Origin of the sequence: Pseudomonas sp. PKS (assembly GCF_051913525.1) — a bacterium.
GTDB classification, from domain to species: Bacteria; Pseudomonadota; Gammaproteobacteria; order Pseudomonadales; family Pseudomonadaceae; genus Aquipseudomonas; species Aquipseudomonas guariconensis_D.
The window spans coordinates 1-55742 of record NZ_JBEGDO010000005.1 but is presented as its reverse complement, the minus strand read 5'-3'; the positions used below and the strand labels follow the sequence as shown (position 1 = coordinate 55742).

The 55742-nt window shown below is 65.6% G+C and carries 52 protein-coding genes (1 of these 52 running past the window's edge); 34 read left to right on the top strand and 18 right to left on the bottom strand.

Annotated features, from left to right (window positions below; translation table 11 throughout):
• Positions 1-43 carry the 3' portion of a RidA family protein gene (locus tag ABOA88_RS07220; RefSeq protein ID WP_090345643.1) on the top strand. It extends 287 nt beyond the left edge of the window, so the window shows 43 of its 330 coding nt (coding positions 288-330); the start codon falls outside the window, past its left edge; the stop codon is at positions 41-43.
• Here the strand turns inward: ABOA88_RS07220 and ABOA88_RS07215 are convergent.
• The 3 genes from ABOA88_RS07215 to ABOA88_RS07205 form a co-directional block, all read right to left on the bottom strand.
• Positions 40-510, bottom strand: coding sequence for a hypothetical protein (locus ABOA88_RS07215; protein WP_139205755.1), 471 nt, complete (start codon positions 508-510; stop codon positions 40-42). The genes ABOA88_RS07220 and ABOA88_RS07215 overlap by 4 nt on opposite strands.
• Before the next feature lie 41 nt (positions 511-551).
• Entirely contained in the window at positions 552-1469 is a 918-nt protein-coding gene (locus ABOA88_RS07210) for a hypothetical protein (RefSeq protein WP_367851722.1), read from the bottom strand.
• Between the two features lie 96 nt (positions 1470-1565).
• A complete protein-coding gene (locus ABOA88_RS07205; protein WP_367851721.1) occupies positions 1566-2333 on the bottom strand; it encodes a hypothetical protein in 768 nt (255 codons plus the stop codon).
• Between the two features lie 319 nt (positions 2334-2652).
• Between ABOA88_RS07205 and ABOA88_RS07200 the strand changes: the two genes are divergently transcribed.
• Together ABOA88_RS07200 and ABOA88_RS07195 are read left to right on the top strand one after the other, a co-directional pair.
• On the top strand, positions 2653-3561 hold the full coding sequence (locus tag ABOA88_RS07200) for an NAD synthetase (RefSeq protein ID WP_367851720.1): 909 nt from the start codon (positions 2653-2655) through the stop codon (positions 3559-3561).
• Entirely contained in the window at positions 3558-4019 is a 462-nt protein-coding gene (locus ABOA88_RS07195; protein WP_196170513.1) for a hypothetical protein, read from the top strand. The genes ABOA88_RS07200 and ABOA88_RS07195 overlap by 4 nt, the downstream gene beginning before the upstream one ends.
• Before the next feature lie 113 nt (positions 4020-4132).
• On the opposite strand, the gene ABOA88_RS07190 is transcribed toward ABOA88_RS07195, so the two are convergent.
• The gene (locus ABOA88_RS07190) at positions 4133-5410 is read right to left on the bottom strand and encodes a bifunctional O-acetylhomoserine aminocarboxypropyltransferase/cysteine synthase (RefSeq protein WP_196170512.1); all 1278 of its coding nucleotides are present in this window, start codon (positions 5408-5410) and stop codon (positions 4133-4135) included.
• A gap of 188 nt (positions 5411-5598) precedes the next feature.
• Between ABOA88_RS07190 and ABOA88_RS07185 the strand changes: the two genes are divergently transcribed.
• Positions 5599-7236 (top strand): hypothetical protein, encoded by a 1638-nt coding sequence (locus ABOA88_RS07185; protein ID WP_367851719.1) that lies wholly within the window; start codon positions 5599-5601, stop codon positions 7234-7236.
• Position 7237: 1 nt separating this feature from the next.
• Here the strand turns inward: ABOA88_RS07185 and ABOA88_RS07180 are convergent, their stop codons facing one another.
• Entirely contained in the window at positions 7238-8230 is a 993-nt protein-coding gene (locus ABOA88_RS07180; RefSeq protein WP_196170510.1) for a 5'-nucleotidase, read from the bottom strand.
• Between the two features lie 31 nt (positions 8231-8261).
• On the bottom strand, positions 8262-9410 hold the full coding sequence (locus ABOA88_RS07175; RefSeq protein ID WP_367851718.1) for a helix-turn-helix transcriptional regulator: 1149 nt from the start codon (positions 9408-9410) through the stop codon (positions 8262-8264).
• 217 nt (positions 9411-9627) lie between these two features.
• On the opposite strand from ABOA88_RS07175, the gene ABOA88_RS07170 reads away from it, so the two are divergent.
• On the top strand, positions 9628-11241 hold the full coding sequence (locus ABOA88_RS07170; RefSeq protein WP_196170508.1) for a phosphoethanolamine transferase: 1614 nt from the start codon (positions 9628-9630) through the stop codon (positions 11239-11241).
• A gap of 45 nt (positions 11242-11286) precedes the next feature.
• Here ABOA88_RS07170 and cysN read toward each other — a convergent pair whose 3' ends face one another.
• The 3 genes from cysN to ABOA88_RS07155 all read right to left on the bottom strand — a co-directional run bounded on the left by cysN (position 11287) and on the right by ABOA88_RS07155 (position 14651).
• Positions 11287-13173 carry a sulfate adenylyltransferase subunit CysN gene (cysN, locus tag ABOA88_RS07165; protein ID WP_196170507.1) on the bottom strand — a complete coding sequence of 629 codons (1887 nt, stop codon included), beginning with the start codon at positions 13171-13173 and terminating at the stop codon, positions 11287-11289.
• On the bottom strand, positions 13173-14087 hold the full coding sequence (gene cysD, locus ABOA88_RS07160; protein WP_328329001.1) for a sulfate adenylyltransferase subunit CysD: 915 nt from the start codon (positions 14085-14087) through the stop codon (positions 13173-13175). The genes cysN and cysD overlap by 1 nt, the downstream gene beginning before the upstream one ends.
• A gap of 93 nt (positions 14088-14180) precedes the next feature.
• Positions 14181-14651 carry an SRPBCC domain-containing protein gene (locus ABOA88_RS07155; RefSeq protein WP_367851717.1) on the bottom strand — a complete coding sequence of 157 codons (471 nt, stop codon included), beginning with the start codon at positions 14649-14651 and terminating at the stop codon, positions 14181-14183.
• A gap of 206 nt (positions 14652-14857) precedes the next feature.
• Here ABOA88_RS07155 and ABOA88_RS07150 point away from each other — a divergent pair, with 206 nt between their 5' ends.
• The 5 genes from ABOA88_RS07150 to ABOA88_RS07130 all read left to right on the top strand — a co-directional run bounded on the left by ABOA88_RS07150 (position 14858) and on the right by ABOA88_RS07130 (position 19949).
• Positions 14858-15196 (top strand): hypothetical protein, encoded by a 339-nt coding sequence (locus ABOA88_RS07150; RefSeq protein ID WP_367851716.1) that lies wholly within the window; start codon positions 14858-14860, stop codon positions 15194-15196.
• A gap of 670 nt (positions 15197-15866) precedes the next feature.
• Positions 15867-16979 (top strand): DUF1214 domain-containing protein, encoded by a 1113-nt coding sequence (locus ABOA88_RS07145; protein ID WP_367851715.1) that lies wholly within the window; start codon positions 15867-15869, stop codon positions 16977-16979.
• A complete protein-coding gene (locus ABOA88_RS07140; protein WP_196170501.1) occupies positions 16979-18154 on the top strand; it encodes a sulfotransferase family protein in 1176 nt (391 codons plus the stop codon). The genes ABOA88_RS07145 and ABOA88_RS07140 overlap by 1 nt, the downstream gene beginning before the upstream one ends.
• Before the next feature lie 30 nt (positions 18155-18184).
• Positions 18185-18973: an SDR family oxidoreductase gene (locus tag ABOA88_RS07135; RefSeq protein ID WP_367851714.1), complete on the top strand. Its 789-nt coding sequence runs from the start codon at positions 18185-18187 to the stop codon at positions 18971-18973.
• 10 nt (positions 18974-18983) lie between these two features.
• On the top strand, positions 18984-19949 hold the full coding sequence (locus tag ABOA88_RS07130) for an acetyltransferase (RefSeq protein ID WP_367851713.1): 966 nt from the start codon (positions 18984-18986) through the stop codon (positions 19947-19949).
• A gap of 196 nt (positions 19950-20145) precedes the next feature.
• Here ABOA88_RS07130 and ABOA88_RS07125 read toward each other — a convergent pair whose 3' ends face one another.
• On the bottom strand, positions 20146-21528 hold the full coding sequence (locus tag ABOA88_RS07125; RefSeq protein ID WP_196170498.1) for a DUF1329 domain-containing protein: 1383 nt from the start codon (positions 21526-21528) through the stop codon (positions 20146-20148).
• 24 nt (positions 21529-21552) lie between these two features.
• Entirely contained in the window at positions 21553-23088 is a 1536-nt protein-coding gene (locus tag ABOA88_RS07120) for a DUF1302 domain-containing protein (protein ID WP_367851712.1), read from the bottom strand.
• A 299-nt stretch (positions 23089-23387) separates the two neighbouring features.
• Here ABOA88_RS07120 and ABOA88_RS07115 point away from each other — a divergent pair, with 299 nt between their 5' ends.
• Both ABOA88_RS07115 and ABOA88_RS07110 read left to right on the top strand, forming a co-directional pair.
• Complete coding sequence (locus tag ABOA88_RS07115; RefSeq protein ID WP_367851711.1) at positions 23388-25121, top strand: FAD-dependent oxidoreductase; 1734 nt, start codon at positions 23388-23390, stop codon at positions 25119-25121.
• A gap of 2 nt (positions 25122-25123) precedes the next feature.
• Positions 25124-26002 (top strand): SDR family NAD(P)-dependent oxidoreductase, encoded by an 879-nt coding sequence (locus ABOA88_RS07110; protein ID WP_367851710.1) that lies wholly within the window; start codon positions 25124-25126, stop codon positions 26000-26002.
• A 121-nt stretch (positions 26003-26123) separates the two neighbouring features.
• Here ABOA88_RS07110 and ABOA88_RS07105 read toward each other — a convergent pair whose 3' ends face one another.
• The 5 genes from ABOA88_RS07105 to ABOA88_RS07085 form a co-directional block, all read right to left on the bottom strand.
• A complete protein-coding gene (locus ABOA88_RS07105) occupies positions 26124-27707 on the bottom strand; it encodes a FadD3 family acyl-CoA ligase (RefSeq protein ID WP_196170494.1) in 1584 nt (527 codons plus the stop codon).
• A gap of 67 nt (positions 27708-27774) precedes the next feature.
• Positions 27775-28521 (bottom strand): SDR family NAD(P)-dependent oxidoreductase, encoded by a 747-nt coding sequence (locus ABOA88_RS07100; RefSeq protein ID WP_367851709.1) that lies wholly within the window; start codon positions 28519-28521, stop codon positions 27775-27777.
• 195 nt (positions 28522-28716) lie between these two features.
• Positions 28717-29808: a 2Fe-2S iron-sulfur cluster-binding protein gene (locus tag ABOA88_RS07095; protein ID WP_367851708.1), complete on the bottom strand. Its 1092-nt coding sequence runs from the start codon at positions 29806-29808 to the stop codon at positions 28717-28719.
• 1 nt (position 29809) lies between these two features.
• Positions 29810-31507 carry an FAD-binding protein gene (locus ABOA88_RS07090; RefSeq protein ID WP_367851707.1) on the bottom strand — a complete coding sequence of 566 codons (1698 nt, stop codon included), beginning with the start codon at positions 31505-31507 and terminating at the stop codon, positions 29810-29812.
• A gap of 9 nt (positions 31508-31516) precedes the next feature.
• Positions 31517-32035, bottom strand: coding sequence for a flavin reductase family protein (locus ABOA88_RS07085; RefSeq protein WP_196163506.1), 519 nt, complete (start codon positions 32033-32035; stop codon positions 31517-31519).
• 211 nt (positions 32036-32246) lie between these two features.
• On the opposite strand from ABOA88_RS07085, the gene ABOA88_RS07080 reads away from it, so the two are divergent.
• The 18 genes from ABOA88_RS07080 (at position 32247) to ABOA88_RS06995 (ending at position 50081) form a co-directional block, all read left to right on the top strand.
• The gene (locus tag ABOA88_RS07080; protein WP_367851706.1) at positions 32247-33428 is read left to right on the top strand and encodes an acyl-CoA dehydrogenase family protein; all 1182 of its coding nucleotides are present in this window, start codon (positions 32247-32249) and stop codon (positions 33426-33428) included.
• Between the two features lie 123 nt (positions 33429-33551).
• Complete coding sequence (locus ABOA88_RS07075; RefSeq protein ID WP_196170488.1) at positions 33552-34676, top strand: LLM class flavin-dependent oxidoreductase; 1125 nt, start codon at positions 33552-33554, stop codon at positions 34674-34676.
• A 279-nt stretch (positions 34677-34955) separates the two neighbouring features.
• Positions 34956-35852, top strand: a complete 897-nt coding sequence (locus tag ABOA88_RS07070; RefSeq protein WP_196170487.1) for a VOC family protein — start codon at positions 34956-34958, stop codon at positions 35850-35852.
• 11 nt (positions 35853-35863) lie between these two features.
• On the top strand, positions 35864-36745 hold the full coding sequence (locus ABOA88_RS07065) for a CoA transferase subunit A (RefSeq protein ID WP_367851705.1): 882 nt from the start codon (positions 35864-35866) through the stop codon (positions 36743-36745).
• Positions 36746-36757: 12 nt separating this feature from the next.
• Entirely contained in the window at positions 36758-37561 is an 804-nt protein-coding gene (locus tag ABOA88_RS07060; protein ID WP_196170485.1) for a CoA-transferase subunit beta, read from the top strand.
• 38 nt (positions 37562-37599) lie between these two features.
• Positions 37600-38472 (top strand): enoyl-CoA hydratase, encoded by an 873-nt coding sequence (locus ABOA88_RS07055; RefSeq protein WP_196170484.1) that lies wholly within the window; start codon positions 37600-37602, stop codon positions 38470-38472.
• A 2-nt stretch (positions 38473-38474) separates the two neighbouring features.
• Entirely contained in the window at positions 38475-39542 is a 1068-nt protein-coding gene (locus ABOA88_RS07050) for an NAD(P)H-dependent flavin oxidoreductase (RefSeq protein WP_196170483.1), read from the top strand.
• A 12-nt stretch (positions 39543-39554) separates the two neighbouring features.
• On the top strand, positions 39555-40310 hold the full coding sequence (locus ABOA88_RS07045) for an enoyl-CoA hydratase family protein (RefSeq protein WP_367851704.1): 756 nt from the start codon (positions 39555-39557) through the stop codon (positions 40308-40310).
• Between the two features lie 9 nt (positions 40311-40319).
• The gene (locus ABOA88_RS07040) at positions 40320-41486 is read left to right on the top strand and encodes an acyl-CoA dehydrogenase family protein (RefSeq protein ID WP_367851703.1); all 1167 of its coding nucleotides are present in this window, start codon (positions 40320-40322) and stop codon (positions 41484-41486) included.
• A 10-nt stretch (positions 41487-41496) separates the two neighbouring features.
• Positions 41497-42576: an acyl-CoA dehydrogenase family protein gene (locus ABOA88_RS07035; protein ID WP_367851702.1), complete on the top strand. Its 1080-nt coding sequence runs from the start codon at positions 41497-41499 to the stop codon at positions 42574-42576.
• On the top strand, positions 42569-43717 hold the full coding sequence (locus tag ABOA88_RS07030; RefSeq protein WP_196170479.1) for an acetyl-CoA C-acetyltransferase: 1149 nt from the start codon (positions 42569-42571) through the stop codon (positions 43715-43717). Before ABOA88_RS07035 ends, ABOA88_RS07030 begins: the two co-directional genes overlap by 8 nt.
• Positions 43718-43733: 16 nt before the next feature.
• Entirely contained in the window at positions 43734-44609 is an 876-nt protein-coding gene (locus tag ABOA88_RS07025; RefSeq protein ID WP_196170478.1) for an SDR family oxidoreductase, read from the top strand.
• 243 nt (positions 44610-44852) lie between these two features.
• The gene (locus ABOA88_RS07020) at positions 44853-46025 is read left to right on the top strand and encodes an acyl-CoA dehydrogenase family protein (protein ID WP_367851700.1); all 1173 of its coding nucleotides are present in this window, start codon (positions 44853-44855) and stop codon (positions 46023-46025) included.
• Positions 46022-47212: an acyl-CoA dehydrogenase family protein gene (locus ABOA88_RS07015; protein WP_367851699.1), complete on the top strand. Its 1191-nt coding sequence runs from the start codon at positions 46022-46024 to the stop codon at positions 47210-47212. The genes ABOA88_RS07020 and ABOA88_RS07015 overlap by 4 nt, the downstream gene beginning before the upstream one ends.
• A 15-nt stretch (positions 47213-47227) precedes the next feature.
• Positions 47228-48010 (top strand): SDR family oxidoreductase, encoded by a 783-nt coding sequence (locus ABOA88_RS07010; RefSeq protein ID WP_367851698.1) that lies wholly within the window; start codon positions 47228-47230, stop codon positions 48008-48010.
• A gap of 2 nt (positions 48011-48012) precedes the next feature.
• The gene (locus ABOA88_RS07005; RefSeq protein ID WP_043214675.1) at positions 48013-48471 is read left to right on the top strand and encodes a MaoC family dehydratase; all 459 of its coding nucleotides are present in this window, start codon (positions 48013-48015) and stop codon (positions 48469-48471) included.
• 19 nt (positions 48472-48490) lie between these two features.
• Positions 48491-49693, top strand: a complete 1203-nt coding sequence (locus tag ABOA88_RS07000) for an acetyl-CoA C-acyltransferase (protein ID WP_367851697.1) — start codon at positions 48491-48493, stop codon at positions 49691-49693.
• A 1-nt stretch (position 49694) separates the two neighbouring features.
• Positions 49695-50081, top strand: a complete 387-nt coding sequence (locus tag ABOA88_RS06995) for a steroid Delta-isomerase (protein WP_230387964.1) — start codon at positions 49695-49697, stop codon at positions 50079-50081.
• Between the two features lie 161 nt (positions 50082-50242).
• Here ABOA88_RS06995 and ABOA88_RS06990 read toward each other — a convergent pair whose 3' ends face one another.
• Both ABOA88_RS06990 and ABOA88_RS06985 read right to left on the bottom strand, forming a co-directional pair.
• Positions 50243-50749 (bottom strand): SRPBCC family protein, encoded by a 507-nt coding sequence (locus ABOA88_RS06990; RefSeq protein WP_367851696.1) that lies wholly within the window; start codon positions 50747-50749, stop codon positions 50243-50245.
• A gap of 20 nt (positions 50750-50769) precedes the next feature.
• A complete protein-coding gene (locus ABOA88_RS06985) occupies positions 50770-51543 on the bottom strand; it encodes an SDR family oxidoreductase (protein ID WP_367851695.1) in 774 nt (257 codons plus the stop codon).
• 171 nt (positions 51544-51714) lie between these two features.
• On the opposite strand from ABOA88_RS06985, the gene ABOA88_RS06980 reads away from it, so the two are divergent.
• Genes ABOA88_RS06980 through dmpG form a run of 4 tightly spaced genes read left to right on the top strand, consistent with a single transcriptional unit; the run spans position 51715 to position 55302 of the window.
• Positions 51715-52542, top strand: a complete 828-nt coding sequence (locus ABOA88_RS06980) for an alpha/beta fold hydrolase (RefSeq protein ID WP_367851694.1) — start codon at positions 51715-51717, stop codon at positions 52540-52542.
• Positions 52539-53330, top strand: a complete 792-nt coding sequence (locus tag ABOA88_RS06975; protein ID WP_196170471.1) for a fumarylacetoacetate hydrolase family protein — start codon at positions 52539-52541, stop codon at positions 53328-53330. Before ABOA88_RS06980 ends, ABOA88_RS06975 begins: the two co-directional genes overlap by 4 nt.
• A 16-nt stretch (positions 53331-53346) precedes the next feature.
• Positions 53347-54255 (top strand): acetaldehyde dehydrogenase (acetylating), encoded by a 909-nt coding sequence (locus ABOA88_RS06970; protein ID WP_196170470.1) that lies wholly within the window; start codon positions 53347-53349, stop codon positions 54253-54255.
• A gap of 12 nt (positions 54256-54267) precedes the next feature.
• Positions 54268-55302: a 4-hydroxy-2-oxovalerate aldolase gene (gene dmpG, locus ABOA88_RS06965; protein WP_367851693.1), complete on the top strand. Its 1035-nt coding sequence runs from the start codon at positions 54268-54270 to the stop codon at positions 55300-55302.
• The last annotated feature ends 440 nt before the right edge of the window (positions 55303-55742 follow it).

The following is a 55742-nucleotide window of genomic DNA, read 5'->3' as shown; positions in this document are numbered from 1 at the left end:
GATGCAGGTGTTTGCGATTCATCAGGGGAGTGCTGGGGGCTAGCGCCAGTAATACCCCGAGCACTCATGTTGAAGCGCCCCCGGGAACTCCCAGTTGCGAATCAAGTACTGCTCCGCACCCGGCAGCGCGCAGTCAATATGGCGGCGGTTGAGCGCCGGTTTGTGCGCTGCAATCAACACCGACTCCACGGCGCGGATTGCTTGCGCGGTGAGCTGTTGCCCCTCTTCAAGGGTGCCCAGGGAGACCGAGAGATTGGCGTGATACCAGAACCGGCCCTTCAGATGCTCCCCCAGCCGCGCCCGAAAAGACCGGCCAGTGGCGGACATTTTCGTCTCGCCAATATACAGAAGCACATCCGGTCCATAGACCGGATGACGCCCGTAGAGGCAGTAAAAACCGGTGCGCTGAAAACCGTCTGCCTCCGGCAGCCCGTGCACCTGTTCGTTGGGGTCATAGTGGATCTTGATCCGATCGGACCAGGAAATATCGACAACGGTGAATTCGGTCATGGCGCTCTCTTGGCGGGTCTCAAGCTGGCGTGTTGACAGTGTCATCTGCGCTCGAGTTGGCGATATTGATGCAGGGCATGGAGGGACAAGGCCAGGATCACGGGGATGTGCAAGGTCATGGAGATCGCCCCGATGTCGTACCAGACGTGGGCAACCGTATTGAGATAGAAGAACAGCGCAAACAGCCCAAATAATGATTGCTGGAACAACTGCGGCTTGTCTTTTTTCAAGTGGCTGCGTGTTCTGTCGAAGGCAATGCCGCTGAACACGATGCTCAACAGGAACCCGATAATTGGGATGAGCAGGAGCGGGTGGGCGCTTCCTGTGTCGGTCAGCCTGCGAGCAAGGAAGAAGTACTCGCCGGCCAGGAGGATCAGCGAGGACGTCAGGATGAAGGCGAACAGGTAGAAATACCCGTTCAGAATGCATTCGAGTACTGGTTTCTCCTGGCGTTCTTCTTCCTGCCGGTTTCTCGGCATACTCACTGCGGCCGTCAGCAACCCACCGCCCAGCCCCCCGAGTGTCATGGCGGTGAAGGTGGTCAGCACGCCAGCCAGCTCGATCTTGCCGAGCAATCGCTCGCGCTCGTTTTTCAATGAGGCGGCATTGGGTGCAGGGTTGGTGGTCTTGTCAGGCGTGAGCCTCCCACTCCCAGGGGCCGGCGTTTCGAGCCCGGATAATTGCTGCTCTACATCGATCAAGCGTTTCTTGGCACTGAGGCTGTCAGCTGCGATATCCGCTGTGATGATCACCGCCCCACAGATGGAGATGACAAAACCCAGCATCAATCCGCGGGCGGTGCTTAGTTTCAACGGGATGATGGAGGCGAAAAACGTCACGATGCCCCAGACGACGAGCATCTCCAGGAAAGGGGTTTGTATCAGCTCATTCCAGTTGTCGAGCCTGGAAAGGTATTGCTGCTGCAGGGTCTGGAAGAGCGGTTGGATACTCGACTGCACTTATCTGTCCGAAGGTCGCGAAAAGAAGATCCAACCTGTTAGATCGCCCTGGCTTTGCAGATCTTTAATGATTTGCAGGGCGTTTCTAATGCTGCATCAGCGCCTACGGCGCAACACCGCTGCCAGCGCCACGGTCAACACCACCGCCAGCACCACGGCCAAGGCAAAGGTCGCCGCGATCCCCAACCGCTCCAGCAACCCCGCGACCCCCAGATAAAACGCAATCACCCCCACCGCCCCGATGGCATTGCCGCGCACCATCGCCGCCATCCCCGCGCGCCCGCCCTGCACATGGGCGAACACCACCAATGGCCAGGCAATCACCGGAATCGGCGCCAGCATCCCGCTCGCCGCCGCCCCCAGCCAGCTGGCAAAGCCGGTGGTGACCATCAGCAAGGTGGTGGCGGCCACCATACGCAGGGGGATTTCCCAGTAGCGATGACGGGGTTTGGCCAACAGCTCTGGCTTGGGTTCGCGGTCGGTCACGCGGATCAGCCAGGCGATCAGTGCCAGGGAGACGGCAATCGACAGGTATAGGCTGCCGCCGTGGGTAAAGGCGTAGGCGGCCACGGCGTAGAGCGCCAAGGCCAGCAGGGCGGCCCAACCGATGCCGGTGCGTCGAGTTGCGTACAGGTAGCAGACGTAGGTGGCTTGCACCGCTGCAAGGCCGCCGAGCGCACCGGGTACGGCGTTCAGCGTGAACGCGGTGCCCTGTTCCAGGCACAGGAAGGTCATCACCAGCGCGGAGGTGATGGGCAAGCCGGACAACAATCCACCCAGCAGGCCACCCCAGCGCCGCGAAGCGAGGGAGACGCCCCACATCAGTAGCGGGGTGACGATGAGCTTGAGGTAGAAGAGCGTCATTGCCGGCGGCTCGTCCGCGTCGATTGTACCGGGGGGCCAGAGGGCGTGGGGATGGCGCGGTCTTCCGGCTTCATGCAATCGGTCCTTGAGCACAGGCGGGTGTGACCGAGCATGCGGTGCTCCAGTGTTGATGGTCAACCCTTGTGCGCGCCGTTGCTGAGGCGGCTATTCGGGGCCGGCGAAAAGGCCTCGAAGGGGCGGGCAGGGAGATGACGAGGTTCTTCGGAAGGCACCGACATACAGGCCGTCAGGGGCTCCGTACGCTACGGGTTTTGCGCGGCGACTGGTTTTCCGCCATCTCGGTTCTTCAGGATGATTGATGAGACTTACACGCTTGGACGAACTCGGAGCACGCCCCTCGACCTACCTGGCGCGAATGCGCGTCGAACAACTGTTAGATCTGCCTCGGTTGTTCGCGGTGATCGATGCCGACCCGGCGCTGATCGGGGCGGGGGTGGTGTATATCGATGCGCAGTACAACATCGTCAACCTGCGTAGGTTTCAGGCGGTGTGCAGTGTGGTGCCGAAGCGGGTGGTGATTCAGGAGCTGAGGCGGCATGTTACGCCGCAGCAGTATGTGGAGCAGGTTCAGCGAGGTTCGCGCGAGTCTCGGCTCCTTGAAGAGATGGCCAATATGGGGGTGGCTTGTACTGGCGCGGTCTTGAGTGTGGCACTTGTCATTGTGGGTGGCGGAGTGTCTGCTGTTTCTGCAGGGCTCGCTACGCCGATAATGTATCTCGGGATGGCGGGTGCGGTAGTGTCGGTCGTTCAGTGCGGGATCGGTATCAGAAGGGCAAGAGCCGAATACACCAACCCTGGACTTGTCGATCGGTGGGATAACGATCAATGGGTCCTGTCAGTAAGCCGGTTGCTTGATGCGATTTCGTTACTTGCGGTCCTCGCGGGTAGCTACAACATGATCAAGTACCTGCAGCATTTGAGGTCTGCGACGGGACGTAGCTGGTCCGAGTTATTGAGGCCCTTGGGACGACAGCAGCGTAAGGCGTTGAACAATGAACTGCTTCGCATCAGTCATCCAAGCCTTACGAAAAAACAGCTAAAGCTAGCGCAGCAGACTGGTCAGATGAGAAAAAGGCTCACCGCTACAGAGATGAAGAGGGTGACATCTATTCAGATACGTGAGTCCCTGGCTAACGTACTTGGGATCGCCGGAAATGCGACTGTGCAGTCTATCGTCGTTAGTACTGTCGAGCTTGATACAAAATGACGTATATAAGAAAAGAACTTCCGATCTGGATCAGGCCTTATTTCACGATCTTCTCCGCCGTCTTTGTTCTCTCCATTGCTGCAGGAGTTAACGGGGTTACGAGTGTCGCGGAAGAATTCCTCACTGGCTCTATGCAAGAGCATGCTCTGGATGCCACGGCAGGCTCCATTAGTTTGGTTGTCTTGGTTCAGATTCTCTTGATTTTGAGAGCCCATGTACGAGCGCTGAAAAGTTTAGTGGTGCTGCTGGTAATTGCGCTGATCAGCACCCTCGCAACCTATACGACCTCATCCAATGCCCAAGTGACCGTCATGTCCGCCATTCTCCCGTTGGCGGCCTTATGGCTGCTGAACACCCGCCGCTTCCGAGGCCTCTGGAAACGCCTCTGCGTCATGCGCAGGCGCCGTACCCGCGAGCGACGCCTGATCCGGCAGCTCAAACGAATGCGTAGGCGTTAGGTTTCTGATGACGGCGTCGTCCTTGTGGACGCCTGCGCGGGTAAATTGGAGCGCCGGAGCGCCACTCCCATTTACCCGCGAATAGGCCAGGGCCTGTCAGCGATAGCGAGTCATCACCCGCGGCTCGCCTCCAGCGCCTGCGCCAGGTCCGCGATGATGTCATCGCAGTGCTCGATCCCGATCGACAACCGCACCATGTCCCGTGGCACCCCAGCTTTTTCCAGCTCTTCATCATTGAGTTGGCGATGGGTGGTGGACGCGGGATGGCAGGCCAGTGACTTGGCATCGCCGATGTTCACCAAGCGCACCACCAACTGCAGCGCATCGATAAAGCGTGCGCCGGCTTCTTGCCCGCCCTTGATCCCGAACGAAAGAATCGACGCCGGTTTACCGCCGGTGTAGCGGCGCGCCAGTGCGTGCTCCGGATGATCCGGCAAGCCGGCGTACTTCACCCAGGCGACCTGCTCGTGCCCTTGCAGGTAGTGGGCGACCTTCAGGGCGTTTTCGGTGTGTCGCTCCATGCGCAGGGCCAGGGTTTCCAACCCCTGCAAGATCAGGAAGGCGTTGAACGGCGACAGCGCCGCTCCGGTGTTGCGCAGCGGCACCACGCGGCAGCGGCCGATGAAGGCGGCGGGGCCGAAGGCTTCGGTGTAGGTCACGCCGTGGTAGGACGGATCGGGGGTGTTGAGCAGGGCGAAGCGTGCTTTGTTGTCGGCCCAGGGGAACTTGCCGGAATCGATGACGATGCCGCCGATGCTGGTGCCGTGGCCACCGATGTACTTGGTCAGCGAGTGCACGACGATGTCGGCGCCGTGCTCGAACGGGCGACACAGGATCGGGGTGGCGACAGTGTTGTCGACGATCAATGGCACACCGTGACGGTGGGCGGCATCGGCCAGGGCCTGGAGGTCGACGATGTTGCCGGCCGGGTTGCCGATGGATTCGCAGAACACCGCCTTGGTACGGTCGTCGATCAGCGCTTCGAGGGCGGCGATGTCGTCATGCGGCGCGAAGCGGGTCTGGATGCCCATGCGTGGCAGGGTGTGGGCCAGCAGGTTGTAGGTGCCGCCGTAGAGCTTGGCCACCGAGACGATGTTGTCGCCGGCCTCGGCGACGGTCTGGATGGCATAGGTGATGGCGGCCATGCCCGAGGCCACGGCCAGGGCGCCGACGCCGCCTTCCAACGCCGCCATGCGCTGCTCGAGGACGTCGTTGGTGGGGTTCATGATGCGCGAGTAGATGTTTCCGGCCACCTTCAGGTCGAACAGGTCGGCGCCGTGCTGGGTGTCGTCGAAGGCGAACGAGGTGGTTTGGTAGATCGGGACGGCCACGGCCTTGGTGGTCGGGTCGGGGCTGAAGCCCGCGTGGATGGCCAGGGTTTCCAGCTTCATGTATCGATCCTTGAGTCGTGGTGGAAGCGTTTGAGCATGGAGGCTGGGGGGAGGGTGGTCAAGGTGATAGAAGACGAGTGATGTGCTCGGAAAGTTGACGTGTATGGATACTCACCATTGGTCCGTTCACGACGCTGCTGTACCTTGGCGCTCCACCAACGCAGCGACTTTTTCAGGACAGTAGACGGATGGATCGGACGACGTTTCTCGCGCAATCGGATGTGAGTGCTTTCATCGAGTGGCTCCAGGCAACGCTTGGGCATCTGCCGGTGCACCTGCGCTTGCGGCGCAGCAAGCAGGTGAAGGGTGGCCTGGATCTGCAAGTGGTGGGCCTGGAGCAAGTGCATGCGGCGTATCGCTGGGGCGCGGGGTGGCAGGATTACCAGACCGGGCAATGGGTTGCCTCCACGGATTGGGCCAGCACCAAAGTGTCGCTCGATCTGCTGCGCAGCCGGTTGGCCAGCGTGCTGGTGTCGGGTTGCGATGATGCGGCCTACAACGCCTGCCGCGCGGTGTTGCAGTGGGGCGGAGTATGGGGGGCAGTCCCGTTCCTGGGGGAGTTGCGGCGCAAGCGAAAGCTGGTCGAGTACCTGAATGCTTGCCGACCGTTGTTCAGCCTCGATACGGACCAGAAACTCTCGGACCTGAACGAGCGCAGCATCCAGCGCTTCGACGCGGGGCTGACCAAGATCCATGCCCTGATCGACACGACCGGTTCGCCGATCTACGACAGCCGTGTCGGCGCGGCCATTGCCATGCTGTACGCCCGCTACCGGGAAAATGCCCAAGGGCGCGTGCAACTGAAGTTCCCCAGCGGTGCCGCGCGGGGCAAGCAGATACGTGATCCGGGCGAACTTGGCTACGCGGCTGCGCCGCAGTTCTTCACCTCGAAGGTCTCGGACCACATCTGGGCACGAAGCCAGGTCGAGCTTGGGTGGATCATCCAGGCGGTGCTCGAGCGAATGCCTGCAATGTTTTCCGGCTCGTTGGCCGAGCGCAGCCACTGCTTCGAAGCGGCGCTGTTCATGATCGGTTATGACCTGCGTTGCCTGGTGCCGGATGCTGATGTGATTGCGGTGCCTGCCAGCGCGGCCAAGGCGGGCAAGCGAACCAAGAGGCTTCGTACCACCTGGGTTCAACCGCGTGCTGTGTTCCCGCAGATCTTTCAGGACTACCTTGAGTGCAGCCAGTCCGTGGGGCATTGCGTTGAACTGGACCACTTCCGGCAATGGCAGGTTCAGGCCAAAGGACGCAAACCCGGGACCGCCACCGCTTACTGCACGCCCCTTAAACACAGCGAATTCGATTTGGCCCGCTTCAGCCTCGCGGAAGTCGAGGCGATTGCCAAGGGCGGCGCGAAGGGGTTGGAAGTGCTCAGTGGAGGCATCATCGAGTTCATCGCTGGCGATGAATACGAGCAGGTGTACCTGGTGAATGTGTATCTGTCCGGTCGTGCGACTGAAATGGCCCGCGAGCATTCGGTGTCCGCTTCCGAACTCATCTTCCGTGCGGGATTTGCCGGTGGGCCTGGAACTGCCTATCTCATCGTCAATATGGGCAGTAGGCTAGGCAAACACTTCGCTTTGATTGCCGATGGTCAGCCTACCGCCTTGTTCGAAACCTTCTTCGGCCAGGCCCTCATGACCCTGGACGACGAACTACTCGAGGCGCTGGATCGCATCAAGTCCGGTGCTACCGAAGAGGAAGAAGACGACCCGGAATACAGCCCCGCATTCGCCGCCCTGATCCACGAAGCCGCCGCCGGCGAGTTCATTGAATTAGAGGACGACGATCTGGACGCCCTGATCGAAAGCTACCGGGAATAACTCAACCGTTCTGCGATGTCACCACGGGCAATGGCGCAGGTTCGGCCAGCGCATTGCCCGCTTCCCGACGCTTGTTCGCCACCCCGAATGGCACATGCACCATCGGCAGATCCCCGGCCACCGACGTCAAATGGCTGCGCTGGTCGTCGAAGAACATGTGCGGCTTGAGGATCGACAGCACGCGGTCTTTTTCCATGCCGCCCAGGAAGAACGACTCGTCCGGCGACACGCCCCAGTTCTTCAAGGTGGTCACCACCCGCTCGTGGGATGGCGCGTTACGTGCGGTGACGATGGCGATGCGCAGGATGCGCTGGTAGTCCGGGCATTGGGCGAGTTTCTGCTCCTCCAGGGTGCGGATGTGCGAGAGCTTGCGGTAGAGGTCCGCCAGCGGGCCTGGCTGGTGGGGGATGGCCTTGCGGTCGCGCTCGTGGGCCAGGAACTCGCCGAGGTCGTGATGTTGCTTGTACACGCTCTCGGCCTCGTCATCGGCGATCACGCCGTCGAAGTCGAACGCCACCCGCAGTTCGGTGTCGATTTCATCGTCGTAGATGCGCGTGGGCAGCACGAGGCCGGCGGGGTAGTCGGCGTCGATGGCGCGCTGGACGTCTTCTTCGTGGGCGCTCAAGAACAGCGAGGCATTGAAGGCCGGGATGTACTCGTAGGGTGAGCGACCGGACATGAATGCCGCCCGGGTGATGTCCAGGCCGTAGTGGTCGATCGAGCGGAACACCCGCAGGCCGGTCTCGGGCGAATTGCGTGAGAGCAGCACCACCTCCACCGGCAGTTGCGCGGGGAAGGCTTTGTTGATGCTCAGAAAGCGCCGGATGAACGGGAAGGCGACGCCCTTGGGGAAGGGCTCGTCGAGGTTCTGCTCCTGATGCTGGCGGTACGCCTCGACCCCTTCGGTCTTGTAGATGTCATCGGACACGGTCAGGTCGAACAACGCGCTGGAGGCGACGCCGACGACAAGTTTCTGCTCGATGGGGTAGGGCATGTGGCCTCCTGGGGCTGCTGTGCCACCCAGATTACCCCAACGACGCCACGCTGTTGAGCAGGGTCTTCACCAGTTGCGCCTGGCGCGTGGCGCCGGTCTTGGCGAACACCCCGCGCAGGTGCGCGCGCACGGTATTGCGCGACACGTGCAGCAGGTCCGCCGTTTCGTCCAGGGTCTGCCCGTCCATCACCAGCATCGCCACCTCGGTTTCCATGGGCGTGAGCTGGAACAGGCTGCGCAGCAGGTGGCGCGAGGCCTGGGGCGAGTCGGCCGGGTCGCGGATGAACAGTGCCACCGCCGGCCTGCGAGTGCCTTTGCCAGCCTGGTAGTTCAGCGGGATTGGCCGCAGCAGCAGGTTGAGCGGCATCTGGCCACTGGGGCGGGAGAGGGTGAGCACCTCCAGCTCATCCAGCCCACGCTGGCGCTGGCGCAGCACGGCCTGGACCGCCTGCTGCAAGGCGCGGTTCTCGTGATTGAGGTAGGCGCACAGCTTCTCTTGCCGGCACACCAGGCCATCGCCTTCATCGCACAGCCGCTGGGCCGCACTGTTGCAGCGCAGCTTGCGGCCGTTCTCATCGAGGATCACCGTACCGACCATCAAGCGGTCGATGGTCGCGGCATACAGCTGGCGCTCGGAGTCCAGCTGGTCCACGGCCGAGTGCAGGTCCACCGCCTGCTGCACGTGTGGCTGCAGCAGGCGCACCAGGGCGACCTCCTCGGCATCGAAGTCCGCCCCGGCATGCCCGCGGCTGGCGAACAAGGCGCAGTGCATCCCGGCGTTGGTCACCATGTTGGCGACCAGCACGTGGCGCAGGTCCAGGGGTTGCAGGTAGTTGCGGTAGAAGTCGTGGGCCAGCCACAGCGCGCTGCCCATCACCTGGTCGGCCGTAGCTACTTGATCGGCTGGCCAGTCGAGAAAGGGGCAGATGGAGTAGTAGTACTCGCTGTAGGACGGCTCGCCTGGCAGCAGCGGACCGTGGCTGGAGGCGTTGACGATCAGGCCAGGGCGTTCGTGCTCCGGGTTGCGCAGCACCAGGGTGATGAAAGTGGCGTCAAGGTGCTGGCGCAATTGTTCGAGAAAGCTGCCCCAAGGCGTGGATTCGAGAGGGCCTTGATAGACCAGGGCGAGCAAGGCGCTGAGCGCGTCGGTAGCGATGGGGGCCGGATGATGAGCGGTCATGCTGCGCCTCGCGGGTATCGGGAAGGGCAGTATTGATGGGGGACTTGCCGGGTAAATCGTCTGTTTGGACTAACTGGCTATGCTCGCGGGTGATCCCGCCCCAACCGTCAGCGCCTCCATCCAAGGAGAAGCCCGATGATCTATGCTCGTTCGTATGCCAGCAACGGGGTATCGCGCAGGGACGCACCTCTCCATGGGCGCCCGACGAGAATAAAAAATGAAACTCCCCACGTTGAAGCAGGAATGGCCGAACTTGGTGCTCTGGGCGTTTCTGCTATCGCCCATCATCATCCGCACCCTCGCCAATCCGTATGCGAAGATCGACCTGCTGTCGCTCTACACCGTCGCCATCTCGTTGCTGTGGCTGGCGGCGATCCGTTTTGCCTCCACCAATCAATTCAAGCTTCATGTCGTGTTGTTGCCGTTCTATCTGTTGGCCACCATCGACCTGTTCCTGACGCTCAACTTCAATTCCCGGTTGACGGCGGCCTACCTGTTCATCGGACTGACCAACTACAAGGAAACGACCGACTTTCTGCTGACCTACTGGAAGTCCGTCATGTTCGTGCTGGTGGTATTCGCGACCTGTTACGGCATCGGACTGGCCGGCCTGTACCGGCGTCGGCTGCCCAAGAGCCGGTTGCTGTTCGCCTTGAGCCTGTGTGCCTTGCTGCTGGGATATGGCGCGTACTTCTACAAGACCGTCACGGTCAATTCGCTGGGCAAAGGCGCGATGCTGGACCTGGTCGCCAAGGACCAGAGCACGCCGGTGGGGTACTTGTCGCAGATCGGCCTGACCGCTTATCTGCATGCCGAAACCCTGCAGTACATCAAGCAGCGTCAGGACACCGAGGTCAACATCACCCACGTCGCGAACGATTCGAACATCGAAACCCTCGTTTTCGTGATTGGCGAATCCTCACGGCCGCACAACTGGTCGCTCTACGGCTACCACAAGCCCACCACGCCGAACCTGGACAAGCGCCTGGGGCTGTTCAAGTTCAACCGCATGTGCACCACCGCGCCCTACACCGCTTTTGCCGTACCGTCGATGCTGAGCCTGTCGCCGATCTCCGACTGGGAGCGGATCGCCTCGACCAAATCCCTGGTGGGCATCTACCGTGCAGCGGGCTACAAGACCCATTGGTTGTCTGTCCAGGAAGTCGACAGCTTTGGCGGCATCATTCCGCAGATTGCCGCCGAGGCACACAGCCGGCAGTACTTCGAGCGCAGCTATGATGCTGCGCTGCTGCCGGTGCATGAGCAAATCCTGCATTCACCCTCTGCCAAGCAGGCGATCTTCATCCACATCAAAGGCAGCCATTTCGATTACGCGCGCCGGTATCCGGACAGCTTCGGGCAGTTCCAGCCCGCCACCGACAGCGTCAAGGACCGCCTCGTCGCCCATTACGACAACACCGTGCTGTATACCGACTGGCTGCTGCACACCCTCATGAACCAACTGGAGGCCAGCACCAAACCGTCAGTGCTGGTCTACAGCTCCGATCACGGTCAGAACCTCATGGATGATCATCGGGGTTTGTTGGGGCATGGCATCGGCAATGAATACGACTTGTCGGTCTCGGCGTTCGTCTGGGCCACGGACAACGTATCGAGCCACCAGAGCGCCAAGCTCGAAAAACTCAGGCAACGCCAAGATCAACGGGTGAGTATTTCCTCCCTGCCGCATACGTTGCTGGGGCTTACCGGGGTGTACACCGACGGCTACAACAGTGCCGAGGACCTGCTCAGCGACGACTTCGTCGCCTCGAACTGCCCCTACCTGCTTGGCTCAGGTTTCGTACCCTCGTTCGAGTTCGGCACCCGCTGAGCCGTCAGGTGCGGGCACGGCGGCGTGGCGCCGCGCCCGCTTCGCTTACAGGCTGAGCAAGGCTTCGACGATGCGCTCGGCGGCGGCTTCGGCCGATTCGCGCTGGGTGTCGATGTGCAGCTCCGGGTTCACCGGCGGCTCGTAGGGGGAGTCGATGCCGGTGAAGTTCTTCAGCTCGCCCCGCCGGGCTTTCTGGTACAGCCCCTTGGGGTCGCGCTGTTCGGCCAGGGCCAGCGGGGCGTCGATGAAGATCTCCAGGAAGTTGCCATCCCCGGCAAGGCTGCGGGCCATGTCGCGCTCGGCGCGAAACGGTGAGATGAACGAGACCAGGGTGATCAACCCGGCATCGAGCATCAGCTTGGCCACCTCGGCCACGCGGCGGATGTTCTCCACCCGGTCCGCTTCGGTGAAGCCCAGGTCGCGGTTCAGGCCGTGGCGCACGTTGTCGCCGTCGAGCAGGTAGGTGTGTCGGCCCAGGGCGTGCAGCTTGCGCTCCACCAGGTTGGCGATGGTCGATTTGCCTGCCCCCGACAACCCGGTGAACCACAGCACCCGCGGGCTCTGACCCTTGAGCGCGGCGTGGGCCTCGCGGTTGACGTCGATGGCCTGCCAATGCACGTTCTGCGCGCGGCGCAGGGCAAAGTGCAGCATGCCGGCGCCCACCGTGCGGTTGCTCAGGCGGTCGATGACAATGAAGCCTCCGGTGTCGCGGTTGTCGGCATAGGCATCGAACGGGATCGGCCGGTCCAGGTGCAGGTTGCACACGCCGATGCCGTTGAGCTCCAGGGTCTTGGCCGCGAGTTGCTCAAGGCTGTTCACATCCACCCGGTGCTTGAGATTGGCGCAGCTCATGCCCACGGTGCGGCAGCCGATCTTCATCAGGTAAGGGCGCCCAGGCAGCAGGGCGTCCTCATCCATCCATACCAGGGTGGCCTCGAACTGGTCGGCGACTGCAGGCGGGGCGTCGGCCAGGGCGATCAGGTCGCCGCGGCTGATATCGATCTCGTCCTTGAGTACCAGGGTCACGGCCTGGCCGCATTCGGCCCGTTGTTGCGGGCCGCTGGGGCCAAGGATTTGCGTGACCTCGCTCTGCTGGCCAGATGGCAGCACGCGGATGCGCTCGCCAACGCTCACGCTGCCGGCGGCGACGTTGCCGCAGTAGCCGCGAAAATCAAGGTTCGGCCGGTTGACCCATTGCACCGGCAGGCGAAACGGCGCCTCGCTGGCGCGGGCCTGCTCCAGCGGCACGTCTTCCAGATACGCCAAGAGGCTGGGGCCGGTGTACCACGGGGTATTCGGGCTGGGGCTGAGCATGTTGTCACCGCGCAGCGCCGACAGCGGGATGCACTGGATGTCGTGCAGGCCAATCTGCGCGGCGAAGGCGCGGTACTCGGCCTCGATGCGCTCGAACACCGCCTGGGCGTAATCCATCAAGTCGAGCTTGTTGATCGCCAGCACCACCTTGCCGATGCCCAGCAGCGACACCAGGTAGCTGTGGCGGCGGGTCTGGGTCAGCAAGCCTTGGCGGGCATCCACCAGGATCACCGCCAGGTCCGCGGTGGATGCGCCGGTGACCATGTTGCGGGTGTACTGCTCATGGCCGGGGGTGTCGGCGACGATGAACTTGCGTTTGTCGGTGGCGAAGAAGCGGTACGCCACATCGATGGTGATGCCTTGCTCACGCTCAGCGGCCAGGCCGTCCACCAACAGGGCGAAGTCCAGCTCATCGCCTTGGGTGCCGAGTTTTTTCGAGTCCGCTTCGAGCTGGCCGAGCTGGTCTTCGAACAGCACCTTGGACTCGTACAGCAAGCGCCCGATCAGCGTGCTCTTGCCGTCGTCGACACTGCCGCAGGTGATGAAACGCAGCAGTTGCTTGTGCTGTTGCGCCTGCAGGTACGGGGTGAGTTCGTCGTGCTGGGTGATGGCGTTCATCAGAAGTACCCCTCTTGTTTTTTCTTCTCCATGGAGCCGGCCGAATCGCTGTCGATCAGGCGGCCCTGGCGTTCCGAGGTGCGGCTGACCAGCATCTCGCTGATGATCGCCGGCAGGTCGTCGGCGTCGCTGTCGATGGCGCCGGTAAGCGGGTAGCACCCCAGGGTGCGAAAGCGCACCTTGCGCATCTGCGGGGTCTCGCCGTCACGCAGTGGCAGGCGGTGGTCGTCGACCATGATCAGGGTGCCGTCGCGCTCCACCACCGGGCGCTCCTTGGCGAAGTACAGCGGCACGATGGGGATCTGCTCGAGGTAGATGTATTGCCAGATGTCCAGCTCGGTCCAGTTCGACAGCGGGAACACCCGCAGGCTCTCACCCTTGCGCTTGCGCGTGTTGTACAGGCGCCAGAGCTCCGGGCGCTGCTGCTTGGGGTCCCAGCGGTGCTGCTCGGAGCGCAGCGAGAACACCCGCTCCTTGGCCCGGGACTTTTCCTCGTCGCGCCGCGCGCCGCCAAAGGCTGCGTCGAAACCGTACTTGTCCAGCGCCTGCTTGAGGCCCTGGGTCTTCCACACGTCGGTGTGCAGCGCCGAGCCGTGGGTGAAAGGGTCGATGGCTTTTTCCACGCCTTCGGGGTTGATGTGCACCCGCAGTTCCAGGCCCAGGCGCTCGGCGGTCTGGTCGCGAAAATCGATCATCTCGCGAAACTTCCAGGTGGTGTCCACGTGCAGCAGGGGGAAGGGCGGTTTGCCCGGGGCGAAGGCCTTCATCGCCAGGTGCAGCATCACCGCGCTGTCCTTGCCGATGGAGTAGAGCATGACCGGTTTTTCACACTCGGCCACCACTTCGCGGATGATCTGGATGCTCTCGGCTTCCAGCCATTGCAGATGAGTCAACATCGGATACCTCCTCGTGATCGTCCGGGCTCGGGCCCGGTTGACGCCAAGGTAGGCAATGCGCCCCTGGCGCCTCTTCGTCTGCTCGGACGAAGTGCGCCGGGGGCATGAAAATCACCCCGCCGCAGCGTGCAGCGACTCGGCGTGGGCCTTCACCGCCAGGGCCACGGCGTCGAAGCCCTGCTTGACCCAGGGGCCATGGTTGGCCATGACCGTGTCGGCGGTAGGCCCCAGGAACTGGTCGGTGGTGTGGTAGCGGCAGCTGTCCGGGCCGGTACGCTCGATCACCTGCTCACGGCGGGCGGCGTCGGGATTGCTGGCGCTGGCGTGCATCTCCCAGGCCAGCAGGCGGTAGGGTTCGAAGTCGGTTAACTGCTCGATCACGTGAAGCAGTTCGCCGGGCTGGCTGGGATCAGGCAGGTACAGATTGACCGGCTCGCCCAGGCGCAAGGTGGACTCGACCTTGACCGTGTAGGGGTTCCACTGGGGGTAGCGGGGCAGGTCGATGAGGATCGACCAGACGAGTTCGGCGGGGGCGGCGATGTCCACGGTGACGGAGCGAACCAGGTTTTTTGCTGTTGTCATCAAGGTGTCCTCGTTGGATGGCCCAAGCCCGGCTGGGCGCGGGAGAGCCAAATGGCCCAACGGGGGATCGTCGCCAGTTGCGACGGGGCGTTCCTCGTCCGTTTGGATGAGGCCACAGGGCCTCATGACGACACGACCGAACGACACGGGCGGTGGCCCAAGGGGGGGCGTCGACAGCGATGCCAAGGTGCTCCTCGGCCGTTTTGATGATGACTGCGAAGGCTGTTAGATCACTGAGCTTTCGCAACGTGTGTGGATGCCAGGACCGAGCGCTTGCCCTGACCGGCGTGTCTCAGTCGGTCACCCGACAACTGCTCAAGAATGCCGACAGCCCTGACACCCTCGTCGATTGGCTGGGCGAGGACGACGCAGGGCTCGAGCCCGACGCGTACACCACCCAGACCACCACCGATGCCACTGGGGCAGTGCTGAGCACCCAGGATGCCGCAGGCCATAAGCAACGTCTGTGCTATGACGTGGCCGGCCAATTGGCTGGCAGTCTCGCGGCTCGACGACCAAGGGTTGGCGGACCGAGATCCCAATGAGGATGACGACGGATTTGTATTGCCCAAGGGCAGGAAGCAAAGGAATCAGCAGCCCAAGCAAAGCATGGACGCAAACACGGGTGCCGCTGCAGGCGGCTCAAGGGCAGCGCCCAATTATGCGCTGAAAGACAGCGCCCCACCGGTCTGCGTCAATGGGGCGAATCCAGAAATAGCCGTGTTAAATACGAGCCTGCCGAGGCAGTGGGTAGAAGACTTGTAAGTGCTGGCGGTAAGCAGGAGTTGAGGCCTGTTTTTATGCTCACTGGCTGGATTGGAACGGATAAAGACAAAAAAGGAGACAAGTCAAAGGGGGAGGGGTGGAGGCACATCAGAGAAAATCATTACGGTGATTTTGAAGCCGTCGGGTTCACTAAAGATGTAGAAACACAGTCAATCATCATGAAAGCCCTCACTGAGGGAGAGATCGTGGGTCAGCAAGGCATACGGACGCGACTCGGTCCGCCCAATCTATGAGGTTCAGGAGGGAGGGAAAAGCCACTTTATTGCCATATGAAATATCTAAAAGTTTTTATTACCCAGCATCAAAGAAATAAACCGTTGTATTGACCGCAGTGCACAGAACGTTTTAGTCCGCTCGGACGTAGTACTCCGAGGGTCGCAATTCCTATGGTCTCCCAACCGGCGGCATCCCGCCCCCAAGGAGACCCTCATGGCCAACGACCCAACCGAGCAGCAGGTCTGCAGCGGCGAAACCTGGAACCAGTTCTGCGACCAGCTAAGGCGCAGCGGCGAGCAGATCCTGCGCGCCGATGCGCCGGCCGATGCGCAGACCCGCGCCGAAGGCTTTCGCTACCTCACGCGCCTGCTGCGCATCGCCCTGGAGATGCACCTGGAGTTCGCCGACCCGGACTTCCCCGGCTTCATCACCCCTTCCCACGAAACCGCCAAGATCGGCGCCGACAACCCCGACAACCTGTACCGTTACGCCCGCCTCAATGGCGCCCAGCGCTACCGCGTCAGTGGCCAGCGCGGCAGCGTCGCCTACTTAAGCTTCGGCACACAGAAAGGCGGTTACGAGACCGACGGCAAGATGATCCAGACCGGCTTCATCGACGCCAGCCAGCTTGAGCTCGATGACCAGGGTAACTTCGAGATCATCCTCAGCCAGTACCCACAGGCCGCCGGCAACTGGCTGCGCCTGGAGCCTGAGAGCAACGCGCTGATCGTGCGCCAGACCTTCCTCGACCGCGCCACCGAGCAGCCGGCACAACTGCATATCGAGCGCCTGGACGCCGACCAGTTGCCTGCGCCGCTGGACCCTGCCTTCCTGCAGCAGGGCCTGCAGCGCGCGGCCTCGTTCGTGGAGAACACCGCACGGCTGTTCGCCGACTGGGCCCAGGGCTACCAGGCCCATGCCAACGAGCTGCCGCCAGCCGACCAGGCGCTGTGCCAGTCGGTGGGGGGCGACCCGAACATCTTCTACTACCACTCCTACTGGGCGCTGGCTGACGACGAGGCGCTGCTGATCGAGGTCGACCAGGTGCCGGCGTGCGATTTCTGGAATCTGCAGATCAACAACTATTGGATGGAGTCCCTGGACTACCGCTGCCACCGCATCTGCCTGAACAAACACTCGGCCCAGTTGGACGACGACGGTGGCCTGCGCATGGTGCTCAGCGCCCGTGACCCTGGCCCGGCCAACTGGCTGCACACCGCCGGTCACCCCCACGGCACCCTGTGCCTGCGCTGGGTCGGTGCGAAAACTCCCGTCCACCCCAGCACCCGCGTCGTGAAGTTCCATGAGCTTGAGGAGCTTGCCTGATGATCAACAGTGAATTCGCCCCTGATCGCTTGCTGGCCGACGCCAGCGCCCGTGCCGGCGGGCTGCAGGACTTTGGCCCGGGCAACTACCGAGAGGCCCTGACGGTCCTGGCCGAGGCGCTGGAGCTGGAGGCCCGGTTGTCGCCCGCCGGGCGCGGCATGCTGCGCGAAAAACTGGTAGCACAACTGGCTAACCGCCTGGTGGTCGAGGACCACTGTAAGCGCTTCCCCGAAATCCTGGCGCAAGCTGTCGACGACCCGCTGGTGATCGTCGGCCTGCCGCGCACCGGCACCACCTTGTTGCAGCGCACCCTGGCGGTCGATCCGCAGTTCAGCAAGGCCCAATGGTGGGAGACTCGCTACCCGGCGCCCCTGCCCGGCGAAGACCCGGCCCAGCCCGAGGCGCGCATCCAGCGCGCCCGCGCCGAGGTCGCGGCAATGATCGAGCACCTGCCGCAGCTGTTGGCCATTCACCCCCTGGATGCCGAGCAGGCCGATGAAGAGTTCATGCTTATGGAGCACAGCTTCCTCTGCGCCATGGACTCCTATGTCAACGTGCCCAGCTACACCGCCTGGCTCGACCGCCAGGACCAGACCGAGGTCTACCAGTACCTCAAGCGCTGCTTGCAGTTCTTGCAGTGGCAGCAGGGCCTGCGCGGCATCGCCCCGGGCCGCCGCTGGCTGCTCAAGAGCCCCCAGCACCTGCATACCCTGGAGCTGTTGATCAAGGTCTTTCCCGGCGCACAGGTGGTCCTCACCCACCGCGAGCCGGCCAGCACCATCCCGTCGCTGGCAAGCTTCATCCATACCCTGTGGCAGCTGTACAGCGACCAGGCTGATGCCGAGGCCGTCGGCGAGCAGTGGAACCGCCGCATGGCCCGTGCCCTGCGCCATGCCATGGCCGTACGCGAGCTGCTGCCCGCAGGGCGTGTGCTGGATGTGCATTTCGACGACACCCTTGGCCAGCCACTGGCGGTGGTCGAGCGCATCTACGCCTTTGCCGGCCTGCACCTGAGCGATGCGGTGCGCGAAGCCATCGTGCGCTGGCTGGCCGACAACGGCCGCGAGAAGCGCGCCAGCCACCAGTACACCCCCGAGCGCTTTGGCCTGACCGAGGCCATCCTGCAGCGCGACTACGCCCAGTACCGCAGCCGCCACCTGCAACCCCGTGCCTGACACCCTCACAACTAGAAGAAGGAACACACCATGCTGTTGAACGACAAGGTCGTGATGATCTCCGGCATCGGCCCGGGCCTTGGCATCAAGCTGGCCCTGGAGGCGGCGCGCGAAGGCGCCCGAGCCCTGGCCATCGGCGCCCGCAGCGCCGAGCGGCTGGAGGACGCCCGCGCCCGCATTCTCGCCCTGGGCCACGATTGCGACGTGCTGTGCGTGCCCACCGACATCACCCAACCCGAGGCCTGCACCCGGTTTGCCGACGCCACCCTGCAGGCCTTCGGGCGCATCGATGCCTTGGTCAACAGCGCGTTCTCCCATGGCGGTTTCCAGGCCGTGGAAGAGGCCGACAACGCGCCGCTGCGCGAGGCCCTGGAGGTCAACCTGCTGGGCTCGCTGAACATGTCCCGGGCCGTGCTGCCGGCGATGCGCGAGCAGGGCGAGGGGGCGATCGTGATGATCAATACGCTCGGTGTGCGCAAGCCTTACCCGGGCGGCGCGGCCTACTCGGCGTCCAAGGCGGCCTTGGCCGCCAGCGTGCGGTACTTGGCCTGCGAGCAGGCCGGGCATGGCATCCGCGTCAATGCCCTGGCCTGCGGCTGGATGTGGGGGGAGCCGGTGCAGGCGGTGGTCCGTCAGAGTGCCGAGGCCCGCGGGATCAGCGAGGCGCAGGCCAAGGCCGAATTCAGTGCGGGCATCCCCGGCGGGCGTATGCGCACTGACGACGAATGCGCCCGAGCGGCGTTGTTTCTGGCCTCGGACTACTCCAGCGCGATCAACGGCGCGCAGCTCGACGCCAATGGCGGCGAAGTGATGTGTTGAGGGGGCGGCCATGATCGATCATTGCGCCTTCAACGGCGACGCCGATGGCCTGTGTGCCCTGCAGCAATTGCGCCTGGCGGGTGAGCTCGATCCAGGCGTGCAACTGGTCAGCGGGGTCAAGCGCGACATTGCGCTGCTGGGCCGGGTCAAGGCCCGCCCCGGCGAGCGGGTGACGGTGCTGGACATCGCCCATGAGCAGAACCGCGAAGACGTGCAGCGTTTGCTGGCCGACGGCGTCCAGGTGCGCTACTTCGACCATCACTTTGCGGGGGAACTGCCCCAGCATCCGGCCTTCGATGCGCACATCGACACGGCGGCGCATGTGTGCACCAGCCTGCTGGTCGACACCTGGCTGCAAGGCAAGGCCCATCGCTGGGCGGTGGTGGCGGCCTTTGGCGATGGCATGGCCGGGCCGGCACGGGCCCTGGCGCAACGCCACGGCCTGGGCGCACCTGAGCTGACGGCCCTGGCGCAGTTGGGCGAATTGCTCAATTACAACGCCTATGGCGACAGTGTCGCTGACCTGCACTTCGACCCGCTGGCCCTGGCCGCCGAGCTGCTGCCCTATGCCGACCCGCTGGATTTCGTGCAGCACAGCGCAAGCTTTGCCGTGCTGCGGGCCGGTTACGCCGCCGACATGGCCGCCGCCGCGGGACTTTCGCCGTGGCGCGAAGGGCCGGGCATGCGCCTGTTCCGCTTACCGGAACAGGCCTGGGCGCGGCGGGTCAGCGGTGTGCTGGCCAACGACCTGGCCGCTGCCGCGCCTGGATGTGCCGTGGGATTGCTCAGCGCCAAGCCTGATGGCGACTGGATGTTCAGCCTGCGCGTGCCGGACGGCGCGCTCTGGTCGGCCGATGCCTTCTGCCGGCAGTTTCCCAGCGGTGGCGGCCGGGTGCGTGCCGCGGGCATCAACCGCCTGAGCCCCGAGCAACTGCTAGCGCTCGCCGAGCGCCTGGCTGACTGCTACCCCGGCTGATCCCTCCCATCCCAAGGGCCGCCTTGCGGCCCATCGCCAGCTCCCACAAATGCCAACACCGGCATAGCCGGTGCCATCCACCGCGCAGTCTGCTTCGCGGGTTTACCCGCGAAGAGGGCTGCAAGGCAGCCCCAAAATTGGAAGGCAAACAAAAAGCCCCGGGTCTTTCGACGCGGGGCTTTGAGGTGGTCGATGCTTAGCGGGTGCCGAGCTTGCGCAGGTTGCCCGGGGTGAATTCGTCAGCGCCGAAGTTGCTGGCGTTGAGCTTGGCCGGGGCCTGGCCGTCGAGCAGGCGGTCGACCATGTAGGAGCCGGCGATCAGGTCGTGGTACAGGCCCAGGCGGGCATGGAAGCGTTGGATGTCGTAGGCATACACCGAGGTCTGCATGTTGGTGCGCCACAGCTGGCCACGGGCATCGTAGTTGTCGGCCAGGGTTGCAGCCCAGCTGTCCTCGTCGATGTAGAAGGTGCGCTTGGCATAGATGTGACGCGCGCTCGGCTTGAGGGTGGCCTGCAGGACCCAGACGCGATGCTTTTCGTAGCGCATCAGGTCAGGGTTGATGTGACCGGCGGCGTTGATGATGTCGGCCTGGCTGACTTGTGGGCTGTCGATCTTGTAGTTGTTGTACGGGATGTAGATCTCTTTCTTGCCGACGATTTTCCAGTCGTAACGGTCGGTGGCACCGTTGAACAGGCGGTCTTCGTCGTACACGCGAAAACCACCGGCACCGGTGGGGGAGTCATAGCCCACGGTCGGCGCACGGCGCACGCGGCGCTGGCCAGGGGTGTACTGCCAGGCCTGGCGCGGCTGGGCAGCGGCGTTGATGAACTCGTGACCGACGACGATCTCACCTTTCTTGCGCACCGGCTCCAGGGTGGTGAGCAGGAAGTCGGTGAACACACCGTTGGTGCTTTGCGCATTCTGCTTGGGGTCGGACCACAGCGAATAGATCTTGTAGTTGACCTTCTCCAGCACGCGGTTGTTGTCGGCGTAGACCACCACCTGGTTGTAGTTGGCCTCCTCGGTGATCGCACGGGCCTGCATGGTGTGGTTGAGAATCAGCTCGTTGCCGTTCTTCGGCACCGGGAACGGCGAGGCACCGAAGGCATCCAGGGCGTCGTTGCCGTCGCTGCTGAGCTTGGCGCTGGCGGCGTTGCGGCTGATGGCCGCCTCGGTGTCCGGATCGACGCGAAAATCCCGGTGGCTGGGGTAGACCGGCATCTTGAAGGTGTCGGGATAGCGCTTGAACAGCGCTTTCTGGCCGTCGGAGAGGTTGGCCGCGTATTGGTCCATGTTCTGTGCGGTGATGACGAACAGCGGTTTTTCGTCGGCATACGGATCCGGGTAGGGCGTACCGGGGCCGGCGAATTTCACCTGTGGCGGTGCGCCGCGCCATTTACCGGTCCAGGCCGGGATGCTGCCGTCGGCGTTGCCGGCGCGCTCGGCGCCCATGGGCGTCAGGTCCTTGCCCAGGGACGCGGCACTGGTGCCGCTGACGTTGGCCTGTAGGGCCAGGCTGCTGCCGAGCAGGGCGACGGCGAGGGTGGTGCGTATCCAGGGATGCTTGAGATTGGACATGTCGATGATCCTCCGTCAGGGGCTTCAGAACCGGTATTTGAAGTTGAGGGCAACGTTGTCGCGGTCGGCCCAGGGCGAGTTGTTGGCGTTGCCCAGGTAGGCGCTGTAGAGGGCCTCGACGGTGAAGTTGCCGAGGTAGCGCCAGGTGGTGCCGATGCTGGCGCGGTCGTCGCCCTGGCCGTAGTTGATCGAGCCGGTCAGGGCGCTGTCGTGCTGGGCGGCGGTGCTGAAGTTGATCGGCACCGACATGTCCCAGCCACTGAACACGTCGTTGTAGTCGAAGTTGACCTGCACCGTGTAACCCCAGGCATCGCGATCGCCGACCAGCGAGTCGGTGCCCGGCAGCGAGAAGCCAGGGGCCAAGGTCAGCGGGTCGGACTTGTCGTTGTTGAGCACGGTGTTGTAGACCAGCTCACCGGTCAGGGTGGTGTTGTCGGAGAAGGCGTTGGGGCCGAACACGTGGATGGCCGACACCTGGGCCTGCAAGGTCTCGGCGCGTACCGCGCTGGAGAAACCGTTGTCGACCATCACCGGCTGGCCGTCGCGGTAGCTGACTTCACCGGCCAGGCTGGTATCGCCGAGCACGGTGGCAAAGCTTGCGCCGTACAGGTCGATGTTGTCGAAGTAGCGCGCACGGTAGAAGCCCAGGTCACTCTGGAAGTCCAGGGTCGGGGTCTTGTCGTGGTAGCGCACGTAGTACAGGCCGAACTCGGTGTTGTTCAGCGACGCTGCGCTGTAGCGCAGGGCCAGGCCGTACTGGCCGTTGTCGCTGGGCTCGTCGTCCGGCAGGCGGGTGACGAAGCCGGTGGCATCGCTGTAACCGCCGCGGTCGATGAAGTCGGTGGTGGAGAAGTAGCTGCCGACCCCGAACATCTGGGTTTTTTCCCATTTGTATTGGTAGTAGGCCTCTACATCCAGATCGTCGGTCAGGCTGAACTGGCCGAACACCTGGCCGACCGGCAGCAGCACTTCCTTCACTTCCACGCCCGGGGTGGTCGCCTTGGTGGCATCCACCGGGCTCTGGGCACCCGAGACGCCTGGGTAGAACAGGCTTTCACCCCAGCTCACCACCTGGTCGCCCACGCGCAGGTTGAGGTTGTGTCCGGCCATATCCCAGGTGCCGTAGGCATACGCATCGAGCATCCGCAGGTCGTCGCGGTGCTGCTCGATGGTGTTCTTGGGGAAGCGGTTCGGCTTGCTGCACGTGCCGCTGGCGAAGCAGTTGGAGGTACCGGTGTCGTTGTCGTTGCTCTGGTCGTACGCCTTGTCGTAGAAGCCCGAGGCGCGCATGAACAGGCCGTAGTTTTCCTGCCAGCGCAAGTTGGCCTCGGTGAGGAAACCCACCCGGTCGGTGATCAGGCTGCCGCGGTCGAAGGCGTTGTCGCCGTCGTTGCCATCGGCATTGGCCACCAGCTTGTGGTCGCGCTTTTCGGTGCGCCAGGCAAGGCTGTAGGACAACGTGGTGTCCCAGTCGATGCTCAGGTCATCGCTGGGCTGGAAGGTCAAGGCACTGGCCTGCTGGCTGAGGCCCCCGGCCAGCAGCAACAGGGATAGACGCACGTACGTGTTAAGGGGTTGGGGGGCGATTGTTGTTTTTATCATTGTCGTCCTCATGCGCGGGCATGCCTGCCCGACCGACGTTCCGGTTTTGGGAGGTGAAGCAGGGCCGACTATGGGACCGGACCCTTGGAGCAACATCGTCCAAGTGGACTACGCGCAATCGGTGGCGACCCGGTAGTCCCATCGGACGATGCCCGGTCATGCACTGCGCCAGACAATCGAGCGAGCCCTTGGCCCCGGCCGCGTTCTTCCTTTTTCGTCGCGGGCTGTGGAGGCGTCTGCCCCGAGGAGGTGCGTGCATGATCAAGTGGGACGAATGTTGCGATGTACTGGTGATCGGTTCGGGTGCGGGCGGCCTGACCGCCGCGTTGCGAGCCCATGACCTGGGGCTCGATACCCTGGTGATCGAGAAGAGCGAGCAGTACGGCGGCACCTCGGCGGTGTCCGGCGGGGGGATCTGGATCCCCGACAACCACCGCGTGTCCGCCCTGGGTGGGGCGGATTCGACCGCCGAGGCGGTGGCCTATCTCAAGGCCGTGACCCACGGCGAGGTCGACGACGGGCGCATCGAGACCTACGTCGAGCATGCCCGGGCCATGGTCCAGTACCTGGAACGCGACACCCGCGTGCGCTTCGAAGCCCAGGCCCACTACACCGACTACTACCCCGAAGTGCCGGGCGGCAAGCCCGGCTACCGCTCCATGGACCCGTTGCCGTTCGACGCCGCGCAGTTGGGTGATGAGTTCCTGCGCATGCGCGCGCCATCCCCCGGCACGTTGATGATGGGGCGCATGGCCATGACCATGAAGGAAGCACGGGTCTTGCTGTGCCGAGGCAAGGGCTGGATGGGCCTGACCGCCAAGGTGCTGTGGCGCTACTGGCGCGACCGCAAGGGGCGCAAGCTGTCGCGCCGCGACCGCTTCCTGACCCTGGGCAACGCCCTGGTGGGCGCCTTGCGCTGCTCGTTGCTCGACCGAGGCGTGCCGCTGTGGCTCGACTGCCAGCTCGATCAACTGCTGGTCGTCGGCGAGCGCATCGGCGGGGCCCGGGTGCTGCGCGACGGGCAATGGCTGACCATCAAGGCCCGTCACGGCGTGATCATCGCTGCCGGCGGTTTCGAGCGGAACCAGGCGATGCGCGAGCAGCATCACCCGCAACCGTCCAATGCCGGTTGGAGTGCCACGCCGCCGCACAACACCGGTGATGGTATCCGCGCAGCCTTGGCCGTTGGCGCACGCACAGCCCTGATGGAACACAGCTGGTGGGCGCCGACCGTGCACGTGGCGGGAGAGGAGAAGCAGCGCGCGTTGTTCGTCGAGCGCAACCTGCCCGGCTGCATCCTGGTCAACTCGGCTGGTGAGCGCTTCGTCAACGAAGGTGCGCCCTACAGCGACATCGTCTACGCCATGTACGCGAACAACCGCGAAGGCGCCACCAGCGTGCCGTGCTGGATGGTGTTCGACGCCCAGTTCCGGCGCAAGTACCCCTGTGGCCCGCTGCTGCCCGGCTATGCCCAGCCGGACTGGCGCTTGCCGGCGCACCTGCGCCAGATGCTGCACAGGGCCGATGACCTGGGCACGCTGGCGGCGCAGATCGGCGTCGATGCCACCGGCCTGGGCCGCACCGTACAGCGTTTCAACGCCATGGCCGCCCAGGGCCGCGACGACGATTTCGGCAAGGGCGAGTCGCTGTTCGACCGCTACTACGGCGACCCCGGCGTGCAGCCCAACCCATGCCTTGCACCGCTGGCCAAGGGGCCGTTCTACGCCGTGCGCGTGGATGCCGGCGACATCGGCACCAAGGGCGGTTTGCTCACCAACACCCACGCCCAGGTGCTGCACCAGGATGGCGGGCCGATCCTTGGCCTGTACGCCATCGGCAACAGCGCCGCCTCGATGATGGGCCGCACCTACCCAGGCGCTGGTGCCACCCTCGGCCCTGCCATGACCTTCGGTTACCTGGCGGCCAACCATATCCATGCCCATAGCGAACACAACCAGGGTCAACCGACCCTGACCACCACCGGGAGGTAAGCATGCACAACGAAAGGCCACAGGTAGCGTTGGTCACGGGCGCCAGCCGCGGTGTCGGGCGCGGTATTGCCCAGGCACTGGGGGCGGCGGGCATGACCGTGTACGTCACAGGACGGATGGCCGGGCAGGGCGGCTCGACACTCTACGGCCAGGCCCTGGAGGGCGACCTGCAGGGCACGGCCGATGCCATCGATGCGGCGGGCGGACGGGGTATCGCCGTGGCCTGTGACCATGGCGACGATCAGCAGGTGCGGGCGCTGTTCGAGCGCATCGAGCGCGAATGCGGCCAGCTGGATCTGCTGGTCAACAACGTCGCCCATATCCATGACCAGCTGATCGAACCGGGCCCGTTCTGGGAAAAACCGTTGTCGCTGGTGCGCATCCTCGACGTCGGCCTGCGCTCGGCCTATGTCGCCAGCTACTATGCCGCGCCCTTGCTGCTGCGCAGTGGGCGAGCGCTGGTGTGCTTCACCTCGTCCTTCGGGGCGGGTTGCTACATGCACGGACCGGCCTATGGTGCGCAGAAGGTTGGCTGCGACAAGTTCGCGGCGGACATGGCCATCGACTTCGAAGGCCGTGGCGTGGCGGCGGTCTCGCTGTGGCTCGGCCCGCAGCTGACCGAACGCACGCGCATTGCCGGGGAGCAGCATGGCGAGCAGTACCGCGCGTTCCTGGAGAATGCCGAGACGCCGCAGTTCAACGGGCGTCTGATCCATGCCTTGCTCAATGACCCGCAACTGGCCGAGTACAGCGGCCAGACCCTCATCAGCGCCGAGATCGCCCCGCGCTACGGCATCACCGAAGCCGATGGTCGCCAGCCTCCCTCACACCGCGCCATGCTGGGCGAGCCCCGCCAGCAGCATCCCGCGCGGGTCATCTGAACCCCGGGGCCGCATTGCGGCCCATCGCAGGCTTCGCCAGCTCTACCGAATCTCGCCCAGCTGAGACACGGTAGGTCTGGGCGTCAGCGAAGCGATGGGGCGCAACGCGCCCCCGAGGATCTCAAGCGGGCACTGCAACCCAGTCGCGCAGCACCTGCTTGGCCACCTTGCCGGTGGCATTGAGCGGCATGTTGTCCAGCACCTGGACCCGCCGCGGCACCTTGTAGTTGGCCATCTGTTCCCGGCACCAGGCCAAGAACGCCGCTTCGTCGATCCGCTGCCCGGGCACCGGCAGCAGGAAGGCCATGGCCACCTCGCCCAGGCGCTCGTCGGCAATGCCGATCACCGCCGCCTGGGCCACACCGGGAAACCGCACCAGGGTCTGTTCGATCTCCGCCGGGTACACGTTGAAACCACCGGTGATGAACATGTCCTTCAAGCGATCGGTAATGCGCAGGTAGCCCTCTTCATCGAGCACCCCCACATCGCCGGTGTGCAGCCAGCCTTCGGCGTCGATCGCCTCGTCGGTGGCCTTCGGATCGTCCAGGTAGCCGCGCATCAGGTTGTAGCCGCGCACCAGCACCTCGCCCGGTTGATTGGCCGGCACCGGCTGGCCTTGGGGATCGACGCAGCGCACCTCGACATCAGGCATCGCCCGGCCGCAGGTGGTGGCGACGCGCTCGGCGCTGTCGCCGGCCCGGCAGATAGTGACGAAGCCACAAGCCTCGGTCAGGCCGTAGGCGGTGACGATGGTGGCAAAGCCCAGCTCGCTGGCCATGCGCCGGATCATCTGCACCGGGATCGACGCCGCGCCCGTCACGGCAATGCGCAGGCTGCCCAGGTCATAGGCCTCGCGCTTGGGGTGGGCCAGCAATGACTGGTACAACGTGGGCGGCCCGGGCAGCACGTTGATGCGCTCGCGCTGGATGCATTCAAGCAGCGCCTGGGTGTCGAACACCTGCTGTGGCAGCAGGGTGCAGCCGCGCATCAGCGCTGCTACCCAGCCGGCCTTGTAGCCAAAGGAATGGAAGAACGGGTTGACGATCAGGTAGCGATCGCCCACCTGCAGGCCGACGATTGCGCTCCAGTCACGCACCACGCGCAGGTTCTGGCCATGGCAGCTCATCACGCCCTTGGGCTTGCCCGAGGTGCCGGAGGTGAACAGCAGGTCCGACAGGGTGTCGGTCGTGACTTGTCGTTCGCGTTCGCTCAAACGGGCGTCGGGCACCTGCTCGGCGAGGGCGAGAAAATCCTCCCAGGCCAGGCCCTGGCCGACATCGCCCGCAGGGCGCAGGTGGATCACCTGGCGCAGCGCGGGCAAGGTCTGGTCGGCCAACAAGGCAGGGTAGTCGGTGTCGAGGAAACGGCTGATGCAGAACAACACGCAGGCGCCGCTGTCGCGCAGCACCTGCGCGGCCTCGGCGCCTTTCATGCGGGTGTTCAGCGGCACCAGGGTGGCGCCGACGCTGTGCAGGGCGCCTGCCGCGACGATCCATTCCCAGAGGTTCGGTGCCCATACCGCCACTCGCGCCGCCTGCGGTACGTCCAGGGCCAACAAGGCGCGCGCGGCCTGGCGGCGCAGCTGGTCCAGGCGCTGGTAGCTGATGGGGTGGCCGGCCTCTTCGATGGCCGGGCGCTCGCCGTAGGCCTCGGCGGCCAGGGCGAACAATTGCGGGAAGGTCTGGGCGTTTTCCACGGACGGCATGTGGCCTCCTCAGGCAGAGGATCGATAGACGAAGGGGAGGGCCGGGCGCCAGGCCCGGCCGGGTCGGTCAGGCGCTGGGCGGGGCGAAGCGGCGGCCGGCGGAGAAACCACCGTCCACGGCAATCATCTGCCCGCTGACGAAGGACGCCTCGTCGCTGGCCAAAAACAGCGCGACATTGGCCACTTCTTCCGGCTGCCCGGCGCGGCTGAGCATGTGCTGCGAGGCGAAGAAATCATGGAACGCCTGGTTCTCGCGGACCATGCTGGTCATCGGCGTTTCGATCAGGCCCGGGCACAGGCCGTTGACGCGGATGTTGGCGTGGCCGTAGTCGATGGCCATGCTGCGGGTCAGCTGGTTGATGCCGCCTTTGGAGACGTTGTAGGCGACGTTGCCGTCGCAGCCCTGCAGGCCGAAGATCGAGCCGATATTGATGATCGAGCCACTGCGCTGGGCCTGCATTTGCCCCAGCACATGCTTGCTGGTGAGCATGCTGCCGGTCAGGTTGATGTCCAGGACCCGCTGCCAGTCGGCGGTGCTGGCGCTGGTGACGCTGCCTTGGCTGGCGACGCCGGCGGCGTTGACCAACACATCGATGCGGCCGAAACGCTGGACGACCTCGGCCATCACCTGCTGCACCTGGGTTTCGTCGCGGACATCCAGGGTCATGAACAGGCCCGGGAAGTCCGCAGGCGCCTGGCCGACATCCAGCCCGACCACCTGGGCGCCCTCGGCGCTGAAGCGACGCACGCAGGCCAGGCCAATGCCCGACGCGCCCCCGGTAACCACCGCGACCTTGTTTTGCAAACGAGCCATATTCGAACCTCTGTCTTTTATTGTTGTGAAGCTGCTGCTGTGGCGAGTCTACCTGTTGCGGGGGCGGGTGGGATCGTCTGTAGGGACTAGGGGGTGCACTGGCTTTTTCACGGGTAAACCCGTTCCCACAGGGTTCGGCGCTCTCCCTGTGGGAGCGGGTTTACCCGCGAATAGGCCAGGGCAGCTTCGAAAACCTTAGGCAGGAAACTTCAATCGCACCCGCGCCCCTTGCGGGTGCCCCTGGCACGCCAAGGTCCACCCGGCCGCAAGCTCCGCCTCGCTGAGCACATCGTTGCGGGTCAACTGCGACTGGCCTTCCTCGACGGTGCACATGCAGGCCCCGCAGAACCCTTCCTCGCACGAGTACGGCACATCCAGCCCCGCCGAACGACAGCTCTGCAGCAAGGTATCACCCGGGCGCGGCACGATCTGGTGGGTTTCGCCGTCCAGCTCCACCAGCAGCAGCTCGCAGCCGGCGCCGTCGACCGACACCGGGGCCTGCGTGGCGCCTTGGCTGTCCGGGTCCGGCGGGGAGACGAAGCGCTCCACATGGATGCTGTCACGCGCCTCACCCAGGGCCAGCAGGGTGGTCTCCACGGTGTCCATGAACGGCCCTGGCCCACAGATGAAGTAATCCGCGCCACGCCAATGGCGCACCAGCTGACGCACCTGGGCGGCATCGAGAAACCCTTGCACCGAGTCCAGCACGTGCACCACCTGCAATTGCTCCGGGTGCGCCCGGGTGAGCAGGCGCAGTTGCTCGCGGAAGATCACCGACGCCTCGTCACGGTTGGCATACACCAGCAGCACCGGGCGCTGGCCGCTGTGCAGCACCGCCTTGAGCAGGGAGAACACCGGGGTGATGCCGGAGCCGCCGCCGAACAGCACCAGGGGCCGGCTGGCATCGGCCGCCTGGCGCTGGTCGAGGCAGAAGTGCCCGGCCGGCGGCAGCACTTCGAGCCAGTCGCCGGCCTGCACGTGCTGGTTCATCCAGTTCGACACACGCCCGCCTTCGACGCGCTTGATGGTCACCTGGGGCTGCGCATCGGTCCACGGCGAGCTGGACATCGAGTAGCAACGGGTCAGGCGCTTGCCGTCCACGGTCACCCGAAAGCTCAGGAACTGCCCGGGTTTGTAGGCAAAGCGTTCGCGCAATGCCTGCGGGACGTCGAACACCAGCGTGCGGGCATCGGCGGTCTCGTCGATCACCGCGCTCACCTGCAGGCGCAGCGTGCTGGCAGGCGCCGGGTTGGCCTGGGCTTGGTCTGGAGTGGCCTGGATGTTCATGTCAGCGGCCACGGGTCAGTTGCGCGTTGCATGGGTGTTCTCCTTGGGAGGCTCGGTGGCTGGCGGCAAGCTCGGCCACATGGGCCGCGGCGCGCCGGCCGGAAAAGACACAATCGGCCAGGGACAAGCCCGAGACATACAGGTTCGACGCTACGCCCACGGCGCAGCGGCCGGCGCCATACAGCCCGGCGATGGGGGCGCCTTGCTGGTCGAGCACCCGGCCGCTTTGCTCGCACACCCGCAGCCCACCCAAGGTCAGGGTCGGGCAGGGGTAAAGGCGGCTGTCGTAGGACAGGTCCAGGCAGTACCAAGGGCCCTGGCCCAGGTCATGCAGCATCGAGGCGGACTTGCCCAGCGGGTCGGTGGTCTCGCCACGGGCCGCCAGGTTGTAGGTCTCCACGCTGCGGCGCAGGGTGTCGGCGGGCAACCGGCAACGGTCGGCCAACTGCTCCAGCGTGTTGCCACGGCGGCAGTTGAACAGCAGGTTGAGCAGCACCGGCAAGCGCTGGAACGACCACACCTTGCCCGGCCCGACCTGCGCCAGTGCCTGGTTGCGCAAGGTGCGATCGAGGATCAAGAGGGCGCGACCGTCCTGATCTTCGACCATGGCGTGGCCCAGGGTGGCGCCGTAAAGCTCTTCGTTACAGTAGCGCTCGCCTCGGGCGTTGACGATCAGGCCACGCGCCCAGGCCAGCGGTGGATTGATGAAGCGCCAGGCGCTGACTTTGTCCATGCGCCCGAGGCTGGCGCCCACGCTGCGCCCCAGGTCGATGCCGCTGCCGTCACAGCCGCTGCTGCCCAGGGGCAGGCCATCGAGGTAGCGCGGCGCATGCTCGCCCAGCAGCTGACGGTTGAACACGAAGCCGCCGCTGGCCAGCACCACACCGTGGTCGGCACGGACCAGCACGGGCTGGGCATGGCGTTGCTCGAGGCGCTGCATGCGCGCCCGCAGCCTGGCGGACAACGCCGGTACGTACATGTGCACGGCGGCGGCCCAGCGCGCCAGGCGCGCATGGCTGCGCGCCGCGCGGCTGCCGGCGGGCAATTGCCAGGCTTCAACGCCCAGCACCTGGTTGTCACGGTCGATCACCAAGCGTCGCACCTGGCATTGGCTGCGCACCTGCACGCCACGGCGCCGGGCGCTGTCGGCCAGGGCACGGAACAACGCCGAACCGGACATGCCCGAGCCCTTGGTCCGATGCCCGCGCGGTGCGGCGGCGGCATCCACGGCATAGGCCGGCACGGCTTCGTTGCCCGAGTAATAGAGGTAGTAGCGGTCGCTGGGATAGGAGGTCTTGTGCGGGGCCATGCTGCCCTCGAACACCGCGCCCTGGCGCTCCAGCCAGGCCAGTTGCTCCCGGCTGCCTTCGCAGAAGGTGCGCAGGGTCTGTTCGCTGACCGCATCGCCCACTTCCTTGCGCAGGTAGTTGAACATCGCCTCGCTGCTGTCCGGGTAGCCCGCTTGCAACTGCTGGGGCGTACCGCCACCGGCATAGACCACGCCACCGCTCAGGGCCGTGGCGCCGCCGCCGGCGAAGCGCTCCAGGACCAGCACCGAAAGGCCGCGACTGGCGGCCTCGATGGCGGCACTGGCACCGGCGCCGCCGAAGCCGACCACCACCAGGTCGGCGCGCTGCTGCCAGTGCAGTTGCTCGGCGTTGTCGACGCGCAGCGGTGCTGTCACCGCGTGCTTCGCCATGGCCGCGCCTCAGCCGGCACTGGCCGCGAGGGGCGCAGGCTTGGCAGTGGTGGTGTAGTGGCCGTCCAGGTACACCAGCGGCGTGATGGTCGGGGTGGTGTGGATGCGCAGGATGCGACCGATGAACACAGTGTGGGTGCCGTAGGCGAACTGGCCATCCTGGCGGCAGAGGATCGATGACTGGGCGTCGGCCAGGTACGGGATGCCTTCGTCGCTGGTCAGCCACTCACCCTGGCCGAAGCGCGCCTCGCCCTTGATGCTGCCGCTGCACAGGTGCGCCAGGTGCTGCTGCTCCAAGCCCAGGATGTTCACGCAGAAGCTGGCGCCGGCGGCGAGCGCAGCGTGGGGAGACGCGCTCTGGTTGACACAGATCAGCAGCGATGGCGGCTCGGTGCTCAGCGAATCCACCGCAGTCGCGGCCATGGCGAAGCGTTGGCTGCCGTCGCTGGTGCTGATGATGGTCACGGACTTGGCCAGGCGGCGCATGGCCTGGAGCATGTCGGCTTTCAAATTGTTGTTGTCGTTCATCGCACGCCCTCGGGTTGGCTGTCTCAGTGGGATGAATTCTTGCAACGGCGGCAAGGGCCAACATCGTCCGAGGGGACTAGTCAATGCGCACCCCGCATGGTCCGTTTGAGGGATGTCGCGCGCGATTGACCTTGTTGCAATGCCCACGGTGGAGGCCCAACGCCTCTCTCGCACGCTCCGGGGATCGGGGCGACCAGAGGAGAACAACAAGATGAATCAAGACCTCGTACGCCAACAGTTGCGCCAGCGCGCCCGTGAACTGGTGCCGGTGCTGCGTGACCGTGCCGAGCAGGCCGCGCAGATGGGCCGCCTGCCGGAAGAGACCCTCGCCGACTTCCACGAGGCGGGCTTCTTTCGCATTCTCCAACCGGCCCGCTGGCAGGGCCTGGAGCTCGAGCCCAAGGACTTCTTCGAGGTGCAGATGACCCTGGCCGAGGGTTGCATGTCGTCAGCCTGGGTGCTGGGCGTGGTGGCCATCCACAACTGGCAGCTGGCGCTGTTCGATGACCGCGCCGCGCAGGATGTCTGGGGGCAGGACACCTCCGTGCTGATCTCCTCGTCCTACATGCCGGTGGGCAAGGTCCAGCGGGTCGAAGGGGGGTTCCGCCTGAGTGGGCGTTGGGGGTTCTCCTCCGGCAGCAAGCATTGCCAGTGGGTTTTCCTCGGGGCCATGGTGCCGCCGGCAGAGCCGGGCGGCGCGCCGGACTACCGCACCTTCCTGGTGCCGCGCAGCGATTACCAGATCCTCGACAACTGGAACGTGATGGGCCTGGAGGCTACCGGCTCCCATGACGTGCTGGTCGAGGACGCCTTCGTGCCCGAGTACCGCACCCACCGCGCCGTCGATGGCTTCATGCAAGACAGCCCGGGCAATGCGGTCAACACCTCGCCGCTGTACCGCCTGCCGTTCGGCCAGATCTTCGTGCGCGCGGTGTCGTCCTCGGCGATCGGCGCGCTGCAGGGCGCGGTGGATCACTTCATCGCCCACAACAAGGCGCGGGTGGCGGTCAACGATGGCCGCAAGATGCTCCAGGACCCGGCCGCCCAGAGCGCCCTGGCCGACGCCATGGTCTGCGTCGATGAGTGCCGCACCGTGCTGCTGCGCAACTTCGAGGTGATGCTCGACCATGCCCGCGCCGGCACCGCGCTCCAGATGCAGGCGCGGGTGAAGATGCGCTACGACTCGGCCCTGGTGGCCGACCGCTGCGCCAAGGCGGCGGCGCAGCTGATGTTTAACAGCGGTGCGTCGACCATCTTCCGTGGCCACCCGATCAACCGTGCGTTCCGCGACATCCACACCGGTCGCGCCCACGTCGCCAACAGCCCGGCCAAGTACGCCTGGAACCTCGGCGGCGTGAGCATGGGCCAGGACACCACCGACTTTTTCCTCTAAGCCATCGGGCGCTCACCGAAACCGGCTAGTCCGTTTTAGGGATTCGAGCCCACCCGCGATGCCAGAGGATGTGACCAAGGCCGGCGCTGCCGGCCAACGTCAACAGAACAACAAGGAACGCACATGAAATTCTCGCTGATTTACGAAGCCCAGACGATCGATGCCAGCCGCGAGGGTGACCGCAAGATCTTCGATGACACTGTCGAGCAGGCGGTGCTGGCCGACAAGCTGGGCTTCGACACCTTCTGGTGCGTGGAGCACACCGCGCTGACCAACTACTCGCACATGTCCGCGCCGGAAACCATGCTCGCCTTCGTGGCCGGCAAGACCGAGCGCATCGGCATCGGCCACGGCGTGGTGTGCCTGCCGCCGGCGATGAACCACCCGGTCAAGGTGGCCGAGCGCATCGCCACCCTGGACCTGCTGTCCAAGGGCCGCGTGCACTTCGGCGTGGGCAAGGGCGGCACCCAGCAGGAGGCCGGCACCTTCGGCTATGACCTGGCGACTCTGCAGCCGCAGATCGACGAGGCCATGTACCTGATCCCGAAAATGTTCGTGCAGGATGAGATCGAGCACCACGGCGACTTCGTCAAGATCCCCAAGCGCCCGATCCACCCCAAGCCGTACCAGGATCCGCACCCGCCGATGTACCTGGCTTGCACCAACACCGAGTCGCTGAAGAACGCCGGCGGCCGTGGCATGGGCGCGCTGGTGCTGGGCTTCGGTGGGCCTGAGGAAATCGCCAAGAAGGTCGAGGTGTACCACCAGGCCTTCGACAATCGTGAAGAGCGCAACCAGGTCGGTTTCCGCCCGAACCGCCACATCGCCGCGCTGTGCCCGGCCATCGTGTTGGATGACAACGAAACCGCGCGCCGTATCGGTATTCGTGGCCAGCGCTACTTCATGGAGTCGCTGGGCTACTGGTACGGCGGCGGCGAGCGTCCGGATCCGCAGAAGTGGAAAGATGACACCTACGTCGATGGCAATGGCCAGGCGGTGATCAAGTCGCGCTTCGCCTCCGAGGAAGTGAGCGTGGACTTCTCCGACCCGACCATGGCGATGATGAACCCCAACCATGCCTACGGCACCGTCGAGGACTGCATCGGCTACGTGCAACGCCTGATCGATGCCGGCGCCGACGAGATCCTGTTCATCTGCCAGATGGGCACCGTGCCGCAGTGGGCTCAGCTGGAGACCTTGCGCAACATCGGCGAGAAAGTCATCCCGCATTTCCGCAACAAGCAGTAAGCCCATCGGGGGGCTGCAACGCAGCCCCATTTCCGGGATCGCGGGTATGCACCGGCTTTGCCGGTGTTCGCGGGTGAACCCGCTCCCACAGGTTCTGTGCTGCTCATGACACAGCACCGTACCTGTGGGAGCGGGTTTACCCGCGAAGCATTCGCCACGGAGCAAGGCCGTTGCTCCTGGCGGTATCACGCGGCCTCAGGGCCGGTAGTCCTATTGGACGATGCCGCCAACCCCCTGACTGGCTTGAATACGCCAAGTACAAAAACGAGGAGATCGTGCATGGATATCCGTGGCCTGGGTTACGTCACCGTACGTTCCAGCGACCTGGCGCAATGGCGTCACTACGCCAGCCAAGTGCTGGGCATGATGGTGGTCGAGGACGAGAGCGGCGAGCGTCTGTTCCTGAAGATGGACGAGCGCCCCTATCGCATCCTGGTGCAGCACAGCGCCCAGGATGGTTTCGGCGCCTGTGGCTGGGAAGTGGCCGGCCAGGCCGCCTTCGACCAGGCCGTGGCCGAGCTGCACGCCGCCGGCGTGGCGGTGGAGCAGGGCAGCGCTGAGCAAGCCGCGCTGCGCCAGGTCCAGGCGCTGGCGTTGTTCGCCGACCCCGATGGCAATCGCCACGAGCTGTACTGGGGCCCGCGCCAGGACTTCGCCCGCTTCGTCTCCCCGGTGGGCGTGCGCGGTTTCGTCAGCGACGGGCTGGGCATGGGCCATGTGGTCCTGCCGGCACCGACCTTCGACCGCTGCCGCGATTTCTATGAGCAGGTGATGGGCTTTGGCTTGTCGGACCTGATGAAAGTGCGCTTCACCCCGGACCCTGCCGAGCCGGAAAAACGTATCCACTTCATGCACTGCAACAACGGCCGTCACCACTCGCTGGCGATCTTCGAATGCCCGGTGCCCAGCGGCTGCGTGCACATGATGGTCGAGGTCGCGGGCCTGGAGGACGTGGGCCGCGCCCTGGACCGTATGCACGCCAACGGCGTGAAGCTCTCCGCGACCCTGGGCCAGCACACCAACGACCAGATGATCTCCTTCTACATGAAGACCCCGTCCGGTTTCGACCTGGAGTACGGCTGCGACGGCCTGGTGGTCGACTGGAGCCGCCACACCCCGTTCGAAAGCACGGTGGTCAGCCAGTGGGGCCACGACTTCAGCGTCGGCCGCCAATGAGGACAACACCCATGGATAAACAGATGACCACGGCCGAGATGGTCGCCCAGCTGCGCGACGGCATGACCCTCGGCATCGGCGGCTGGGGCCCGCGCCGCAAGCCCATGGCGCTGGTGCGCGAGATCCTGCGCTCGGACCTCAAGGACCTGACCATCGTCGGCTACGGCGGTGCCGACGTCGGCCTGCTGTGCGCCGCCGGCAAGGTAAAGAAACTGGTGTTCGCCTTCGTCTCCCTCGACTTCATCCCGCTCGAGCCGTACTTCCGCAAGGCGCGTCAGGAAGGTGCCATCGACGTGATGGAAATCGACGAAGGCATGCTGCTGCTGGGGCTGCGCGCCGCCGCCATGAATGTGCCGTTCATCCCCACCGCGGTGGGCCTGGGCACCGACGTGCTGCGCCACAACCCCGACATCAAGCTGATCGCCTCGCCCTACGCCGATGGCCGTGACTGGGTCGCGATGCCCGCGCTCAAGCTCGACGCCGCCCTGGTGCACGTGGATCGCGCCGATGCGCGCGGTGTGTGCCAGATCGCCGGCCCCGACCACTACATGGATGACCTGTTCGTGCGGGCCGCGGCGCGCACCTACGTCACCTGTGACGAACTGGTCGACAGTGCGTGGTTCCACGCGGAGCCGGCGCGTGCGCATCAGGTGTTCTGGGAGCGCAACCTGACCACCGCCGTGGCCCATGTGCCCGGTGGCGCGCACCCCTCGTCCTGCGCGCCGCTGTATGGCTTCGACGTGCCGCACTTCAAGGCCTACGTCGCCTCGGCGCAGAGCGAAGAGGGCTGGCAGGCCTATGTCGATCAGTACGTGGCCTGTTCCCACTCCCAGTACCTGGAGCGTTGCGGGGGCCTTGAGGCCATCTGTCGACTGCCCCTGCCGGTTTTCTAAGCGAGGAACGCCATGACCACTGCAAGCACCTACAGCCTCGCCGAACTGATGATCTGCGCCGCCGCCCAAGCCTGGCGCGACGACGGCGAAGTCCTGGCCACCGGCATCGGCGTGATCCCGCGCCTGGCGGCCTCCCTGAGCATGCTCGACAACAACCCGCAACTGATGATGACCGACTCGGAGGCCTATATGGTCGCCGAGCCCGTGCCGGTCGGTGCACGCAATGGCTACGCGCCCAAACGTGACAGCTGGATGGGTTTCTCGCGCATCTTCGACAACGTCTGGAGCGGCAAGCGCCACGCCATGATCGGCCCGATCCAGGTCGACCGCTTCGGCCAGGCCAACATCTCCTGCATCGGCGGCGACTACCACAAGCCCAAGGCGCAGATGCTGGGCGTGCGTGGCCTGCCGGGCAACTCCATCAGCCATGCCAACTCGTTCTACGTGCCCAGCCACAACCGCCGGGTGTTCGTCGAGGGCGAGTGCGACGTGGTCGCCTCGGTGGGTTACAACCCCGAGCGCCTGGCCCGTGGCTGGTCGCTGGATGACATCGACATCCGCCTGATCGTCACTGACCTGTGCGTGCTCGACTTCCTTGGGCCCCAGCACCAGGTGCGCGTGCGCTCGCTGCATCCGGGTGTGAGCCTGGACGAGGTGCGCGACAACACAGGCTTTGCCCTGCATGTGCCTGAGCACTGCCCGGTGACCACCGCGCCGACCGAGGCGCAGTTGCAGCTGATCCAGCGACTGGACCCGCACAACCTGCGCGCCAGCCAGCTCAAGGACAACCCACCGGGCCAGCGCCCAGCGCGCTGACAGCCCGTTCCAGCCAACCGCCTTGCCGGAGTGCAGTAATGAGCGAGCAAAACAATAAAGAGGCCGATGAGGTGGTGCTGTACGAAGTGCGGGACGGGGTAGCCCTGGTCACCATGAACCGCCCCGAGTACCACAACGCCCAGAACTCGCGGATGACCTATGCCCTGGATGCGGCCTTCGCCCGTGCGTGCGCCGATGACGAGGTCAAGGTCATCGTCCTGCGCGGGGCTGGCAAGCATTTCTCCGCCGGGCACGACATCGGCACGCCAGGGCGTGACGTAAACCAGAGTTTCGAGCGCGTGAGCCTGTGGTACGACCACGTCGACAAGCCTGGGGGCGAGTTCCTCTATGCCCGCGAGCAGGAGGTGTACCTGGGCATGTGCCGGCGCTGGCGCGACATGCCCAAGCCGACCATCGCCATGGTCCAGGGCGCCTGCATCGCCGGCGGCCTGATGCTGGCCTGGGTGTGCGATTTGATCGTGGCCAGCGACGATGCCTACTTCCGTGACCCGGTGGTGCGCATGGGGATCCCGGGGGTGGAGTACTTCGCCCACGTGCATGAGCTCAATCCGCGTATCGCCAAGGAGTTCCTCTTCCTCGGGGCGCCGATGCCGGCGGCCCGTGCCTACCAGATGGGCATGCTCAACCGCGTGGTGCCGCGTGAACAGCTGGAGCAGGAAACCCTGGCCATGGCCGGGCAGATCGCCCAGATGCCACGTCTGGGCCTGCAGTTGAGCAAACAGGCGGTGAACAACGCCGAAGACCTGATGGGCAAGCGCTCGACCATGGACATGGTGTTCGGCCTGCACCACTTCGCCCACGCTCACAACGAGTTGGTGTCCGGCGATCGCCTGGGCGGCTACGACGCCAAGGCCATGGCCAGCTCCCAGCGCGAACCGGGGAGGGCGTGAGCATGGCCGTGTCGCTCGATACCCGCCTGACCGCCTTGCTCGGCTGCCGTTACCCGATCATCCAGACCGCCATGGGCTGGGTCGCCGACCCGCGCCTGGTGGCCGCCACCTGCAACGCCGGGGGCTTCGGCTTTTTGGCCGGGGCGACCATCGAGCCGCGCCAGATGGAAGCGGCGATCCTCGAAACCAAGCGCCTGACCGACCGCCCGTTCGGGGTCAACTTCCACATGTACCAGGCCAACGCCGAAGAGATCGTGGAGCTGGTGGTGCGCCACCAGGTGCGCGCGGTCAGCTACAGCCGCTCGCCCGGTAAACAGATGATCGCCCGGCTCAAGGACGCCGGGGTGGTCTGCATGCCCACCGTGGGCGCGCTGAAGCACGCGCAGAAGGCCGTGGAAATGGGCGCTGACGTGGTGACCGTGCAGGGCGGCGAGGGCGGTGGCCACACCGGTGCGGTGCCCACCGCCATGCTGCTGGGCCAGGTGCTCGACGCGGTGCAGGTGCCGGTGGTGGCCGCAGGTGGCTTCAAGGATGGCCGCGGGTTGGTGTCGGCCCTGGCCCAGGGCGCCGATGGCATTGCCATGGGCACGCGGTTTCTGATGACCGCCGACAGTCCGGTGCCCCAGGCCACCCTGGCGCGCTACCTGGCGGTCAAGGACCCGGCGGCGGTGATCGTCAGCCGGGCCATCGATGGCTTGCCGCAACGCATGATCCGCAACGAGCTGCTCGATGAGCTGGAAACCAGCAGCGGCCTGCGCCGCTGGCTGCTGGCCGTGCGCAGTGGCCTGGCCTACCGCCGTCACACCGGCCTGGGCCTGGGGCAGTTGCTGGGCAGCGCCCTGAAGATGCGCCGCGACGGCGGCCTGACCGCCGCCCAGAGCCTGATGGCGGCCAACGCGCCGATGGTCATCCAGAAAGCCATGGTCGAAGGCCTGCCTGCCGAAGGCGTGCTGCCGGCCGGGCAAGTGGCCGCAGGCATCGACAGCCTGCCGGGCTGCGCCGAATTGATAGAGCAGATCGTCCAGGACGCCGAGCAGCGCCTGGGCGCGCTGTGCCGCCGAATTTCGTGAGGGGGACTCCCAATGCAACCATTCAACGTGAGCATTGATAACGGCATTGCCGAGATGGTCTTCAACCATCCCCCGGTCAATGCCTTCAACAGCCAGGGCTGGGCCGACATCGCCAGCACCCTGCAGGCGCTGGGCGAGGACGCGCAGGTCAGGGCCATCGTCATCCGCGCCGAAGGCCGTGGCTTCTGCGCCGGGGTCGATATCAAGGAGCTGGCCGCCGACGGCAACCTGATCGTCGCGGTCAACAAGGGCAACTACGACACCTTCAAGGCCGTGCACCGCAACAAGGTGCCGGTGATCGTCGCCGTGCACGGGTTCGTCCTGGGCGGTGGCATCGGCATCTGCGGCGCTGCCGACATCGTCGTCGCGTCCGACTGCGCGCGCTTTGGCGTGCCCGAGGTGGACCGTGGCGCCATGGGCGGCGGTGCCCACCTGCAGCGGCTGTTCCCGGTGCAGAAGGTGCGCCACATGTACTTTACCGGCGAGATGATCGACGCCGCCCAGGCCTACCGCCTGGGCGCGCTGGAGCGGGTGGTGCCGCGCGAGCAGTTGCGCGAGACCGCGTTGGGTATCGCCGCATCCATCGCGGCCAAGAGCCCGGCGATGATCCGCCTGGCCAAGGAAGCGCTCAACGGCATCGAGGACGGCAACCTGGAAGACAAGTACCGCTGGGAGCAGGGCTTCACCCTCGAGGCCTACCGCACCCAGGATTCCCAGGAAGCCCGCGACTCGTTCGTCGAGAAGCGCAACGCGAACTTTAACGGTTGAGGGCAGACCATGGACCTTACCTACACCCCTGCCCAGCAGGCCTTTCGCGCCGAAGTGCGGGCCTGGCTCCAGGCCAATGTGCCGAGCCAACCGCTGCCTTCGTTCGATACCGAGGAAGGCTTTGCCGCCCACCGCGCCTGGGAAGCGCGCCTGAACGAAGGCCGCTGGGGCATGGTCACCTGGCCCACCCGCCTGGGCGGGCGCGGTTGCGACCTGATCGAGTGGCTGATCTTCGAAGAAGAGTACTACCGGGCCGGTGCACCGGCGCGGGTCAACCAGAACGGCATCTTCCTGCTCGGCCCGACCCTCATGGAGTACGGCACCGAGGCGCAGAAGGCGCGCTTCCTGCCACGCATGGCCACCGGCCAGGACATCTGGGCCCAGGGCTGGTCGGAGCCGGGCGCAGGCTCGGACATGGCGGCGATCCGCTCACGCGCCGAGCGTGATGGCGACCACTATGTGATCAACGGCCAGAAGACCTGGTCGACCCGCGCGGTGTGGGCCGACTGGGTGTTCGGCATCTTCCGCACCGACCCCGGCTCCCAGCGTCACCACGGCCTGACCTTCATCCTGGTGCCGCTGAACAGCCCTGGCATCACTGTGCGGCCGATCCCGCAGCTCAACGGCTTGCCGGGCTTTGCCGAGATCTTCTTCGACGACGTGCGCGTGCCGGTGGAGAACGTGCTGGGTGGCGAGGGCATGGGCTGGCACGTGGCGATGTCCACGGCGGGCTTCGAGCGTGGGCTGATGCTGCGCTCGCCGGCGCGCTTCCAGGAAACCGCCCGGCGCCTGGTGCAGCTGTACCAGGCCAACCGCGAAAGCGCCGACCGGGACCCGGCCATCGGCGAGGCGGTGATGCGCGCCTGGCTGGATGCCGAGGCCTACACCCAGTCCACCTACATGACCGCCTCGCAGCTGGTCAAAGGCGGGCGCATCGGGCCGGAGTCCTCGACCAACAAGATCTTCTGGTCCGAGCTGGACCTGCGCATGCACGAAACGGCCATGAGCATCCTGGGCCTGCGCGGCGAACTGCTGCCCGACGCCCCGGCGGCCGGTGATGTCGGCCAGTGGCTGGACGGCTTCCTGTTCGCCCAGGCCGGGCCCATCTACGCCGGCACCAACGAGATCCAGCGCAACATCATTGCCGAACGCATGCTCGGCATGCCGCGTGCCTGAGGAGCAGACCATGGACTTTAGTTTCAACAGCGACCAGTTGCTCTTCCAGGACAACGTACGCAGTTTCTTTATCAACGAAGTGACGCCCGAGCGCATCCGCGAGCTGTGGCAGAGCGACAGCGGCCGTTGCGACCGGCTCTGGGGGCAACTGGTGGAGTTGGGCCTGACTGCCTTGACCGTGCCGGAGCAGTACGGCGGCATGGGCCTGGGTGCCCTGGACTTCGTCCTGCTGGCCCAGGAATGTGGCTATGCGGGCCTGCCCGAGCCGCTGGTGGAGACCATGCTGGTGGCGGTGCCGCTGCTGGCCGAACTGGGTGCGGCGCACGAGGGCCTGAAGGCGGACTGGCTGGGACGCGTGGCCGAGGGCCAGGCGCGCCTGGCGGTGAGCGAGCCGGGCAACCCGCTGGTCAGCGACGCCCACGTGGCCGACCTGCTGCTGCTCAGCCACGGCGATGAGCTGCACGCCGTGCCACGCGAAGACGTCGAGCTGGTGCGCAACCTGTCGGTGGACCCGAGCCGCCAGCTGTACCAGGTGCTGTGGACCCCGGGCGCGGCCACCTGCGTGGCCCGTGGCGAGGAAGCCGCGCGGTTGCTGGCGCGCGCCTTCGAGCGCGGCGCGCTGGGCTGCGCGGCGCAATTGCTGGGCCTGGCCAAGCGCATGGTGGACCTGGCCGTGGACTACAGCTTCGAGCGCAAGCAGTTCGGCAAGCCGATCGGCTCGTTCCAGGCGGTCAAGCATCTGATGGCCAATGTTGCGGTGCGCATCGAGTTCGCCAAGGGCCCGCTGTACCGCGCCGCCCATGCGCTGGCCCATGACGAGGCCGAGCTCGCGCTGGCGGTGTCCCACGCGCGCCTGGCGACCTCGGAGGCGGCGCTGCTGGCCGCCCGCAACGCCATCCAGACCCATGGCGCCATGGGGTACACCTGGGAGGTCGACCTGCAGCTGTTCATGAAGCGCGCCTGGGCTTTGGACAAGGCCTGGGGCGACCATGCCCTGCACAAGGCGCGGATCCGCCAGGCGCTGTTCGACTCACGCCGGGCCATAGGGGCCGGCACCACGTTCATGTCGGCGGAGGTAGAAGATGCCTGAAGCTTATATCGTCGATGCCCTGCGCACGCCCACCGGGCGGCGCAAAGGTGGCTTGGCCCATATCCACGCGGCCGATCTGGGTGGCCACGTGCTGCGCGCCCTGGTCGAGCGCAATTCGATCCCCGATGAAGACTATGACGACGTGATCTTCGGCTGCGTCGACACCATCGGACCGTTGGCCGGCGACATTGCCCGCACCGCATGGCTGGCGGCCGGCCTCAGCGACGCGGTGCCCGGCACCACCGTCGACCGCCAGTGCGGCTCTTCGCAGCAGGCCCTGCATTTCGCCGCCCAGGCGGTGATGAGCGGCACCCAGGACGTGGTGGTCGCAGGTGGCGTGCAGACCATGACCCAGATCCCGATTTCCTCGGCCATGACCGCCGCCGAGCCGTTGGGCTTCACCAATCCGTTCACCGGTTCCGAAGGCTGGGTGCGCCGCTACGGCTCGACCCCGCCGACCCAGTTCCGCTCCGCGCAGATGATCGCCGAGCACTGGCAGCTCAGCCGCCAGGCGCTGGAGGCCTATTCGCTGGAGTCCCATCGCCGGGCGCTGCGGGCCATCGAGCAGGGCTACTTCACCCGTGAGATCGTGCCCCTGGCCGGGGTCGAACATGACGAAACCCCACGTCACACCAGCCTGGACAAGATGGCCGAGCTGGACATCCTGTTTGGCTGCGACCGCGTCACCGCGGGCGTCTCCAGCCAGACCTGCGACGCGGCCAGCGCGCTGCTGGTGGTCTCGGAAGCAGCGCTCAAGCGCTACAACCTCACGCCACGGGCGCGCATCCACCACATGAGCGTGCGTGCCGCCGACCCGGTGTGGATGCTCACCGCGCCCATCCCGGCCACCGCCTATGCGCTCAAGCGCGCCGGTATGCGCCTGGAGGACATCGACCGGGTGGAGATCAATGAAGCCTTCGCCTCGGTGGCCATGGCCTGGATCAACGAGACCGGCTACCCCCACGCCCAGACCAACGTCAACGGCGGCGCCATCGCGCTGGGCCATCCACTGGGCGCCACCGGCACCCGGATGATGTGCAGCCTGCTCCATGAGCTGGAGCGCAGCGGCGGGCGTTATGGCCTGCAGACCATGTGCGAAGGCGGCGGTCAGGCCAACGTCACCATCATCGAGCGCCTGTAAGCGCAGGAGAGTCCCCATGAGCAGTTGCAACAACCGAGTCGTGGTCATCACCGGCGCAGGCGGCGGCCTGGGCCGTGCCTATGCCCTGGCCTTCGCGGCCGAGGGCGCCAAGGTGGTGGTCAATGACATCAACCGCGACGCAGCCGAAGCGGTGGTCGCGCAGATCCGCGAGCAGGATGGCCAGGCCATCGCCAACAGCAACGACATCACGCATTACGAAGACGCAGGCGGCATCGTCGCCGCCGCGCTGGAGGCCTTCGGCGGCCTCGACGTGGTGGTGAACAACGCCGGCATCTGCCGCGACCGCATGTTCGCCAGCCTCACCGAGGCGGACTGGGACGCGGTGGTGGCGGTGCACCTGAAGGGGCACTTCTGCCTGTCCAGCCATGCCGTACGCCACTGGCGCGAGCAGGCCAAAAATGGCGTCAAGGTCGATGCGCGCATCATCAACACCAGCTCCGGCGCGGGCCTGCAGGGCTCGATCGGGCAGTCCAACTACGCCGCAGCCAAAGGCGGTATCGCTTCCTTGACGCTGGTTCAGGCGGCGGAGCTGGCGCGTTATGGCATCACCGTCAATGCCCTGGCTCCGGCGGCCCGCACTGGCATGACCGAGGGGGTGTTCGGCGAGGTGATGAAAAAGCCCGAAGCAGGTTTTGATTACTTCGCCCCGGAGAACGTCGCGCCGGTGGTGGTGTGGCTGGGCTCGCGCGAATCCGCTGGCGTCACCGGGCAGATGTTCGAGGTCGAAGGCGGCAAATTGTCCATCGCCGACGGCTGGCGGCGCGGGCCGCAGGTCGACAACCAAGGCCGCTGGGCCGTGGCCCAGGTGGGCGCGGCGGTCGGTGAGCTGCTGGAGCGCGCCGTGCCGGCACAGAAAGTCTACGGCAGCTGATTCGAGGTTTTTTCGCCATTAGGGCGGGGCCGCGCCACATGCCAGGGTGGTGCGGTTTTTTTTTGCCTGCACACAATCTATGCGTGGTCCTTTCGCTGGCGCGGGCTTGTCTTGTGATAACCGGCGGAGCCGATTTACCCGCGAAGCAGACACCACCGCGCCTAGTCCAATTGGCCGATTCGACCGCCAGCGCATCTGGCCACACTCGCAGGCACCTGGGCCAGACGAGTAGAAGACGCCGCGATGGACTTTGCATTGAGCGACGAACAGGAAATGATCCGCGCATCGGCCGAGGGCTTCCTTGCCGATGTGTCCGACTGTGCCGCCGTGCGCGCGGCCATGGTCAGCGAAACCGGTTATGACACCGACCTCTGGCAGCGCCTGTGCAGCGAGATGTACTGGCCTGCGATTCATATCCCCGAAGCCTACGGCGGTTTGGGCCTGGGCTTCGTCGAGTTGACCATCCTCCTGGAACAGATGGGCCGGCGCCTGTTGTGCTCGCCGTTCTTCGCCACCGCCTGCCTGGCCACGCCAGCCCTGTTGCTGGCGGGCAGCGAGGCGCAGAAGCAGCGTTGGCTGCCGGCCATCGCCGAAGGCCGTGTGCGCGGCACCGCAGCCTGGGGCGATGGGGGCGGTTGGTCCACCGAAGGTATTGGCGTGACGGCAACGCCCGAAGGCGAGGGCTACGTGCTGGACGGCGAATACGCCCAGGTGATCGACGGCCACAGCGCCGATCTGCTGGTGGTCGCCGCGCGTCTGGCCGGCAGCACGGGCGAGGCGGGCGTCAGCCTGTTCCTGGTCGAGGCCGGGCAGGCGGGTCTGGAGCGTCAGTGGCAGCCGACCATGGACCAGACCCGGCGTTTGGGCCGCGTGCGCCTCACACGTCTGTACGTAGGCCCGGACGCGGTGCTCGGCGAGGCCGGTGCGGCCTGGCCACAACTGCAGGACATGCTGCGCCTGGCCTGCGTGGGCCTGGCCGCCGAACAGGTCGGCGGTGCCCAACAGGCGTTGGACCTGAGCGTGGCCTACTTGCAGGAGCGCCAGCAGTTCGGCCGCCCCTTGGCCAGCTTCCAGGCCCTCAAGCACCGGGCCGCCGACATGATGTTGCAGGTCGAATGCGCGCGCTCGGCCAGCTATTACGCCGCCTGCGTCGCCCAGGAGGCGCTGGACCCCGCCGGTGACGACCAGGTGGCCGCAGAGCTGCCACAGGCCGCCTCCCTGGCCAAGTCCCAGTGCTCCCAGGCGTACTTCCACTGCGCTGCCGAGTCGATCCAGTTGCATGGCGGCGTGGGCTTTACCTGGGAATACGACCCGCATCTGTATTTCAAGCGTGCCCGGGCCAGCGAGAGCTACCTCGGCGCACCGGCCTGGCATCTGCAGCAGATCGCCAGCGTGATTATCGGGGAGCAGCCATGAAGATCCGTTTCAGTGAGCAGGACGAGCGCTTTCGCCAGGAGGTCGCCCAATGGATGGCTGCCCACTTGCAGGGCGAGTTCGAAGCCCTGCGTTTTCGCGGCGGCCCGGGGGATGAACACATGTTCCCCGAGGCGCGCAAAGCCTGGGAGCGCAAGCTCGCCGAGGGCGGCTGGACCTGCGTGGGCTGGGCGCCGGAGCATGGTGGGCGAGGGCTGTCGATCAGTCAGCAGGTGATTTTCCACGAAGAATACGCCCGCGCCGGAGGGCCCGGCCGTATGGGGCACATCGGCGAGGGCCTGGCCGGGCCGACCATCGCGGCGTTTGGCAGCGACGAACAGAAGCGGCGTTTTTTGCCGGGCATTGTCCAAGGCACCACGTTCTGGTGCCAGGGGTATTCGGAGCCTGGGGCAGGTTCGGACCTGGCCGCGGTGAAGACCCGCGCCGCCCAAGACGCCAACGGCGACTGGCTGATCAACGGGCAGAAGGTCTGGACATCGCTGGCCCACGAATCGGACTGGTGCTTCGTGCTGGCCCGCACCGAGCCGGGCAGCGTCGGCCACCATGGCTTGTCGTTCTTGCTGGTGCCGATGGACCAGCCGGGCATCAGCGTGCGGCCGATCGAGCAGATGACCGGCACCTCGGAGTTCAACGAGGTGTTCTTCGACGACGCCCGCACCGAGGCGTCGAACATCGTCGGTGAGCCGGGCGAGGGCTGGAAGATCGCCATGGCGCTGCTGGGCTTCGAGCGGGGCGTGTCCACCCTGGGCCAGCAGATGCAGTTCCAGAACGAGCTCGACGAAATCATCGCCATTGCCCGTACCAACGGCGCCGATCGTGACCCGCACCTGCGCCAGCGCCTGGCCGAGGCGTGGTGTGGCCTACGCATCCTGCGCTACAACTCGCTGCGCATGCTCTCCGGGCCTCAAGACGGCACGCTGCGCCGCGAGGCGACCATCTACAAGCTGGGCTGGTCGAGCTGGCACGCCAGCCTCGGCAAGCTGGCCATGGACGTGCTCGGCCCCCAGGCCGAGTTGCTCGAGGCCGCGCCGTACCAGCTCAACCGCCTGCAATCGCTGTATCTGTTCAGCCGCGCCGACACCCTCTACGGCGGCAGCAACGAGATCCAGCGCAACATCATCGCCGAACGCGCCCTGGGTATGCCCCGGGAACCGCGTCCGCGTCCCTGATCGAGGAGTCTTCGCATGCCCGTTCCACACTATGTACCCGGCCACGGCCTGCTGCGCGGCAAGTCGGTGCTGATCACCGCCGCCGCCGGTTCCGGCATCGGTTTTTCCGCCGCCTTGCGCGCGGCCGAGGAGGGCTGCCGGGCCATGATGATCAGCGACATCCACGAAGGCCGGCTCAATGAAGCGGTCACGCGCATCCGCGAGGCCACCGGCCTTGCCCAGGTGCATGGGCACCTGTGCAACGTCACCGACGAAGTTCAGGTGCGAGCCCTGGTCGAGGCCGCCGAGGATACCTTGGGCGGCGTCGATGTGCTGATCAACAACGCAGGCCTGGGTGGGTCGCGGGCACTGGTGGAGATGCCTGACGAAGAATGGAACCGGGTGCTCGATGTGACCCTCACCGGCACCATGCGCATGACCCGCGCCATGCTGCCGTACATGATGGCGCGTGGCGCCGGCGTCATCGTCAACAACGCCTCGGTGCTCGGCTGGCGCGCGCAGAAGCAACAGGCCCACTACGCCGCGGCCAAGGCCGGGGTCATGGCCCTGACCCGCTGCGCGGCGGTGGAAGCTGCCGAGCATGGCATCCGCATCAACGCGGTGAGCCCGAGCATCGCCATGCACGATTTTCTCGCCCGATCCGCGCCCCAGGCGGTGCTCGACCAGCTGGCGGCCAACGAGGCCTTTGGCCGCGCCGCTGAGGTGTGGGAAGTGGCCAATGTGATGATGTTCCTGGCCAGCGACTACAGCTCGTACATGACCGGCGAAGTGCTGTCGGTCTCCAGCCAGAGGGCCTGAGCATGGCGCGTATCTTCCGCACGCCCGAGGCGTTGCACGAAGCGGTGGGCCAGGAGCTGGGCAAAAGCGACTGGTTGCGCATCGACCAGGCGCGCATCGACCTGTTCGCCGAGGCCAGTGGCGACCACCAATGGATCCACGTCGACCCTGAACGTGCGGCCCAGGGGCCGTTCGGCGCCTGCATCGCCCACGGCTACCTGAGCCTGTCGCTGGTCAACCTGTTCTTGCCGCAGATCATCGAGGTCCAGGGTATCGCCATGGGCGTCAACTATGGTTGTGAACGTGTGCGTTTTCCGTCGGTGGTGCGCGTGGGGTCGCGGGTGCGCGGCAGCGCCCTGTTGGTTTCGACCGAAGCGGTCGGTAGCGGGGTGCAGGCGGTGATCCGCGTCAGCGTCGAGATCGAAGGCCAGGAGCGTCCTGGCTGTGTGGTCGACACCATCAGCCGTTACTACCCGGCATGAGTCATCCAAGGAGTCCAGCATGAACGAAGCAGTGATCGTTTCCACGGCGCGTACGCCCATCGGCAAGGCCTTTCGCGGCGCCTTCAACGACACCGAGGCCCCGACCCTGGGTGGCCACGTGGTAGCCGAAGCGGTACGCCGCGCAGGCATCGCGCCGGACGAGGTGGACGATGTGATCATCGGCGCCGCCGCCCAGCAGGGCACCCAGGCCTACAACCTTGGCCGCCTGTGCGCGACGGCCGCCGGGCTGCCGGTGCAGGTGTCCGGCATGGCGGTGGAGCGCCAGTGCGCCTCGGGCCTGATGAGCATCGCCATCGCCGCCAAGGGCATCCTCTGCAACGAGCTCGACATCGCCGTGGCCGGTGGCCTGGAGTCGATCTCCCTGGTGCAGAATAAGCACAAGAACCTCTACCGCTGGCAGTCCACCCTGGTGCGTGAACGCGACCCGCGAGCCTACATCCCGATGCTCGAGACCGGCGAAATCGTCGCCCAGCGCTACGGCATCACCCGCGAAGAACAGGATGCCTACAGCCTGCAGAGCCAACTGCGCACCGCCAGCGCGCAACAGGCCGGGCGCTTCGACCTGGAACTGGCGCCGTTGACCACCCAGAAACTGATCGTCGACAAAGCCAGCGGCGAGAGCCGTCATGAAGCGGTGACCCTGCTGCAGGACGAGTGCAACCGTCCCGACACCACCGCCGCCAGCCTGGCGGCCCTGGAGCCGGTGTGGGGGGGCGGGCAGTGGACCGAGGCCGGGCGTTTCATCACCGCTGGCAACGCCTCGCAGCTGTCGGACGGTGCCTCGGCGTCGGTGCTGATGAGCGCGCGTCTGGCCGAGCAGCGTGGCTTGCAGCCGCTGGGGATCTATCGCGGGCTGGCGGTGGCCGGTTGCGAGGCCGACGAGATGGGCATCGGGCCGGTGTACGCGATCCCCAAGCTGCTCAAGCGCCATGGCCTGAAGGTCGATGACATCGGCCTGTGGGAGCTCAACGAAGCGTTCGCCTGCCAGGTGCTGTACTGCCGCGACACGCTGGGCATCGACAACGACCGCCTCAACGTCAACGGCGGTGCGATTGCCATTGGCCACCCGTTCGGTATGTCCGGGGCGCGGATGGTGGGGCATGCGCTGATCGAGGGTAAGCGCTGGGGCGTTCGCTATGTGGTGGTGAGCATGTGCATCGGCGGTGGTATGGGCGCTGCTGCGCTGTTCGAGGTGGCTTGAGATGGCCTTGCCGACGCCAGAGCAGGTGCAGGCGCGCATGCAGCGTTACGTCGAGCTGGTGGACGCCGGGGACATCGACGGCATTCTGGCACTGTACGCCGAGGATGCCACGGTCGAGGACCCGGTGGGCCAGCCGCCGCTGCGCGGCATTGGTGCAGTCAGTGAGTTCTACCGGCAGGGGTTGGGGCAGATGAATGTGTCCGCAGCCCTCACCGGACCTGTGCGCGCCACGCATAACGGCTGCGGCGCCGTGCCGTTTCGGGTGGACCTCACCTGGGAGGGGCGCGAGTGCTCGCTGCAGGTGATCGATGTGATGGAGTTCGATGAGCACGGCCTGATCCGCAGCATGAAGGCCTTCTGGAGCGAAGTGAACCTCCAGCCGCGCTGAGAAAGATGGCACCGGCTACGCCGGTGTTCGCGGGTGAATCGGAGCGCCGAACCGCCGCTCCCACAGGTTCACCGCCGCCCTCAGGGGGCGTGCTGTGCCTGTGGGCCTGGGTGCAACGGGGCTGCTTTGCAGCCCATTCGCGGCACAAGGCGCCCCCTTGCTCAGGTCATGTCATGCCCGGCCGCCAACGCGCGGCGCAGGTCGTAATCGGCATTCTGGGTGCGGCCGCTTTCGTAATAGGCCTTGAGGTTTTCGCCAATCTCCCGCACGACCTTGTCGAACGCTCGGCGCAACAACCATTCGGCTACGCGTCCGCCGCGCAGTTGGTAATGCAGGGCAGTGCTGATGCGGCACTGAGCGCCTGCGTCTTCGAGGCTGTAATGGAAACTCGCCTGGCGAAACGGGAAGGGCGCTCCACCTTCGGCTTTGTGCAGCGCCAACACGAAGCCGCTGCCATCCTCCCAATGCACCACGCTCTCATCCAGCCACTGGCCGCCTTTGCGAAACACGCGGCGGCTGGTGCCCAGGCCTTCGCGTGGGCCTGGGTGGAAGCGGCAGCCGGTCAGCCCCGGCACGTAGTGCGGGGCCTGGGTGAGGTCACGCAGCTTGGTCCAGGCGTCGCTGTGGGGCATCGCCAGGGCCACGCTGTGGTGGGCGATCTGGGACATGGGTTGGGCTCCTTTACCGGTCACTGGCTTTTCGCCGCATCGAGGAAGGCCGGGCGTTCGCCGCCGCCGTGCACCATCAGGTCGGCGCCGCTGACATAGCGGGCGAGCGGCGAGGCCAGGTACAGGCAGGTGTCGCCGATGTCGTCCGGCTCGGCCAGACGCCCGAGTGGCACGGTGGCGGCTACCTGGGCCTGCTGCTGGGCGTCACCATAATGCAGTTCGGCCTGTTCGGTCAGGATCAACCCGGCCGTGACCGCATTGACCCGCACCTTGGGCGCCCACTCCACCGCCAGCGAGCGGGTCAGGTTGAGCAAGCCGGCCTTGGCTGCGCCGTAGGCGGCGGTGCCCGGCGAGGGGCGGGTGGCACTGACGCTGCAGATGTTGATGATGGCGCCGCCTTCGGCCTGCTCCTGCATCACCCGGTTGGCCAGCTGGCACAGGTTCAGCGGGGCCAGCAGGTTGAGCCGCACGATGGACTCGGAAAACCGCGGCGAGGCCGTGGCCGCTTCGGCGAACGGCGCACCGCCGGCGTTGTTGACCAGCACATCAAGGCGGCCGAAGAACTTGAGCACGTTACCGATCAATTGCTCGAGCTGCTCCAGGTCACGCACGTCGCACTGCATGAACACCGCCTGCTTGCCGCCGCCGCTTGGCAGCCGCTCCGGTGCCTGGCGGCCGCAGATCACCACGTTGGCACCGCACTCCAGGAAGCGGCGGGTGATACCGCGGCCCACGCCCTTGGCACCACCGGTGACCAGAACCACTTTGCCGCGAAAATCCAATGGGTCGTGCATGGGAAAGCCTTGTCTTGTCTGTCGGAAGGATGCCCCGATGCTAGGCAGCCATTGCCCGAGGGCCAACGTCCAAAGGGACTAGGGGCGGGGCTTGTAGTCTTGTTGGACGATGCCGTGTGCCCTGGCCGCTCTGAATAATCCCGGAACAACAACAAGCCGGGAGGTTTCCCCATGGGCGCAGCAGCGCAAGGGCACAAGGTCAGGTTGGCGGATGGCCTGCAACTGCACTATCAGGACGTCGGCACGGGCGAGGCGGTGGTGTTCATCCATGGCAGCGGTCCGGGCGCCAGCGGCCACAGCAACTTCAAGCGCAACTACCCGCAATTCGCCGCTGCAGGCTACCGCGCCATCGTGCCGGACCTGCCGGGCTACGGCGCCTCGGACAAACCGCAAACCGCCTACACCCTGGACTTCTTCGTCGAGGCGTTGCTGGGGCTGCTCGATGCGCTGGACATCCAGCGCTGCACCCTGGTCGGCAACTCCCTGGGCGGCGCCATCGCCATTGCCATCGCCCTGCGCCAGCCGCAGCGGGTGGCGCGCCTGGTGCTGATGGCCCCCGGCGGGTTGATGGACAAGGCCCAGTACTACCTACAGATGGAAGGCATCCAGCGCATGGCTGCGGCCTTTGCCAGTGGCGAGCTGCGCGACGCTGCCGGCATGAAGCGCCTGCTGGGCCTGCAACTGTTCGACCCCTCGCTGATCGACGATGACACCGTCGCCGAGCGGGTCGCGGTGGTCGCCGAGCAGCCGCCGTGCGTGCTCTCGACCATGGAGGTGCCGAACATGGCCGAACAGCTGCCGCAGCTGGCCTGCCCGATCCTCGGCTTCTGGGGCATGAACGACAAGTTCTGCCCGGTGTCCGGGGCCAACACCCTGATGCAGGCCTGCCAGCGCATCCGCTTCGTGCTGCTGAGCGAGTGTGGCCATTGGGTGATGGTCGAGCACCGTGAGCTGTTCAACCGCGAATGCCTGGCGTTCCTCGCGGAGGGCCGAGTATGAGCCTTGAACTGCGCCGCCAGCACGGCGACGAACTCTACCAGGCCCTGTGCGACGGCCAGACCCTGGCCCCGCTGACCGAGCGCTGGCCCCAGATCAGCATCGAAGACGCCTACCACATCTCCCTGCACTGCATCGAACGCCGCGTGGCGGCGGGCGATCGCATCGTCGGCAAGAAGATCGGCGTCACCTCGGCCGCTGTGCAGCGCATGCTCGATGTGCACCAGCCGGACTTCGGCTTCATCACCCGCGGCATGGCCTTCGACAATGGCGCCGACATCTCGCTTGCCGGGAACCGCTTGATCCAGCCGCGCGCCGAGGGCGAGATCGCCTTCGTGCTCAAGCACGACCTGGTTGGCCCCGGGGTCACCGAGGCCGATGTGCTGGCCGCCACCGACTACGTCACGCCGTGCTTCGAGATCGTCGACTCACGCATCCATGACTGGCGCATCCGCATCCAGGACACCGTGGCCGACAACGCCTCGTGCGGCGTATTCGTGCTCGGCCAGGAACGCGTCGACCCGCGCGAACTCGACCTGCCGGCGCTGCACATGCGCGTGTTCAAGAACGGCGAGCTGCTGAGCGAGGGCCTGGGCTCGGCGGTGCAGGGCAACCCGTTGACCGCGGTCGCCTGGCTGGCCAACACCCTCGGCGCTTTCGGCATCCCCTTCAAGGCGGGCGAGGTGATCCTCTCCGGCTCGCTGGTGCCGCTGGAGCCGGTGCGGGCAGGCGACCGCTTTTCCCTGACCATCGACGGCCTGGGCAGTGCCCAGGTGTCCTTCCGAGCCTGATCGAGGAGCAAGGCCCATGAGCCAGAAACTAAAAGCGGCCATTATCGGCCCGGGAAACATCGGCACCGACCTGCTGATGAAAATGTGCCGCTCCGAATGGATCGAGCCGGTATGGATGGTGGGGGTGGACCCAGAGTCCGAAGGCCTCAAACGGGCCCGGGCGATGGGCGTGAAGACCACCGCCGACGGCCTCGACGGCCTGCTGCCCCATGTGCTGGACGATGACATCCGCATCGCCTTCGACGCCACCTCGGCCTACGTGCATGCTCACAACAGCCGCAAGCTCAACGAGCTGGGCGTGATCATGGTTGACCTGACCCCGGCGGCCATCGGCCCGTTCTGCGTGCCGCCGGTCAACCTCAAGGAACACGCGGCCAAGCTCGCGATGAACGTCAACATGGTCACCTGCGGCGGCCAGGCGACCATCCCGATGGTGGCGGCGGTGTCGCGGGTGCAGCCAGTGGCCTACGGCGAGATCGTCGCCACCGTGTCGTCCAGCTCCGTGGGCCCCGGTACCCGCCAGAACATCGACGAGTTCACCCGCACCACCGCAGGCGCGGTGGAAAGTATCGGTGGCGCCCGTCGCGGCAAGGCGATCATCGTCATCAACCCGGCCGAGCCGCCGCTGATGATGCGCGACACCATCCACTGCCTGACCGACGACACCCCCGACCAGGACGCTATCCGCGCGTCGGTGCTGAGCATGGTCGAAGAGGTCCAGCGTTACGTGCCCGGCTACAAGTTGGTCAACGGCCCGGTGTTCGACGGCAACAAGGTGTCGATCTTCATCGAGGTGGAAGGCCTGGGGGATTTTCTGCCCAAGTCGGCCGGCAACCTGGACATCATGACCGCTGCCGGCCTGCGCACCGCCGAGATGTTCGCCGAAGAAGCCCACAAGGGCACCCTGCAATTGCCAGCCCGCTGAGGAGAGGTGGTGATGAACCTTCAAGGTAAGAACGTGCTGTTGCACGACATGAGCCTGCGTGACGGCATGCATGCCAAGCGCCACCAGATCAGCCTCAAGCAGATGGTCGATGTGGCCACCGGCCTGGACGCCGCGGGCGTTCCGTTGATCGAGATCACCCATGGCGATGGCCTGGGTGGGTCGTCCCTGAACTATGGCTTCCCGGCGCACAGCGACGAGGAGTACTTCAGCGCGGTGATCCCCAAGCTCAAGCAGGCCAAGGTCTCGGCCTTGCTGCTGCCGGGTATCGGCACCCTGGATCACCTGAAGATGGCCCATGAGCACGGCGTCTCGACCATCCGCGTGGCCACCCACTGCACCGAGGCGGACGTCTCCGGCCAGCACATCGGCATGGCGGCGAAGATGGGCCTGGACACCGTGGGCTTTCTGATGATGGCGCACATGGTCAGCGCCGAGAAGCTGCTGGAGCAGGCGCGCCTGATGCAAAGCTACGGTGCCAACTGCATCTACTGCACCGACTCGGCCGGCTACATGCTGCCCGATGAAGTCAGCGAGAAGATCGGCGTATTGCGCCAAGGGCTCGAGGCGAAAACCGAGGTGGGCTTCCACGGCCACCACAACCTGGGCATGGCGATTGCCAACTCCCTGGCGGCGATCGACGCCGGTGCGGTACGCATCGACGGCTCCGTGGCCGGCCTGGGTGCCGGCGCCGGCAACACCCCGCTGGAAGTGTTCGTCGCCGTACTCGAACGCATGGGCGTGAACAGCGGCGTGGACCTGTACCGCATCATGGACGTGGCCGAAGACCTCGTGGTACCGATGATGGACCAGCCCATCCGCCTGGACCGAGACGCCCTGACCCTCGGTTACGCCGGTGTGTACAGCTCCTTCCTGCTGTTCGCCAAGCGCGCCGAACTCAAGTACGGCATCCCCGCCCGCGACCTGCTGGTAGAGCTAGGCCGCCGCGGCACCGTGGGAGGACAAGAAGACATGATCGAAGACCTCGCCCTGACCCTCTCCCGCGCCCGCAACCTGCTGCCAACCTGAAACCACAAAGGGCTGCTTTGCAGCCCATCGCAGCTGCGCCAACATCCACAAGCATTTGCGCCGACCGTCAGGTCGGCGCCTGAGCGCCGAACCGCCGCTCCCACAGTCTCCAGCGCAGACCAGAACAAATAATCAGCTTGTTTGCCGTTGCCGTTGCCGTTGCCGTTGCTTTTGATGCGCGATGGTTCAGCCACCACCGATCGCGACCTCAGAAGGCCGAGAGGAGGTGTCTGGAGGGGCAGGCGCGCAGCGCCCTTCGGCGTAGCCGAAGTTGCGAGATGGAGGCTGGCGTAGCCAGCCGGAGGCCGCGAAGCCCCGTAAGACACCGCAGCGAGGGGACCCGGTGCGAAGCGCCGGGCCGGATGTGGGAGCCAGCGGCTTTTGCTGGGCCTGTCCCATGACAACGGACGCCAAGAAGCGATACTTACATCGCTATCCTG

Excerpts from the sequence above, each read along its gene's own strand:
- ABOA88_RS07215 (WP_139205755.1), bottom strand. The coding sequence starts at position 510 with ATGACCGAATTCACCGTTGTCGATATTTCCTGGTCCGATCGGATCAAG.
- ABOA88_RS07205 (WP_367851721.1), bottom strand. The coding sequence starts at position 2,333 with ATGACGCTCTTCTACCTCAAGCTCATCGTCACCCCGCTACTGATGTGG.
- ABOA88_RS07200 (WP_367851720.1), top strand. The coding sequence starts at position 2,653 with ATGAGACTTACACGCTTGGACGAACTCGGAGCACGCCCCTCGACCTAC.
- ABOA88_RS07195 (WP_196170513.1), top strand. The coding sequence starts at position 3,558 with ATGACGTATATAAGAAAAGAACTTCCGATCTGGATCAGGCCTTATTTC.
- ABOA88_RS07190 (WP_196170512.1), bottom strand. The coding sequence starts at position 5,410 with ATGAAGCTGGAAACCCTGGCCATCCACGCGGGCTTCAGCCCCGACCCG.
- ABOA88_RS07185 (WP_367851719.1), top strand. The coding sequence starts at position 5,599 with ATGGATCGGACGACGTTTCTCGCGCAATCGGATGTGAGTGCTTTCATC.
- ABOA88_RS07180 (WP_196170510.1), bottom strand. The coding sequence starts at position 8,230 with ATGCCCTACCCCATCGAGCAGAAACTTGTCGTCGGCGTCGCCTCCAGC.
- ABOA88_RS07175 (WP_367851718.1), bottom strand. The coding sequence starts at position 9,410 with ATGACCGCTCATCATCCGGCCCCCATCGCTACCGACGCGCTCAGCGCC.
- ABOA88_RS07170 (WP_196170508.1), top strand. The coding sequence starts at position 9,628 with ATGAAACTCCCCACGTTGAAGCAGGAATGGCCGAACTTGGTGCTCTGG.
- cysN (WP_196170507.1), bottom strand. The coding sequence starts at position 13,173 with ATGAACGCCATCACCCAGCACGACGAACTCACCCCGTACCTGCAGGCG.
- ABOA88_RS07155 (WP_367851717.1), bottom strand. The coding sequence starts at position 14,651 with ATGACAACAGCAAAAAACCTGGTTCGCTCCGTCACCGTGGACATCGCC.
- ABOA88_RS07150 (WP_367851716.1), top strand. The coding sequence starts at position 14,858 with ATGATGACTGCGAAGGCTGTTAGATCACTGAGCTTTCGCAACGTGTGT.
- ABOA88_RS07145 (WP_367851715.1), top strand. The coding sequence starts at position 15,867 with ATGGCCAACGACCCAACCGAGCAGCAGGTCTGCAGCGGCGAAACCTGG.
- ABOA88_RS07140 (WP_196170501.1), top strand. The coding sequence starts at position 16,979 with ATGATCAACAGTGAATTCGCCCCTGATCGCTTGCTGGCCGACGCCAGC.
- ABOA88_RS07135 (WP_367851714.1), top strand. The coding sequence starts at position 18,185 with ATGCTGTTGAACGACAAGGTCGTGATGATCTCCGGCATCGGCCCGGGC.
- ABOA88_RS07130 (WP_367851713.1), top strand. The coding sequence starts at position 18,984 with ATGATCGATCATTGCGCCTTCAACGGCGACGCCGATGGCCTGTGTGCC.
- ABOA88_RS07125 (WP_196170498.1), bottom strand. The coding sequence starts at position 21,528 with ATGTCCAATCTCAAGCATCCCTGGATACGCACCACCCTCGCCGTCGCC.
- ABOA88_RS07115 (WP_367851711.1), top strand. The coding sequence starts at position 23,388 with ATGATCAAGTGGGACGAATGTTGCGATGTACTGGTGATCGGTTCGGGT.
- ABOA88_RS07110 (WP_367851710.1), top strand. The coding sequence starts at position 25,124 with ATGCACAACGAAAGGCCACAGGTAGCGTTGGTCACGGGCGCCAGCCGC.
- ABOA88_RS07105 (WP_196170494.1), bottom strand. The coding sequence starts at position 27,707 with ATGCCGTCCGTGGAAAACGCCCAGACCTTCCCGCAATTGTTCGCCCTG.
- ABOA88_RS07100 (WP_367851709.1), bottom strand. The coding sequence starts at position 28,521 with ATGGCTCGTTTGCAAAACAAGGTCGCGGTGGTTACCGGGGGCGCGTCG.
- ABOA88_RS07095 (WP_367851708.1), bottom strand. The coding sequence starts at position 29,808 with ATGAACATCCAGGCCACTCCAGACCAAGCCCAGGCCAACCCGGCGCCT.
- ABOA88_RS07090 (WP_367851707.1), bottom strand. The coding sequence starts at position 31,507 with ATGGCGAAGCACGCGGTGACAGCACCGCTGCGCGTCGACAACGCCGAG.
- ABOA88_RS07085 (WP_196163506.1), bottom strand. The coding sequence starts at position 32,035 with ATGAACGACAACAACAATTTGAAAGCCGACATGCTCCAGGCCATGCGC.
- ABOA88_RS07080 (WP_367851706.1), top strand. The coding sequence starts at position 32,247 with ATGAATCAAGACCTCGTACGCCAACAGTTGCGCCAGCGCGCCCGTGAA.
- ABOA88_RS07075 (WP_196170488.1), top strand. The coding sequence starts at position 33,552 with ATGAAATTCTCGCTGATTTACGAAGCCCAGACGATCGATGCCAGCCGC.
- ABOA88_RS07070 (WP_196170487.1), top strand. The coding sequence starts at position 34,956 with ATGGATATCCGTGGCCTGGGTTACGTCACCGTACGTTCCAGCGACCTG.
- ABOA88_RS07065 (WP_367851705.1), top strand. The coding sequence starts at position 35,864 with ATGGATAAACAGATGACCACGGCCGAGATGGTCGCCCAGCTGCGCGAC.
- ABOA88_RS07060 (WP_196170485.1), top strand. The coding sequence starts at position 36,758 with ATGACCACTGCAAGCACCTACAGCCTCGCCGAACTGATGATCTGCGCC.
- ABOA88_RS07055 (WP_196170484.1), top strand. The coding sequence starts at position 37,600 with ATGAGCGAGCAAAACAATAAAGAGGCCGATGAGGTGGTGCTGTACGAA.
- ABOA88_RS07050 (WP_196170483.1), top strand. The coding sequence starts at position 38,475 with ATGGCCGTGTCGCTCGATACCCGCCTGACCGCCTTGCTCGGCTGCCGT.
- ABOA88_RS07045 (WP_367851704.1), top strand. The coding sequence starts at position 39,555 with ATGCAACCATTCAACGTGAGCATTGATAACGGCATTGCCGAGATGGTC.
- ABOA88_RS07040 (WP_367851703.1), top strand. The coding sequence starts at position 40,320 with ATGGACCTTACCTACACCCCTGCCCAGCAGGCCTTTCGCGCCGAAGTG.
- ABOA88_RS07035 (WP_367851702.1), top strand. The coding sequence starts at position 41,497 with ATGGACTTTAGTTTCAACAGCGACCAGTTGCTCTTCCAGGACAACGTA.
- ABOA88_RS07030 (WP_196170479.1), top strand. The coding sequence starts at position 42,569 with ATGCCTGAAGCTTATATCGTCGATGCCCTGCGCACGCCCACCGGGCGG.
- ABOA88_RS07025 (WP_196170478.1), top strand. The coding sequence starts at position 43,734 with ATGAGCAGTTGCAACAACCGAGTCGTGGTCATCACCGGCGCAGGCGGC.
- ABOA88_RS07020 (WP_367851700.1), top strand. The coding sequence starts at position 44,853 with ATGGACTTTGCATTGAGCGACGAACAGGAAATGATCCGCGCATCGGCC.
- ABOA88_RS07015 (WP_367851699.1), top strand. The coding sequence starts at position 46,022 with ATGAAGATCCGTTTCAGTGAGCAGGACGAGCGCTTTCGCCAGGAGGTC.
- ABOA88_RS07010 (WP_367851698.1), top strand. The coding sequence starts at position 47,228 with ATGCCCGTTCCACACTATGTACCCGGCCACGGCCTGCTGCGCGGCAAG.
- ABOA88_RS07005 (WP_043214675.1), top strand. The coding sequence starts at position 48,013 with ATGGCGCGTATCTTCCGCACGCCCGAGGCGTTGCACGAAGCGGTGGGC.
- ABOA88_RS07000 (WP_367851697.1), top strand. The coding sequence starts at position 48,491 with ATGAACGAAGCAGTGATCGTTTCCACGGCGCGTACGCCCATCGGCAAG.
- ABOA88_RS06995 (WP_230387964.1), top strand. The coding sequence starts at position 49,695 with ATGGCCTTGCCGACGCCAGAGCAGGTGCAGGCGCGCATGCAGCGTTAC.
- ABOA88_RS06990 (WP_367851696.1), bottom strand. The coding sequence starts at position 50,749 with ATGTCCCAGATCGCCCACCACAGCGTGGCCCTGGCGATGCCCCACAGC.
- ABOA88_RS06985 (WP_367851695.1), bottom strand. The coding sequence starts at position 51,543 with ATGCACGACCCATTGGATTTTCGCGGCAAAGTGGTTCTGGTCACCGGT.
- ABOA88_RS06980 (WP_367851694.1), top strand. The coding sequence starts at position 51,715 with ATGGGCGCAGCAGCGCAAGGGCACAAGGTCAGGTTGGCGGATGGCCTG.
- ABOA88_RS06975 (WP_196170471.1), top strand. The coding sequence starts at position 52,539 with ATGAGCCTTGAACTGCGCCGCCAGCACGGCGACGAACTCTACCAGGCC.
- ABOA88_RS06970 (WP_196170470.1), top strand. The coding sequence starts at position 53,347 with ATGAGCCAGAAACTAAAAGCGGCCATTATCGGCCCGGGAAACATCGGC.
- dmpG (WP_367851693.1), top strand. The coding sequence starts at position 54,268 with ATGAACCTTCAAGGTAAGAACGTGCTGTTGCACGACATGAGCCTGCGT.